General features: G+C 49.4%; 51 protein-coding genes and 2 pseudogenes (2 of these 53 only partly in view). 10 read left to right on the top strand and 43 right to left on the bottom strand.

Going from position 1 to position 57671, the window contains the following annotated elements:
* Nucleotides 1-314: the 5' portion of an EAL domain-containing protein gene (locus NMD08_RS07365; RefSeq protein WP_370619881.1), read on the bottom strand. It extends 1957 nt beyond the left edge of the window; only the first 314 of its 2271 coding nucleotides appear in the window; the start codon lies at nucleotides 312-314; its stop codon lies beyond the left edge, outside the window.
* 348 nt (nucleotides 315-662) lie between these two features.
* Here NMD08_RS07365 and NMD08_RS07360 point away from each other — a divergent pair, with 348 nt between their 5' ends.
* Nucleotides 663-866, top strand: a complete 204-nt coding sequence (locus NMD08_RS07360; RefSeq protein WP_151217646.1) for a YfgG family protein — start codon at nucleotides 663-665, stop codon at nucleotides 864-866.
* Nucleotides 867-1229: 363 nt separating this feature from the next.
* On the top strand, nucleotides 1230-2108 hold the full coding sequence (gene mscS, locus NMD08_RS07355) for a small-conductance mechanosensitive channel MscS (protein ID WP_151217647.1): 879 nt from the start codon (nucleotides 1230-1232) through the stop codon (nucleotides 2106-2108).
* 216 nt (nucleotides 2109-2324) lie between these two features.
* On the opposite strand, the pseudogene NMD08_RS07350 reads toward mscS, so the two are convergent.
* Nucleotides 2325-2420 (bottom strand): annotated as a pseudogene (locus NMD08_RS07350) (IS5/IS1182 family transposase); the annotation flags it as partial.
* A 122-nt stretch (nucleotides 2421-2542) separates the two neighbouring features.
* Here NMD08_RS07350 and NMD08_RS07345 point away from each other — a divergent pair.
* From NMD08_RS07345 to NMD08_RS07335, 3 genes are all read left to right on the top strand, one after another.
* On the top strand, nucleotides 2543-3097 hold the full coding sequence (locus tag NMD08_RS07345) for a hypothetical protein (protein WP_001544042.1): 555 nt from the start codon (nucleotides 2543-2545) through the stop codon (nucleotides 3095-3097).
* A complete protein-coding gene (locus tag NMD08_RS07340; RefSeq protein WP_197733976.1) occupies nucleotides 3031-4242 on the top strand; it encodes a hypothetical protein in 1212 nt (403 codons plus the stop codon). The genes NMD08_RS07345 and NMD08_RS07340 overlap by 67 nt, the downstream gene beginning before the upstream one ends.
* A gap of 383 nt (nucleotides 4243-4625) precedes the next feature.
* A complete protein-coding gene (locus NMD08_RS07335) occupies nucleotides 4626-5534 on the top strand; it encodes a hypothetical protein (protein WP_023308156.1) in 909 nt (302 codons plus the stop codon).
* Nucleotides 5535-5884: 350 nt separating this feature from the next.
* Here NMD08_RS07335 and NMD08_RS07330 read toward each other — a convergent pair whose 3' ends face one another.
* Together NMD08_RS07330 and NMD08_RS07325 are read right to left on the bottom strand one after the other, a co-directional pair.
* Complete coding sequence (locus NMD08_RS07330; RefSeq protein WP_023308157.1) at nucleotides 5885-6601, bottom strand: Fic family protein; 717 nt, start codon at nucleotides 6599-6601, stop codon at nucleotides 5885-5887.
* Complete coding sequence (locus NMD08_RS07325) at nucleotides 6594-7262, bottom strand: hypothetical protein (protein WP_023308158.1); 669 nt, start codon at nucleotides 7260-7262, stop codon at nucleotides 6594-6596. The genes NMD08_RS07330 and NMD08_RS07325 overlap by 8 nt, the downstream gene beginning before the upstream one ends.
* Nucleotides 7263-7778: 516 nt before the next feature.
* On the opposite strand from NMD08_RS07325, the gene NMD08_RS07320 reads away from it, so the two are divergent.
* Nucleotides 7779-9044: a hypothetical protein gene (locus NMD08_RS07320; RefSeq protein WP_050867976.1), complete on the top strand. Its 1266-nt coding sequence runs from the start codon at nucleotides 7779-7781 to the stop codon at nucleotides 9042-9044.
* Between the two features lie 63 nt (nucleotides 9045-9107).
* Complete coding sequence (locus tag NMD08_RS07315) at nucleotides 9108-10151, top strand: hypothetical protein (RefSeq protein WP_023308160.1); 1044 nt, start codon at nucleotides 9108-9110, stop codon at nucleotides 10149-10151.
* A 101-nt stretch (nucleotides 10152-10252) separates the two neighbouring features.
* On the opposite strand, the gene NMD08_RS07310 is transcribed toward NMD08_RS07315, so the two are convergent.
* From NMD08_RS07310 to NMD08_RS07260, 11 genes are all read right to left on the bottom strand, one after another.
* Nucleotides 10253-12586 carry an AAA family ATPase gene (locus NMD08_RS07310; protein ID WP_096968181.1) on the bottom strand — a complete coding sequence of 778 codons (2334 nt, stop codon included), beginning with the start codon at nucleotides 12584-12586 and terminating at the stop codon, nucleotides 10253-10255.
* A complete protein-coding gene (locus tag NMD08_RS07305) occupies nucleotides 12561-13226 on the bottom strand; it encodes an ABC-three component system middle component 1 (RefSeq protein ID WP_053271423.1) in 666 nt (221 codons plus the stop codon). Before NMD08_RS07305 ends, NMD08_RS07310 begins: the two co-directional genes overlap by 26 nt.
* Nucleotides 13207-14439: an ABC-three component system protein gene (locus NMD08_RS07300; protein ID WP_050868172.1), complete on the bottom strand. Its 1233-nt coding sequence runs from the start codon at nucleotides 14437-14439 to the stop codon at nucleotides 13207-13209. Before NMD08_RS07300 ends, NMD08_RS07305 begins: the two co-directional genes overlap by 20 nt.
* A 219-nt stretch (nucleotides 14440-14658) precedes the next feature.
* Nucleotides 14659-15093, bottom strand: coding sequence for a HigA family addiction module antitoxin (locus NMD08_RS07295; protein WP_023308168.1), 435 nt, complete (start codon nucleotides 15091-15093; stop codon nucleotides 14659-14661).
* Between the two features lie 81 nt (nucleotides 15094-15174).
* The gene (trbL, locus tag NMD08_RS07290) at nucleotides 15175-16566 is read right to left on the bottom strand and encodes a P-type conjugative transfer protein TrbL (RefSeq protein WP_096968182.1); all 1392 of its coding nucleotides are present in this window, start codon (nucleotides 16564-16566) and stop codon (nucleotides 15175-15177) included.
* 2 nt (nucleotides 16567-16568) lie between these two features.
* On the bottom strand, nucleotides 16569-16742 hold the full coding sequence (locus NMD08_RS07285) for a hypothetical protein (RefSeq protein ID WP_023308170.1): 174 nt from the start codon (nucleotides 16740-16742) through the stop codon (nucleotides 16569-16571).
* Nucleotides 16743-16753: 11 nt separating this feature from the next.
* Nucleotides 16754-17548 (bottom strand): P-type conjugative transfer protein TrbJ, encoded by a 795-nt coding sequence (gene trbJ, locus NMD08_RS07280; protein WP_050868170.1) that lies wholly within the window; start codon nucleotides 17546-17548, stop codon nucleotides 16754-16756.
* Nucleotides 17549-17629: 81 nt separating this feature from the next.
* Nucleotides 17630-17983 carry a conjugal transfer transcriptional regulator TraJ gene (gene traJ, locus NMD08_RS07275; RefSeq protein ID WP_001588179.1) on the bottom strand — a complete coding sequence of 118 codons (354 nt, stop codon included), beginning with the start codon at nucleotides 17981-17983 and terminating at the stop codon, nucleotides 17630-17632.
* Between the two features lie 665 nt (nucleotides 17984-18648).
* Entirely contained in the window at nucleotides 18649-19431 is a 783-nt protein-coding gene (locus tag NMD08_RS07270) for a hypothetical protein (protein ID WP_050868168.1), read from the bottom strand.
* Nucleotides 19418-20275, bottom strand: coding sequence for a helicase RepA family protein (locus NMD08_RS07265; protein WP_050868165.1), 858 nt, complete (start codon nucleotides 20273-20275; stop codon nucleotides 19418-19420). The genes NMD08_RS07270 and NMD08_RS07265 overlap by 14 nt, the downstream gene beginning before the upstream one ends.
* A gap of 5 nt (nucleotides 20276-20280) precedes the next feature.
* A complete protein-coding gene (locus NMD08_RS07260) occupies nucleotides 20281-20511 on the bottom strand; it encodes an AlpA family transcriptional regulator (RefSeq protein WP_023308174.1) in 231 nt (76 codons plus the stop codon).
* A gap of 77 nt (nucleotides 20512-20588) precedes the next feature.
* Here NMD08_RS07260 and NMD08_RS07255 point away from each other — a divergent pair, with 77 nt between their 5' ends.
* The gene (locus tag NMD08_RS07255; RefSeq protein WP_023308175.1) at nucleotides 20589-21560 is read left to right on the top strand and encodes a hypothetical protein; all 972 of its coding nucleotides are present in this window, start codon (nucleotides 20589-20591) and stop codon (nucleotides 21558-21560) included.
* Nucleotides 21561-22137: 577 nt separating this feature from the next.
* Here the strand turns inward: NMD08_RS07255 and NMD08_RS07250 are convergent.
* The 4 genes from NMD08_RS07250 to guaB all read right to left on the bottom strand — a co-directional run bounded on the left by NMD08_RS07250 (nucleotide 22138) and on the right by guaB (nucleotide 27495).
* Nucleotides 22138-22767, bottom strand: a complete 630-nt coding sequence (locus NMD08_RS07250) for a hypothetical protein (protein WP_023308176.1) — start codon at nucleotides 22765-22767, stop codon at nucleotides 22138-22140.
* 123 nt (nucleotides 22768-22890) lie between these two features.
* Nucleotides 22891-24081 (bottom strand): site-specific integrase, encoded by a 1191-nt coding sequence (locus NMD08_RS07245; protein ID WP_023308177.1) that lies wholly within the window; start codon nucleotides 24079-24081, stop codon nucleotides 22891-22893.
* A gap of 306 nt (nucleotides 24082-24387) precedes the next feature.
* Nucleotides 24388-25965 (bottom strand): glutamine-hydrolyzing GMP synthase, encoded by a 1578-nt coding sequence (gene guaA / locus NMD08_RS07240; RefSeq protein ID WP_151217648.1) that lies wholly within the window; start codon nucleotides 25963-25965, stop codon nucleotides 24388-24390.
* A gap of 63 nt (nucleotides 25966-26028) precedes the next feature.
* Nucleotides 26029-27495, bottom strand: coding sequence for an IMP dehydrogenase (gene guaB / locus NMD08_RS07235; RefSeq protein ID WP_187253548.1), 1467 nt, complete (start codon nucleotides 27493-27495; stop codon nucleotides 26029-26031).
* 160 nt (nucleotides 27496-27655) lie between these two features.
* Here guaB and xseA point away from each other — a divergent pair, with 160 nt between their 5' ends.
* On the top strand, nucleotides 27656-29029 hold the full coding sequence (xseA, locus tag NMD08_RS07230; protein ID WP_151217649.1) for an exodeoxyribonuclease VII large subunit: 1374 nt from the start codon (nucleotides 27656-27658) through the stop codon (nucleotides 29027-29029).
* On the opposite strand, the gene NMD08_RS07225 is transcribed toward xseA, so the two are convergent.
* The 13 genes and pseudogenes from NMD08_RS07225 to NMD08_RS07165 form a co-directional block, all read right to left on the bottom strand.
* Complete coding sequence (locus tag NMD08_RS07225) at nucleotides 29026-29241, bottom strand: zinc ribbon domain-containing protein (protein ID WP_151217650.1); 216 nt, start codon at nucleotides 29239-29241, stop codon at nucleotides 29026-29028. The two genes, xseA and NMD08_RS07225, sit on opposite strands and share 4 nt — an antisense overlap.
* Before the next feature lie 190 nt (nucleotides 29242-29431).
* Nucleotides 29432-29722: pseudogene (locus NMD08_RS07220) on the bottom strand (oxidoreductase); the annotation flags it as partial.
* 63 nt (nucleotides 29723-29785) lie between these two features.
* A complete protein-coding gene (locus tag NMD08_RS07215) occupies nucleotides 29786-31327 on the bottom strand; it encodes a peptide MFS transporter (protein WP_151217651.1) in 1542 nt (513 codons plus the stop codon).
* Nucleotides 31328-31627: 300 nt separating this feature from the next.
* A complete protein-coding gene (gene der / locus NMD08_RS07210) occupies nucleotides 31628-33100 on the bottom strand; it encodes a ribosome biogenesis GTPase Der (RefSeq protein ID WP_079939511.1) in 1473 nt (490 codons plus the stop codon).
* Nucleotides 33101-33215: 115 nt separating this feature from the next.
* Nucleotides 33216-34394, bottom strand: coding sequence for an outer membrane protein assembly factor BamB (bamB, locus tag NMD08_RS07205; protein WP_151217652.1), 1179 nt, complete (start codon nucleotides 34392-34394; stop codon nucleotides 33216-33218).
* Nucleotides 34395-34404: 10 nt separating this feature from the next.
* Nucleotides 34405-35025, bottom strand: coding sequence for a YfgM family protein (locus NMD08_RS07200; protein ID WP_151217653.1), 621 nt, complete (start codon nucleotides 35023-35025; stop codon nucleotides 34405-34407).
* A gap of 13 nt (nucleotides 35026-35038) precedes the next feature.
* Nucleotides 35039-36313, bottom strand: coding sequence for a histidine--tRNA ligase (hisS, locus tag NMD08_RS07195; RefSeq protein ID WP_151224082.1), 1275 nt, complete (start codon nucleotides 36311-36313; stop codon nucleotides 35039-35041).
* A gap of 110 nt (nucleotides 36314-36423) precedes the next feature.
* A complete protein-coding gene (ispG, locus tag NMD08_RS07190) occupies nucleotides 36424-37542 on the bottom strand; it encodes a flavodoxin-dependent (E)-4-hydroxy-3-methylbut-2-enyl-diphosphate synthase (protein ID WP_016154000.1) in 1119 nt (372 codons plus the stop codon).
* Between the two features lie 26 nt (nucleotides 37543-37568).
* Nucleotides 37569-38570: a cytoskeleton protein RodZ gene (gene rodZ / locus NMD08_RS07185; RefSeq protein ID WP_370619870.1), complete on the bottom strand. Its 1002-nt coding sequence runs from the start codon at nucleotides 38568-38570 to the stop codon at nucleotides 37569-37571.
* A gap of 285 nt (nucleotides 38571-38855) precedes the next feature.
* A complete protein-coding gene (locus NMD08_RS07180; protein WP_003037713.1) occupies nucleotides 38856-40022 on the bottom strand; it encodes a bifunctional tRNA (adenosine(37)-C2)-methyltransferase TrmG/ribosomal RNA large subunit methyltransferase RlmN in 1167 nt (388 codons plus the stop codon).
* Between the two features lie 290 nt (nucleotides 40023-40312).
* Nucleotides 40313-40744 (bottom strand): nucleoside-diphosphate kinase, encoded by a 432-nt coding sequence (ndk, locus tag NMD08_RS07175; protein ID WP_003037710.1) that lies wholly within the window; start codon nucleotides 40742-40744, stop codon nucleotides 40313-40315.
* 137 nt (nucleotides 40745-40881) lie between these two features.
* Nucleotides 40882-43194, bottom strand: a complete 2313-nt coding sequence (pbpC, locus tag NMD08_RS07170; RefSeq protein ID WP_370619868.1) for a peptidoglycan glycosyltransferase PbpC — start codon at nucleotides 43192-43194, stop codon at nucleotides 40882-40884.
* Entirely contained in the window at nucleotides 43195-48126 is a 4932-nt protein-coding gene (locus NMD08_RS07165; protein ID WP_278238404.1) for an alpha-2-macroglobulin, read from the bottom strand.
* A gap of 206 nt (nucleotides 48127-48332) precedes the next feature.
* On the opposite strand from NMD08_RS07165, the gene sseA reads away from it, so the two are divergent.
* Nucleotides 48333-49178 carry a 3-mercaptopyruvate sulfurtransferase gene (gene sseA / locus NMD08_RS07160; protein WP_187258602.1) on the top strand — a complete coding sequence of 282 codons (846 nt, stop codon included), beginning with the start codon at nucleotides 48333-48335 and terminating at the stop codon, nucleotides 49176-49178.
* Nucleotides 49179-49221: 43 nt separating this feature from the next.
* On the opposite strand, the gene sseB is transcribed toward sseA, so the two are convergent.
* The 11 genes from sseB to trmJ all read right to left on the bottom strand — a co-directional run.
* Nucleotides 49222-49998 (bottom strand): enhanced serine sensitivity protein SseB, encoded by a 777-nt coding sequence (gene sseB, locus NMD08_RS07155; protein ID WP_151217657.1) that lies wholly within the window; start codon nucleotides 49996-49998, stop codon nucleotides 49222-49224.
* A 70-nt stretch (nucleotides 49999-50068) separates the two neighbouring features.
* Entirely contained in the window at nucleotides 50069-51352 is a 1284-nt protein-coding gene (pepB, locus tag NMD08_RS07150; protein WP_151217658.1) for an aminopeptidase PepB, read from the bottom strand.
* A 61-nt stretch (nucleotides 51353-51413) separates the two neighbouring features.
* Nucleotides 51414-51614 carry a Fe-S cluster assembly protein IscX gene (gene iscX, locus NMD08_RS07145; RefSeq protein ID WP_003037694.1) on the bottom strand — a complete coding sequence of 67 codons (201 nt, stop codon included), beginning with the start codon at nucleotides 51612-51614 and terminating at the stop codon, nucleotides 51414-51416.
* Between the two features lie 11 nt (nucleotides 51615-51625).
* Nucleotides 51626-51961, bottom strand: coding sequence for an ISC system 2Fe-2S type ferredoxin (gene fdx / locus NMD08_RS07140; protein ID WP_003037690.1), 336 nt, complete (start codon nucleotides 51959-51961; stop codon nucleotides 51626-51628).
* Between the two features lies 1 nt (nucleotide 51962).
* Nucleotides 51963-53813: a Fe-S protein assembly chaperone HscA gene (hscA, locus tag NMD08_RS07135; RefSeq protein ID WP_151217659.1), complete on the bottom strand. Its 1851-nt coding sequence runs from the start codon at nucleotides 53811-53813 to the stop codon at nucleotides 51963-51965.
* Between the two features lie 15 nt (nucleotides 53814-53828).
* Complete coding sequence (hscB, locus tag NMD08_RS07130) at nucleotides 53829-54344, bottom strand: co-chaperone HscB (RefSeq protein WP_005120410.1); 516 nt, start codon at nucleotides 54342-54344, stop codon at nucleotides 53829-53831.
* A gap of 75 nt (nucleotides 54345-54419) precedes the next feature.
* Nucleotides 54420-54743, bottom strand: a complete 324-nt coding sequence (gene iscA / locus NMD08_RS07125) for an iron-sulfur cluster assembly protein IscA (RefSeq protein WP_003037681.1) — start codon at nucleotides 54741-54743, stop codon at nucleotides 54420-54422.
* 20 nt (nucleotides 54744-54763) lie between these two features.
* Nucleotides 54764-55150, bottom strand: coding sequence for a Fe-S cluster assembly scaffold IscU (iscU, locus tag NMD08_RS07120; protein WP_002913991.1), 387 nt, complete (start codon nucleotides 55148-55150; stop codon nucleotides 54764-54766).
* A 26-nt stretch (nucleotides 55151-55176) separates the two neighbouring features.
* Nucleotides 55177-56391, bottom strand: a complete 1215-nt coding sequence (gene iscS, locus NMD08_RS07115; RefSeq protein WP_151217660.1) for a cysteine desulfurase — start codon at nucleotides 56389-56391, stop codon at nucleotides 55177-55179.
* A 242-nt stretch (nucleotides 56392-56633) separates the two neighbouring features.
* A complete protein-coding gene (iscR, locus tag NMD08_RS07110; protein ID WP_003037674.1) occupies nucleotides 56634-57125 on the bottom strand; it encodes a Fe-S cluster assembly transcriptional regulator IscR in 492 nt (163 codons plus the stop codon).
* A gap of 173 nt (nucleotides 57126-57298) precedes the next feature.
* Nucleotides 57299-57671, bottom strand: the 3' portion of a protein-coding gene (gene trmJ, locus NMD08_RS07105) for a tRNA (cytosine(32)/uridine(32)-2'-O)-methyltransferase TrmJ (RefSeq protein WP_210904477.1). Its footprint extends 359 nt past the window's final position; only the last 373 of its 732 coding nucleotides appear in the window; its start codon lies beyond the right edge, outside the window; it ends in the stop codon at nucleotides 57299-57301.

Raw genomic sequence — 57671 nt, 5'->3', positions numbered from 1 at the left:
ACTTTATACCCTCCCCAACTCAGCACTATCGTAACAATAAAGTGCGAAATTATTGAGAGCGTTTCAAATAACCCAACCTGCGGATATTTGTAGCAGATAATGGAAATGATAATTCCCGGCAATGCCGCCCAGCCAAAAAATAGCATCAGGCTAATCATCAACGCCAAAGGCATGTAGAAAAGAATTACGGTCCCAGAACTAATATGGGCATAGGTATTAGCAGTGCTCAATATAGGCAACAGCAAAGATGGTAAGATGAGAGGTAACGCCCACCATCTATCTCTCATACCAATATAATGTTTTTTGAGTTTCATAGATGCTCAGTAGAATCCCGCACATCCTGCAGGGGGTATTCAGACAGGCATCCCACCTGACTCTAAACTATAAAGTTAAATACATTACGATGTCTCATCGATTTTAGTTATCATCAAACAGTGACGTTTGACATATATCAAAAAAAAGACTCTCATTAATCAATTATTACTCTTTTCATCGTTTCTTATCGTTAATTCATTATTAATGCAAATAATAATATTAATTTTCATAACATATGAGGATGAAACAACTGAAGCAATTTTACATAACGAAAAATTGACCATTGCCCCACAGTATGCCTTAATGTGAATATCGCCCTCAGTTGGGTACACTACAAGGAACCTTTTGTGAGCCAGGTTACCAGCCTACGCAAACGACATCGATTTAATAGTCGCATGATCCGGATCGTACTGCTTATCAGCTTTCTCTTCTTCTTCGGACGCTTCGTCTACTCCGCTATAGGTGCGTGGCAGCACCACCAGAACAAAAAAGAATCTCAGCAGATCACCCAGCCGCAACAGGCATCTCCTGCTCAAACCGACGTGCGCTGATCGCTCGCGCCTGTAATATCTCAGCATTAAGATTCCTTACCGGATGGCTAATCGCCTGACATTTAACCATCCGGTAAGGGATTTAAGTGATGAAACAAAACGCTGCCTTACCCACCACTCGCACGGAGTTATCGGATGATAAACCGTGTTTTCGCACAAATGCACAATCTTTTAATCCCACTTCACCGCACCATTCGCGCTGATTTTTACGTTCCGATTGACTGGGTATAAAAAAACACACCGTGTTCAAATAGACGTCAATTAATATCGCCAAAAAATATCACAGATGAAAGCATTAATATTATGTATGGAATTAAATGCTTATTTGAATCATTACCATTTTAAATTCTACAGGGTTTTACCATGAGTGGTTTTTCATTATTTCCGAAAATAAGCAGCGGTCTTGAATGGATCGCTGGACACAGCGATGCGGTTATTCAATTCGGGTGGAATATCGTTGCCGCCGTAATTTTACTGTTTGTCGGTAAATTTGTCTCTCGCCTGCTCTCCAGTGGTCTGGAAAAGTTACTGTTAAAACGTAAAGTTGACCGAACCATTATCCAGTTCTTCACCGCGCTGGTACGTTACATTACCCTCGCTTTCGCCGTTGTTGCCGCGTTGGGTCGCGTCGGTATCGAAACATCCTCCATTATTGCCGTCATTGGTGCCGCCGGGTTGGCCATTGGGCTCGCGCTACAAGGATCGCTTTCCAACTTTGCCGCTGGCGTACTATTGGTCTCCCTGCGTCCTTTCCGCGCCGGAGAAGTGGTACAAATTGGCGCAGTCACCGGAACGGTGGAAAAGGTGCATATTTTCTCCACCACCCTGCTCACCGCCGACAGCAAAGAAGTGGTCATTCCAAACGGTAAGATCATCGCTGACAATATCATTAACTATTCCCGCCACCCTTTTCGTCGGATCGATCTGGTGATTGGCGTGGGCTATCAGACCCGGATAGCAGATGTTAAGCGCGTGATTAACCAGATTATCGAGCAGGATAGCCGCATCGATAAGCAACGTGGAGTAACCGTTCGTCTGGGCGAACTGGGCGCTTCAGCATTGAATTTTTACGTCCGCGTATGGGTACCCAACATCGAATACTGGAATACCTATTACGATCTGCTGGAAAACATTAAAGAAGCCCTGGACGCCAACCATATTGCCCTGCCGTATCCGCAGATGGATATCCGCGTGGAGAATGTGTCACCCCAATCTCCTCCCCAGCTACAGTTAGTTGATTAATAAGTTGTTCTCCGGTGTGAGCGCAATAAAAAACCCTCTGTTAAAGAGGGTTTGACATATTACCGTTCAAAAACCGCTAACGGAGAGAGATATTATTCCCACTCAATGATAAATGAAAATAAATAACAACTACAAAACAATAGGTTAAAAACAATCTACTATCAAATACCATTAAAAATACCATACAAAGAAAAAGCACATCAGAGCCTGAACAGCATCGTAGCGGATTGTCAAAGAACCCCGAGCCTTAAGGGCTGCGTTGTACTGTTTCCAGTTGGTAGCTCGATAGCGGGACTTGCGGGGCTGACTCATGTAGCAAGCCTACCGCTTGAAGGGCAACGATTTATGCAATAACGCCTTTTTGAGAAGGATCTAATTGCCAGTGCCCTATGCTACATTTGATTCAAATTGTAAAATAATGGAATAGGTGCAGCATGAGTTTCTTCGATAAATTCAGCGCGGACAAGTTGAAAGATGCGGCTGCAGTTGCCAAAAAGAAGCTTGGTGACGCAGCGGCCAAAGGCGCAGAGGCGGCAACCGCCGCGTCACAAATGGTCAAAGACTTTGATTATCAAGAAGCGCAAGCAACTGCTAAGCGGACTGCGTCAAACATAGCGGACCAGGCGGGCAAAGCTACAACAAAGGCTATCGATACAGTCATGGAACATGACTATGCGGGCACCCGTGACTATCTTGCAGATCAGGCCGTCAAAGCGAGCGATGGCGTTGTGAACATGAAAGACAGTGCCGTCGATGCCGTACAGAATTTCGACCTGAACGAAACAACAGAAGCCGCTATAAAATTTTCCAAGCAATCAGCAGGCAAGCTCAACCGCATGTTCCGCGATACGCTAGAACTGGATAAGACCACGTTCGACATGGTCACGACGTTAAAAAGCGTCTACCTACCCCAGCAAGCTCCGTGGACGACATCTACGAGCAATGCCGCAAAGAATCAATTCGACGCGCGATTGCTGCTTTTATGCTAGGAGGCATCCTAGATGAAAAAAGTGCTGCTAAATATGGCAAGCTGACTGACGACTACGATACCTATCGACACGATAAACATGGCACGTTTGGTGACTACTCCCATGCAAAGCCCTCTGATAAAACGCCGAACGGTACGGTTTTCCGGAATGACTACAACCCGGATGAACCTTTGGTCTATGAACGAGATAAGGCTACTATTGTCTCGGTCGATCACATCACCTCAAGAAAAGAAATCTTCTCTTCTCAGCTATTGAAAATGGGCCTGACCGATGAACAGTTGGGTAAGGTCGTGAACGACCCCGGCAATCTGAAGTACATGCACCGAAGCATCAACAGCCAAAAGGGTGAGGCTGACCTGTATGACTGGCTGTCCGCGAATTCCAAGCCACATCCTACCGATGACGGTAAGTTGATCGTGACGATCAAGGGATCAGGTAAAGAGCATGTCATCGACAAAAAGGCGGTCGATAAAATTTATGCAGAGAGTAAGCAGGTTATCCGCTCTGCAAAAATCCAAGCAGTTAAAGAGATCGGTACCACTGTTGCCCTCACTGGCGCGACCATGGCCGCACAACAGGTCGTGGGCATGATTGTGGTGGAGACCATTGACGTGTTCCTGGACGAACTGAAACGCATGAAGTTTGTCTCCGAAGAAGGAATTGTTGAAGAGATGAAGCTCAGCAAGAATCGCCTGAGCGCTGAACTCGCCAAGCGTTTTGAAGAACGTCAAATTTGGTCGCGTGCGAAATCGCTGGGCATCGAGGCTGGCGTAGCAGGCGCCTTGAGCGTGATACCTCAGATTCTCATTTCTTTGGTATTGAAGATGCCTTCATTTGTCTATGCGCTGATTCGTGAGAGCACCCTCAGCGTTGTGCGTGCAACCCGTATCGTTACCAGCAATGAGCCAGACAAACTGGTGGCCTTGCAAGTCGTGATTATGGGTGCGGCATCGGCTGTTGTCGGCATTTACGCTCAACGGGTTATTAGCCAAGGCATTGCCGCAGTGCCATTACTGAATAAATTCAACTCACAAGTCTCCTCGGTCCTGTCAGGGGTGATTGTCACCGCGGTCCCCTTGGCCGCGATTTACACGTTCGAGCAAAACAAATCAAAGTTGGTGCTAAAATTGGTCGGTCCCAAATAGCAGAAAGCCACTATGCAAAACAAAAAGTCCCGCCAAAACAACTGGCGGGCCTTTTTGTAATCTGAGAGCTCTATGCTGCGGGCATGATGAGTTTGAATATGCCAGCCTCAAGCTGCGCAGGTTCGGATTGGCTCATTCGCAGACATTCGTCTGCGAATGAGCCAATCCGATAGAGTTCGAGAGACGTATTCCTGTGCCGTCTAGGAAAACCGGCCCTACTAACTGACGATTGTGTCTAATACTAGGGACAGATCAATCAGTCTCACGACGATCCCGAGAGGATTTTTACCATTCTAATCTTTTGAACAATTCCCTTGATGCAGAAATGTTCAACAAAGTATAATTACTAGACGTATAAAAATAATTGATATGCTATGGATACAATGAATATTGGATTAACTGAAATATTATCATTTGCTGCATTAATTGTATCGGCATTCAGTATGCTGTATGCAAAAAAGCAAAGTGATTTTGCAAAGAGAAATCATTTTAATGACTATCGCTCTCATTTATCTCAATCTCATCTGGCATATAGAAAAGCACTAATTAAAACACAAAACAAACATAAAAATGATCTTCTTGAATTAAGTAGACTAGCTGGGGAGACATTAGTAAAAATAGTTAACCATTTCGACCGATATGACACCAATCAACATGCAGAGAGATATCTAAGGCATTTACTGCATGAAAGTTCAGAAATGGTTTTCCGTACATTCCAGGGGCAACTTGCCTGGCAAACTTCAGAAAACATATCACATAGACTTTACCAAATATCTTTTATTGAGGACAATCTCAATCCGGTTAAAAATATATTTGGAGATTGTTCCTTCAGAGAAGGAATAAATTTAAAGTATCATTTAGAACCAAATACATACCTAGAGGCGGATTTAGTGAATGATACTTATTTTTGCAATCTGGTTCTAGAGATGAAAGCAAGACTTGATCAATCTAAACTACAAGAATTGATGAGCAACGTTCAAAAAGAAATGATTAACTTCAATACGTTGTACAACAATCTAAAAGCCAATCTTACCATAAGTGCTAATTACCTTGACGAGTTAATCCTTCAGGGAAATAAAGAGCACTTCCAACTGAGAGAATCCCCACAACTTTACTCTGAAATGAAAAGAACAAAAACACAATTGAGAACATTAGGTTATATAAACATGCCTGAGGGCTTAGATAAGTCTTTTAGTGGAAAGCTTTATTTCTCAATATCCAAAAGCATCCATTTATGTGCTCTCCTTCATGCAATACAATGTTTACATTCATGGGGCTGGGACTATGAATAATAAAGTATTCTTAATTTAATAAGGGAGTTTAAATCTTTCATATTATTAAAAATAACACCAATAGATAAAATTCATTGGTATTCTTTTATCAAGTCAGGCAATTAACCCCCCCCCCTCACTCCCACTCGAATATAAACAAGAAGTGAATTAGTCTATATAACAGTTAGTTAGAAATAAGAACATACTCGGTACCATTATATATACCATGCTAAAATTTTTTACTACATGTTGACGTTTTAGCTCAGCTTTCATCTAGGCAAAGGATTCACTGATATCCATGCGGATCTGATAGAGCTCATTGGGGTATAGACTGGTCAGTTCGGGTCTCAATCATTCCTCCCAACGCTTTGTCACAGACCTCTATTCATCTCGAATGATTGATACTTTTGAGCAACTGCTATGTCCGTGTACTCACCATCTACGGAATTTTCTATACCTTGACCGTCTAAACCACGAATACCATTTATAGATTCCCCCCAAAGATTTCGATCTCGAGTACCGCCTATAAACTGTAATAGGTAGTTATCCAAAAGCCCTTTTGATGGGGATTCAATTTCAGCGCTTAAGGCTCTTAGGTAATCAATTTTATTAGTTCTATGCCAATCAATCGAAAAGCCTGCTCGATGACAAAGCTCATTATGAACAATTAACATAGTACGTCCGTTCCCATCAAGAAATGGATGCCCATATGCAAAAAAGCCCATAACCTCACCAGGACGCTGACGCATAGACTCTGCATTCTGTCCGAGACGTAGACCCTGCTCAATAGCTAATCGTGCATCATGAGGATGGCAAAACATCGTGCCAGCTTTAGATACCGCACAATTAGGAGCAGTAATTGTACGATCTTGACCTGCCCACGGATAGAATTCTTCGAATAATATCCGATGAACTTCCAAGAAATCTTCGTAACACAAGTCCGATCTTCCCGCTAAGTAAACTAAAGCTTCATCTAAACCAGCACGAAACATTGTATGTTCAAGTTGACGAACAATCTCTGGGTCTTTTACACCATGATGGTTACGTAAATAACCGACTTGCTCAAAATCATTAAACGGATCAAACACTTTGTTTTTGTTCTCGCAGGTAATTGACTGACAACTTCGCAACTTCTTGCTTGGTGATTTTCCCCGCACGTTTTAGAGCAACAAGAAGATCTTCGACGGTATCATGTACTATCTCATCACCAGCTAAGCGAGTAACAGCATCAGCCCACTGATCCATCGCGTTGTAGCAATAAGATACGTTGTAATAGCGAGCAAGCTCTACGACATAACGAGCAACTCCCTTAGTAGGAGGTGTCTTTGCCAATTTGAATGCTGTATTTTTAGTAGCAGACTTACGGCTATAACTACGAAAGCAAATAGTCTTCCCATTTATGACAAGCTTGCGCTTAACTCTTGGTGCATCGACTTCAACAATAATTTCACCTTGTGAGGCATTTACTTTCTCGAGGCACAAGTCTTTTTGGAGAAGCTGGAAGCCTAATTTGTTGGCTGCTTCACGAATGATAACATCAAGACTACCCTGCGCTTTTACATCATTCCCCGCTCTTTTGGCCTTAACGTAAACCCCTTGAGAAAGGCGAAGAAGTTCACCATTTTTCACTAACACACTCAATGCATGTGTAACTTGGGTCTTGCTTCCCAATGGAGCCAAATCAGAACGAGATAGAACAACTCCACAACGATGTTGAATCGACTGGCGCATACGAGTTTCAAGCTTCATATAAACATCCCCCGGCAAATTACTGATAAATTATAACAAGAAAACGTAACTTTTTCAATTTTCTTATTTATTTACAAGCAATTAGATAACATTCAATCACTTACTGTCCGACATCTATTGTTATACGTTATTGCAACTCATCGATCAGATAAAAGTGACTGATATAGTTACTATCTTGGATAGGGTGCCTCCCCAAAAAGCCTAACACCATAGTGACTCGTTTTATGCAAGTTGAGCGGATTAGCTAAAGTCAATTAAAAAATATCGTAAAATTTAGAGATCTTATCTAATTAGTTAAAATATAGGGTTTATCCCATCAGTAGGAGATGAATTGGACCAAGAATGATTTATAAATCCCTTACTAGTAGTAGACCTATTGACCAAATTTTTGTGATGCTTCAAAGTATCCTCTGAAATAGATCCACTTCAAGAAATGCTATAATGTGACTACTTTAACGAGGGCTATTCACTCACTCGTGTCCAGCAACAGCAAATGGCGTTCAATAGGTATTTGATATGAGAATTCGTCGTAAACCTATGAGTAAGACTCTTAAACAACCAAATAAAAAACTTCGTTATATTGACCCATTAAAAGTTAAACGCCTGATCGGTGGTTTTTTTCCATCAGATATTTTAGCTAAGCTAATTGATGTTGACTTGGTAGCTCTGAATGACGAAGCCACTATTCGCATGGGCGGCGGAGGAATAAAACCTCTATATCTTAGCAAAGAATATAACAGTACAGTGATTGGTGTAGTTGATGAAATGGAAAAATACAATCACAAGTTAGTGTCTCATCCAGAATTAATGAAGGAGCGTTCATTCTATTCAGCTCCATTCGACCTAACAATTAGGTATGGTTCCAGACAAGACATGCCTCGCTTCCATGAAAGCTGGAGCGAACAGACGTTGCTAGAATCAACAGTTCAGGTATATAACCTCGGTGATTGCAAATGTAGTTCTTGTTATCGACCACCAGAACAACATAGGGCTATATTGCATATATACAAAGAGATGTTCAAAGGTCATATTTGGCGAATATCACTTCCGATTCAATATCTCATGAAAGGTTTTCCATTGAAACCAAACGGTCACATGGGTTACTATCATAGCCTTGTTGTCCAGCACCCGGATTCGTATTTGCGTGAGTGGCTCAAGGAGAATGAGACTTTAGAGGGGCTCCCGGAAGAACCACGATACAACTACGTAGGTATTACATCACGTAACTGGTTGGTAAGAATGAGTGAACATATACGTGGTATTGAATCAGGCGAAAACAAAAAATTCTATAATGCTTGGAGGCATTTCGTTAAAAACGAACGCGTCGATTTCATGTCTGAACTATTAGTTGTCAATCAATCTTATGATGACATTATGGCTTGGGAAGAAGCCCGAGTGGATATAGAAATGGCGGAGGGAAGAGCATTAAATATGATTCCGGGTGGATTCAAAGGTATTCGAGAATTACATAAACTTAGAGTCCTCAACAAAGATCGACCAACGTTGAAAGAGCTTAGAAGCGCAATAAAAGCTGCCAAACGAGCTACTCCCCGAAGCGGAGTACCTAACCTTCTTATTTCGGGATTATGGAAAGAAGACAGTTACGCAGCAAAAATCATTTGTGGCGCTGAAGGTCGCCTATCAGTTGAACAAGTGCGTAAAGCTCGTGAGCTACATCAAGTTGGAATATCAGTGGAAGAAATTGCGGCTAAAATTAGTGCACTTAATGTACCTCAAGTGCGACGACTTTTGGATGGGAAAACATATTCTCGTATTCACTAATGGTGGGTAAGAGCAGTCGTCAGCAGTATGCGAGAAAAGACGTTTATTTAGTAAGGAAGATTTATGGCTCTATCACACCGGCATGGGGTTGCCAAGGCTGCATATGCCTTTACATCTGCTTTGGCGCTTCTTTTGAAACGTTTGGGTAAGCACAATGTAATGGAGGAGCCGGATATACAGGGAATAGAACCCGATATCACGTATGGTCAGCAAGACTCTCTGACTATGATCGAAACAAAGTTTTATCGTCGCAGTTCTCCGCCGCCATCTTCTATTTTTAAACGCGCTCTAGAGCACACACATGACAGAGGTAGTAGGATCGGTGCTGCCAGAATTGTGCTGGCAATCTCCTGCCCCATGGATAAGCGTTTTTCGAATGTAGCCCATATATACCCCGCTGTTGAGATTTGGGACGAAACGAAGCTATTTGAGATGGCAGCCCCATTCCCTGAGATCTTGACCCTGTTTGAAGAGATATTCGAAGCTGACACACCTAAGAGTGCTGAAACTCTGAGCCTTAGTTCGTCATCGTCCGCGATTACTGGTGCTGATGAACCGACACCGGAACCTAAGAAAGGTAAGGTATTGGCCGAGGCCTTAGCAGAAATCGAGCGTGGCCGCGATATGGCTACAGATTTCGAGAATGCCTGCATTAACGCTCTTAAATATCTCTTTGAAAAAGATCTACACGGCTGGCACGTGCAGTCTCGTACCGTAGATACCTTGCATCGTAGGGATCTGGTGTGCCGGATCTTGGCAAAGGCAGCCGAGGTGTGGCGTCTGATGCTCGAAGACCTGGGAAGCAGATATGTGGTCTTTGAATTTAAGAACTACAGCAAGCCCATTACCCAGAACGAGATCGTCACCACTGAGCGTTATTTATACCCCTCAGCCCTCAGGAAGGTTGCGATTGTGATTTCACATGAGGACTGTGCGGACTCTGCTAAGGCCGTAATTGCCGGAGCGATGAGAGAACATGGGAAGCTGATCATTCCCCTATCGGTACCAGAGATAATAGATTTGCTGAAAACCAAAGACGAAGGCTCAGATCCTAATACCTATCTGTTTGAACGCGTTGATCAGTTTCTTTTAGGGCTTGGAAGGTAGCACTGCGGATCCGCCCCAGAGCTGCTTGAGCGCAGAGCCTCAGGGAAGACCACGATACAATTCCCTGTGGCCACCCAGCTCTCAGGTAGCCACGGGCGGTTTTAAAAGGTTTCTTTTGCCAAGAGCTGCATGTTGAGCGAACTTGCTGTCAAACCTGCTCTGTCGAACCGGTAGCGCATATAAGCCGAAATATCGTCCTCGTGAGAGGAGACGACCAACTGACAATGCTTTAGTTCGCAACGGAGTAGATCAGTCAAGGAAGCAACGTTTACTTCATCCAGTGATTGCGACGGGTCATCAATCAGGATAAGAGGCACCCGAGCATAGACCTTATTGAGCGCAAGGAAGAAAGCAAGGCTAAGGGCAGACACCTGACCAGAACTCATGGACATGACTGCGTCGTGTTCAGACTTCTCGGCAGTCAGGAACCTTAGTTGCGTACCTTCGCGACTCTCGATAAACAGGCCCAAGCCGCGCTGGTAGTTTTGGATCAGCCGACCACTATAGATGTGGAATATGAACTCAATAGCCGAAATTGTCTGGTCAGTATAATTCTGCTCTGTCTTCTTCAATATGCTGCGGAGCTTTTCGATTTTACCTTGTGCTTTTTGGGCTGCCAGGGTTTCTTTTTCGATAATCTTAAGATCGTTAATACAGGTTTGGAGCCTAGAGCTTTGAGCCTCGTTAGCTTTAATCGATATGTACTGCTCTTTATCCTTCAGATCTTCAGCCGTGACTATGTAGAAGTCCTGCAGGTCTTTGAAAGCGCAGTTTGTGGTCTCTCGCCAATCCTCCGGCAGCGCTAAGGCATCAGCTTCAACCTGTTTTTTATTTCTTAGAATCTCCTTGAGCTTTTCAAGTCGCTCATCTATTAAATCATCAATTTCAGTAAATGAATCAGTAAATTGAATGTTCTCGCTCTGCAGCTTCTCCCGTAGTAGTGTTATTGCCGGCAGCCGAAGCTTAATTCTGGTTAGCCCTGCATGAAGATTTGATACAAATGTAGGCGTGAGGAGTTTCAGGCTGTCTTGTATAAAGGTGTCGATGAGTTTCAGCTCAGCATCCATAGCAGTGATAAGGCTAACTAAGCTCTTACCATCCTGGCCTAATGATTCAGAGATCTGTTTAGTTCTTGATTCAATGGCATCCGCCATTGATTTGTGATCTTCCCAGTCAGCGCCACAGAGAGGGCAAAACTGCTCGTCGGGATGAGACTTCTTATGTTCCCCAAGTAACTGCCTTTTTAGACGTTCCAATTCGGCTACGACGTTCGCATTGGCGCTGCTTTTTACTTGTAGGCTGTTTCGGGCATTAATTTGTGACTCAAACCACTCAAGACGCCCATCCGTCCAGCCTTGTAATGAACGGGCTTCTTCGAGCTTGATCACCGTGGCACCGCGTTTAATGATGCTTGCTGAACGCTCTAATTCATCAATTCTCTTCTTGATAGCTTCAAGAACATCAAGCTTGCCCAGGTCTTTACCAAACTGCGCCAAACTTCTCAGCGATTCCTCGTTACGCTCAATGTCGGCATCAATTGCCTCGTTGTGAACTCTGGTTTTTATCGTGGCTTTGAGTGGCAGAAGGGCAATAATCTTTCGAACTGATTCCTGGTAGGCTGCATGGTCTACCGACGAATAAGTTGAGAACAGTACCTCCTTGTCCCACCCTGGTTGGACATCGGACGTCGAGATTTTTTTGTACTCAATGATCCCGGCCTCTGCCAACAATGTGTCCTTTAGGGTGGATATCTCTTCTTTAAGAGATGCAGCTTTTGCCGTGCGTTCAGGATTATTGATGTACCTTGTGAGTTTACTACATACGGAGTTGCAGCTTTCGATCTCGGCTTCAATATCGCTGATGTTAAATAGGTTTCCTAGTTTATCCTTCCGTTCGTCTACCCGAGTGTGTAACAGCCGGTTTTGCCCTTGCTCCAGATAGTTAAGAAAGGAGAAGTTTTCCCTGAAGTTTTTTCCGAAAATTTCGTCAAGGAAATTGTTGTCGCGCAGATTTGCCTTAGTGAAGTCAGATGATTCGAATCCTGGCAGCTCATAAAGCTTGAAATTATCGTATTTGTCAGCACGATTGTTTACTGGTTTTTTGAATATTGCAGCTTGGCAATGTCTAGCTAAAACAAGTTTGCGACCATCATTAGTAAATTCAATCTTAATGCAGAGGTCGTTCTCTCCTGAGCGGCTGTTCCAGAAAAGATTGTCCGCGTAGTCTCTCTTGTTCTTGGTTAATAATGTTTTGAATAGATTTTGTATTCGACTGATCTGGCCGGTAAGCAGTAGTTCGATTGCGTCGAATATGCTTGTTTTGCCATAACCGTTAGGGCCGTCCAGAGTTAGCAAAGACGACTTGCCAAGATCCAAGTAGATATGCTTGAATGCTTTGAAGCTAGAGACTTCAATCTTGGATATCTGCCAGTTCATTTTTAATCATTTCCTTGATAATTTCGTCGGCGTTTTTGTCTGTGACTTTTTGGATAGTCAAATACGTATCGTTAAGGCTGGCTTGTGCAACAGCCTCTGCTGCCTGTAACCTCAAGGACACAAGATTTTCTTGATGGCTAGGTAACTCTAAAAAAGGAAGCTTGATAAAGATCTTCGCCGCAAAGCTGTATTGTGTGGCGATAAGAGGGTTTTCTTTGTATTCAAGAAATTCCTTTTTGTCAGCAATAACATATACCAGTTTGTCGTATGTGAAATTAGTGAGTGCACTTTCTTCCGCAATACTGTAATAGAGGACATATTTTTTATAGAAGTGCGGGTCTTCCTCAATTGCGAAAATTTCTTCTTCGTGATCCTTGAACTTGGCCAGAACATCAAGACGATGAATACAAATCAAGTCGCAGTTTTTCTTAAAGCTAGGGTTTCTGAGAAACTCATCAGGAGCAAGATGATTGATTCTATTATTCAATTCGGCTGGGTCAGGAAGGTCGTCAAGATTATGTAGAACTGCGAACCTAATAGCAGATCCTGACTCGCGAATATAAAAGCTTGTGTTGTCCAAGTCTCGTTTACTAACAAAGCCATGGGCAACAAGTGCTTCATCAATGAGTTGCTTTATCATTCAGTCGTTTCTCCGCATCGTCTTTTGTTATCACGCTAATGCATAGCGACTTGGTGATGTTACTTTCGAATTTTTCAGTGGTCTGCTTGTCGTCGAAGTCATCTGAGTTTGTGAATTTTGTATTAAAGGTGAATGAGGCTTCCGCTTTGCTGGCGATTAGATGGTTGTACTCAAAAAGTAGTCTCAGCAGATCTCCGTTGTTTTTTATTTCACGGGTCATGTCAAACTCACACTCTTCGCTTTCATCCACGTCAAGAGCGGTAGGTACGTAGAATCGATTTTCGCTGTCAAGGTAGTGTGGGAGATGGTTGAATATAGGCTCCACCGAAATAGCCTGGATGAGCTTTGTGTATCGCCTGATGTCGTTCGTCTGAACGTCTTGAAATCGCTCGGAGGGTTTTATCATCTGGCAGAGGGCTTTCAATTCATTGATAGGAGTTTCGCGAATGTGCTCACACAGACATCTTGCTCTCTCGTAAGTAGCGTCACTCATTGTTGGAAGCGCCTGATCCAATCTCTCTTCTAGGTGAGTTTGAAGCCTGGCCTTTAATGCAACTGTATAGTAGTCCCTGTTCTGATAGGGGTTTTCGGTTAGCAGGTCTTCTAAAATATTTCTGGCCTTGATACGGCCCTCATATGCGGCTCTGTTTTCTGAAATTCCGCCAACCTGATTTAATTTATGATTGTGTATTGCCTTGGTACTGATTTTTTCAGAAAGTAAACAATAGTTAAAATTTATAAGATTATCACTGACAATGATGTGCTGTTTGATACATATATTTTTTATGAGCTCTTTGGTAAGCCCTTCAATTTCACCCAAGCCGCAATAATAGTTGTTTCCATAACGATAGAATTTTACTACTTCTCCGCTAGCGCCTCTGTGATCATCTGTATTACTTAGCGGGACAGATACATGGAAGTAACGAGTTGTCCCTTTGATTTTGTCGTGCTCGATCAAAGTAGACTGTTCCAGCGCCTTGGTGTAACCACTTCGATATTTACTTATCTTAGCTTTTACTTGATGGGCTGTATGTAGTTTTCCATTTTTATAAATAGCGAAGTCGTCACTACTGTCTAGCTGAAGCTCAAAGTCTAGGTCGCCATCGTGAATAATCTTAAGGGAGTGATATAGTGCAATTTTCCCTTGATAAACGAAGCCGCTCCATGAGGATACGGCGCTGGCTGGATACTTATCATCATCTTCTTGGCTCACATGAACTCCTTTCACCGTTAGCGAGCTGCCAGTGCGGCGGAATGATGTTACTGCATTTCAAGACGTTTGCGTACTCGCTTCGTTTATTTTTCCAACATACCTTGCATTTTTCTATCATCTATTAAAAATTTTGCTCTAAGAAATGACTTTGAACAAATATTCTTACATTCATGACATGTGAATAGCAGCTAGTATGGTCTAACATGGGATGGACGAAGGCTACTTACTTCGTTTTTCCTTGCGATCTTGCAACTTTTGAAGGTTACTCCAAAAGTCCTCATCAGTACCAAATATGCCAGCAAGAACGCGAGCTTCATCATCCGTAAGACGATGCAAACCGCAGATAATATCGTCAATATCCTGTTCGCAAATACCCATAGATTCCGCCAGTTCAGCATGAGACTTGTTCAGCGGTTTTAAAAATTCCTCTGTCAGCATTTCTCCCACGGTCACAGGCCCGGCGGTATCTGATTTTGTGTAGTATGCAAAAATCTCAGAACGCCCCTGCTCATACGTCAGATCACCTGAAATGATACGTGCTTTAACGGACTCGTACAGTGGCGTACCACTGGGGTCCATTCCTTCAAGTCTCAGGGAAGCCTCTGCTTTGCGGAAGCCCTCAATGCGTAACCGTGTATAGAGAGTCCTGGACATGTTTTTCCTTTGAGTTGCAGGAGTAAGGTTCGCACAGTGAAAGCGTCAGCTCACGCTACCTCGTTAACTGACGCACGTGATTCAAGATTTATTATTACCCGATAAGCTATCACCGGCAAAATCATCATGTTCGCGGTTATCCCGATGAGTGGCTGTTTGCTTACGTATCTGAGCCGCCAACTCCCCTCCAATAGTTTGTTGGACACGAGAAGAATTGCTACTTCGCTTCGTTTTCTGGTACTCAGCAGCTCCGTTGGCCACGCTGCTTCCCATATGGCTTGCCATGCGGCCAGCTCGTGAGAATGAAGCAAACCCCTGACTTCCTCCGCTGGCGCTAACTGAACTGTTCCCTGCTGACGAACCACCGGAACTGCCTGAGGGTTGGCCTCCAGAAGTATCTACAGAACCGGTATCTTCCCCGCCGCCAAATCCTCCACCGGAACCGCCTCCACCGCCTGAACCATATTCTTCGGCCATGGCAGCTTGCGCAGACTCGAACGCTGCCTTTAATGCAGAGGCTCCGCCGCTGACTTGAGCTGATGCCCCCATTGCCATTGCTCCAGCACCGCTGATGGCAGTAGCGGCAGCGCCGGTAATCATACCTGACCCAAATCCACCAATCCCTTGTAAAGAAGCCCCTCCTACAACACCTGATAACAACAGTGGTAGCTTATTCGTTAATACTAACAGGATAATTGACGCCAGAAGCAAAACGATAAGACTATTAAGATCAGGAACATCATCTTTAATAAGAGAAAAGTATTGATCTATAAATGATTGTCCAATCCCAATAATTAATGTCATCGTGAATAATTGAATGCCAATCGATAAAACAGTTCGTAAGTAATTAATTGCTATATCAGAGGTCCATTTCGAACCACCAAATCCAAGCAATATAACTCCTGCATAACATAACACCCATGCAGAAACCAACATGATTAGCATATTTATCGCTATAAGGGACATCACTACCAAAACGATTATCGCTACTGTTATCATAATGGTGGATATCATTGGCGACCAAATTGATGCGGCTGAACTGACCTTTGTTAATATCGCAAACGCCATATCAACTATGCTTGAGGGCGAAATACCAGTACTTATTCCTAAAGCGTTTGCTGCAAGTTGCCTCATTGAATTAATTATGGATTGCGATATGGATGGGCCGTTGATTAAAAGATAATAAAAAAAACCAATGACGGCAAAAAAGCGAACTATTTCAGCAAGTACGCCTGTCAACCCTTCTCCTTGCATTGCCATCATACCAAATGTCCAAACCATACTTATTAATACCAGCCCCCAGAAGAGCCAATTTGCATAGTCAGCAATTACTGTTGTCCATGTACTGGCTACTTGTTGAAACTTATCTAATAAAGAATCAAGTAGCCCGCTACTATCTAATTGACCAGCATAGGCATTTATAGAAAAGAAAATTATGATACCTAGAAAGGTGAGCTTACTTACTATTTTCATGATTACCATTCTCGTTTAGGGCTTGGTTTATTATTACTCCGTAGAGCACATTTATCGTATTTATTTTCATCAAATTTATTATCTGGCGTCGATAAACAATCTTTATCATTTTTATCGCAAGAACATATGGCCAATAAACTGATCAGAATAAATACAATCAAAAGATTATCTTTCATTCTGCGTTTCCTCACCAAATTCGCTTCGGGCTTGGTGTATTCTCTCCAGCTAACGCTTTTTCATCAGCGGCTATCTGTTGTGATTCTTTATCTGCCTGAGCCTGTGCCAGTGTTGCTGCAGCGTTTTGCTGGGCTACCAGGAGCGAGCGGATTTGCAGCAGCTGGTTCGTTTGAGCACTTGCAAGCTGGTTAGCGGCCTGAATAGCTTCCATTTGCCCTTGTGCGCCGGTTGCCTGAGTTTGCAAATCTGCCAGGTTATCAGCATCGCTTTGCAGTGTTTCTTGCTGTTCATCAAGAGCCTTAAAAACGGCGTCATTGGCCTTTTTACGCGCCTCAGAGCTGTTCTGTTCTGCTTTACGCAGTGCGCTGATTTCATCTGCAGTACATTCAACATTACTGTTAAAGCACGGTGATGAGCGGTAGTAATTCACGTCCTGATAACGTTTCAGATATGAATCAAGACTCCCGGCCTGATTTTTGTAGTAATTAAGAGTGTCCTGCGCCTGCAACAATTTGTTGATGGTTGAATTGGCCTGATCCCAGATATAGGCCGCAGGTGCGACGGTATTTTTGAGCATGTTTTCATACTGCTGCAGCTGCGTCTGGTACTGCTGGATCTGTTTAGTCACAGCCTGAACGTTGTTAACTGCGCTGATTGTGGTCTGAACCACATTAGTGCCATCAATAACGGGAATTCCGGCCTTAACCGGTAATGTCATGACGGACGCCAAGAAAGGAACTATTAAAGCTTTTTTAGCGGCTAAAATCCCTCTTTGTAATGAAACCACTCGGAACATTAAATTCATTTGCTCACCTCTTTTTCATCAGTTCAGTAATATTTAACACACTGTCTTTTAACAGACGCAGGTATATAGGAAACCACACATTTATTTATCCAAGATTTTATCCATAATGTTCCTTAGTTCTTGCCGAGTTGATTCTATTTTCGCAAGCAAGGTTCTTATCAGGGTGGGTGAAAAATCAACTGTTCGAGGATCATTTGCGAGCCATAATTTAAGTAATCCGCCAAGTCTTCCAAGATCAGCGTTTACTCGGCTAAGTTCATTAACCTGTTTTATATCTACGATAGAATCAACCTGATAACCCATTGCAACTCTACGAACAAAACAGGCAACACTTAATCCAGATGCTTCTGCATTTTCTTGGATGAGAATTTTTTCTTCGGGTAAACAATAAACTTTTATTGGCGTACTATTTTTTCTAGTCTGAGTAACTTTCATATAGCTCTCCATACAGGCGGTAGCCTGGCAGCCTCGCAGAGCAGGACGCCCTTGAGCCGCGATGCGGCGAATAGGGAGTGGTAAAGTTGGAACACCGTAGCGGTGGGCCTACTTTACATGTCCTGCCCTCCTGTTGCCGTAGTATATCTGTGCACATCAATGTGTATTTCAGTGTACAGGATGTGTTTTCTTAGCGTATTAATATAGGATTACTCGGGTAAAGATCTGCAGCAAATGTGTTTCTTGCAAGGAAACTATATTTCTCCCTTTTGAAAATGACCTTTAGTAGTTATAAATGGGCGTCCACCAACTGTATTTATGTTTCGATATATTGTAAGAACTATTTTATTTTCTCATGCACTTTTTTACTTACATTGTCAAAGCATGTGCATTACAGATTTTAGCGGCTAAAATCTTCCTCCCTATGCCTAAAGCTAGGGGCGTACCTCATATGTCATAAAACCTACCTCAAGTGTCAATATACCAAACGAGTAAGTAATCTCTTCTTCTGGCGTACAACCATCGGCCTTTGGCCGATTCTAGATTTGAAAGCGCCTGCTCAGGCAGGTGATTTCAAAGACTGTAGATCCTGAACGATCCTGTAAATACTGCTGAATAGTAAAAAATCGGGCCGCTGTAGCACGCTACCGGGCCGCTATAACACGCTATCGGGCCGTTGTGACACAATATCGGGCCGTTGTGACACGTTTTATCCTAGAACCGTTCAAATCAATTCCAATTTCCAGCAATTGCACGGAATCTTCTTTCAATCTCCGACGATAGTTACGTAAAGTCATATTACTCGTTCCTTCACCGCACACTGCTAATATCAACGTATCCATATACCACCCTCCTAAAGGATTATTCCTATGGGTTAAGACATGACGAGCGACTGCCTGGCTAATACCATGTTGTAGCCGAGCTATGGGGCCAGGATGATAATAAAATGGCAAATCTTTTTTGAGTAACATCGCTAATGCAACACCCAGACGGACACGCCATAAACGGCGTTCTCCCCCAGTCAAAGGATCTGGACGCGTCATAGGTGATGGCACTACATGATCGATCAGTCCCCCTATTATACAGTCGCCGCTTTTCTCCAGCTCTGGCGTTATAATTTCAACTGTTGCGACGCGCAGATCTAAAAGCAATTTCTGTATACGACCATAACTGTATTGTGCATCGGATAGCGTTCGGCGTACTTTCGCTGGATCTACTAATAATTCGATTCCACCATCAGAAATTTCACGACGTTGCTCGGCAACATATAATATTGTCTCTACGATATCGGCATGACGCTGTCCGAGCCGTCCGGTAACACGACAACGACCAAAACTAGTCTCCATCCATTGTCCCTTCACCTCCTTAGGACGCTGGCTTGGCTGGTACAGAATTACTCGGGCTTGCCAAGCTGTACTTGTGGGTGCCACTTTATTACCAGTTGTCATTGTCAGCGCCACTCCAGGTAGATGTTCTTTCTTTAGTAAGCTTTTTATTATTCTTCGAGCTGAGCGCCGTTATTTTTAATACTCCCCCCTCATGTCTCTGTAACCAACGATCTGGCGCACGTTCTCCATAATTTACTTTATTTATTCCAAATCTAACAAATTGACCTCGAACATCATCAGAAATACCATACGTCTTCGCTTCCAAGGCGGTCATGCCCGCCAGATAAGATTGCCACCGTATATTATCAACCAGGACGCTACTACCCCTGCTTGCCTGCTGTATATCACCAACCCTCATCGTGGCAGCGCCTTTGTTTGAATGGTGTAGAAATATAATCGAACATCCAGTATCAGCAGCAATACCTTCTAGCTTTCCAATGACTTTGGACATTGCTGCGCTATTATTCTCATCCTCCTGGTGGAAACGGCGAAGAGTATCCAAAATTATTAAACGTCTACCTTTTGAAACTTCATTGATCAAGTTGCTCCAATCCGGCAAGAAAATATTTGGACACTTCCCTACCAAAGGTTCGACCAGTAGCTTATCAGCTACAATCTGCTGCTGACGTGCTGTTAGATATTTTCCCAAAGCATATAAACGATGGTGAACGATGGTTTCAGAGTCCTCCACAGGTAAATATGCTACCAACCCAGTCGGATATTCACCAAAGTTTAAAAGATCTACACCACAAGTAATCTGCACAGCCAATTGTAATGCCAGCATTGACTTTCCAGCGCCTCCCGGAGAAACAATCGCTCCGATAGTACCAATAGCCAAATTAGGCAAGACGTAATCAATTGGTTGTGGCTTAGCTTCAAATGCTTCCATTATGTTCAATGACATTGCTGTTACCTACCTAAAACAACACCGGGTCTGGCCGCTTTAAACATTGCTGATTTACGATCCGCAATCCACTGTTCCACTTCGGATAACTGCCATGCAACATTTCGACTAGTAAGTGCTATACGGCGAGGAAACTCGCCTCGCTGTTCAAGGTTATAAATAGTGCGGGCTGACAATGGGATCATTTCCAGAAGTGTTTTTCTGTTAATGAGCGTGCTATGTGCCTTTGTTTGCATCTGCCTTCCTCCTGTTTCCAATCAGGCCTATACAATGCCAAGCATTACCACTTGCTAAAACCTATTCATTGGCTAAAATGGTTGACATGAAAATTACTATCTGGGAAGGCTGTGACCTCACAGTTGCAGCTGCAATTAAATTATTTGTAGAGCGTAGTTATCCGTACTCCATATTTTCACGGAGGTATCCAATACTGCGTCTCATACAGGAAGTTATTGATCCAGCAGTAGCTGCTTATGTAAATTCCCTGCCACCAAGTCATAAAGACTACATTTCTGGAGTAAATCTAGGATTTAGTGATGTACTTAAAAAAGTGGGCTTAAACGTCGTAGTACAGGCACAAAGACTTCTTTTGCGTAATTTCGTTCTGACTTTAGATCAACAAACTTCTCTTGATAAATGCTTTACCGCTACGATTGAGTCTCTTATTGAATTAGTCAGTGAGTGCGCATCCAAGCGGCCGAAGAAATCCTCTCCTGCAAAAGGAGTAACTATAAATTCACAGCGTAAGCTCGGTTATTGCGAGTTCTGCGGTAATCTAACCGAATTTTCCAAGTTGATCAGTGAGATATCAGAATTTGTTGCTAACGATAATGAGTTCCCCGTTCATGAAAAACAGGTCCTTAGTCATCGATATTGTTCTGACCATAGGCCCAAACTCACCAATGGTCTATGGAATCCCAAATACAGACAAGGAAAGCGGTCTCTCGAACAGTTCAATAAAGAATTAATAAGGCTTAGACGGCAATGCGCTAAACCGCATAAAGCTAACGCAAACACAGGGGATATATTGATTGATACCTATTTTCATGAGTGGATGCAGGGTCAAACTTTAACCCCAGCAGATCTAGATAAACTTAGGAATATTGCCAGACGAATGGTTGACTCCAAATTCACTGATACTAAGAAAAAAATAATCATATTAAAACACCAAGGTTTTAACCAGTTTGAAACCGCACAGGTTTTAGAAAAAAATCACTACACAACTATGACAAAGCAGGCTGTGTCCAAGGCCTTAGCGTCTGTGAGGAAAGAATTTTATATTTAAAATAGTATATCCACGAGCTATTATGGTGGCGGTTTAAGTCTTAATATCATCCACTTTATTGAATTATAACCAGCCACTTACGAGGGTTTTTCGCGATTACCCTGCTTCAAATTGATGATTTTGAAAATACAGTATTATAGTTTATTGTTTGTAGCGCAGCTGTAAGCGTTATGCAAAACGGATCACAGTGATACTACCTTACCAGTAAATCACTGAAGCCGATCTGTAATGACATAGAACGAATTGGTTTTATGGTTATGCAATGGCTCATCCCCTTACTTGTCCCTGACCATAAAAAGCATTCGCTTTCCTGAAAGCAAGTCTAAGCCAAGGGGCGTTTACAGTTGTCTTCTCTTGGCTCATTAGGTACTGGCTTAATTATTAGAATCATGTCGGTGGCATTTAAGTCCAAATATGCCCAAACTTTTAGCAGCTAAAATTCGTCTTCTCATGTAGGGTCAAGAAGCTTATGACTTAACCTATTGATTATGTGAATTACCTTGTGAGTATTACTCGTAGGATGGAATCTTCCAAAACTCTGACAATTCACTCTGAATGCATGGTAACAAAGAACAGTTTAAACCATGGTCTGTTCAGCGTTAAATTTCTCAAGATAGACTTCCATTTCGCGAGTCCACCTAGGGGTAGGTACCGAGGTGATCATTAGCCAAGGAAACCACCATACAAGCATGAAGAGTAACATAAGCGGTGCGATCATTTCGGCCGAAGAATGAGAAACTATATACATAATGAATAATATTAGTAGAACTGTGTTTACAATCTGACCTACCAGAAAAAGACGCCAGCGAAAACAATGCCATTTCCTGTTGAACACAATCCGTCCATCCCGTTCTTCGAGCCAGTTACGCCACGGCTTGAGATAACCAGCCCGCAACCCATAACGATCACACATTATTACAGCCAAATCCTGCAGCCGATAATTATACAAGCCTGTGAGCCGATAAAGGCTGCGCTGACGAAGCTCACGCTTTGCCAGACGGACCGCATTTTTATTCAAATATGGCTGTGTCAGCATTTGCTCTAGCCGGCGCTTCCTAAGATTGAGTAGTCCACGAAATACACTTCCAGATTCAGCATTAATTACTCTGTGACGAACTACACCGAGTGCAATATAGATACACAGCAATAGCCAGCCGGTCTTAGGGTATTGATTCATCCATTGTATAATTACAGACAACTCAGGCACTTTTATTTTTCCTTTTTATGCAATCCAGATAAAACCAGTAAAGATTCAGTAAATTTTAGCGGCTAAAATTGCTCTCCTGGCGTAGATAAAAGAAGTATATCCACTTAAATTACTGATTATTAACTACTTACTAGTCCATTCATCAATCATATTCGCCCAATCTTGTAGCATCTCGGCCCTCTGCTCACGATATTCAGCCTTGTTATAAACAGCTCGTACCCCCTTTTGTTCATGGGCAAGGCACTTCTCAATCCAGTCAGTATTGTACCCGGCCTCATGTAGCAAGGTGCTGGCAGTACGCCGTAAGTCATGGGGACCAAACTTAGGTAACAAGTCCCCTTCTTTCTGAGCCAGACGATACGTCAGTGTCAAAACCCGGTTTAAAGTAGCGCTACTCATTGGCGCATCGGAATCGTACCGCGAAGGAAGGATAAAATCAGAGCTACCGGCAAAGGTTTTGAGAGCAATCATAATATCCATTGCCTGTCTGGAAAGAAAAACCAAATGTGGATTACGTCGTTTCATCCTCTCCTTTGGTATCGTCCATAATGCCTCACTAAAATTGATCTCCTTCCAGGTTGCGTTAGTAAGCTCACTTTTACGTACCATCGTTAACAGCAAAAGTTTAACCGCTGCTCTGATTGATGGCGTCGTTCCTACCCGTTCCATGTACCGATACATCAGACCAATTTCAACTGGCGTCAATGCCCTGTCACGAGGCTCAAATTTCGCTATGCTTGCAGGCCGTACCAGATCAGAGGGATTCTCAACCTTCTGACCGCGCTCAATAGCCCAGCGATAGACTTGCAATACAATCTCTCTGGCGTGCACAGCTGTCGCCGGTGCCCCTCTCTCGACAATGTTATCGGTTAATGCGCGTAAGTCTTCATGTGTAATCTCGGTCAATTTCTGCTGCGCAAATTTTGACTTCAACTCCCTTTGATATACCGAACGCCGCATATCACGCGTCGATTCAGCCATTTGATAACCGCGTAACCATTTCTCAGCCCATGCACCAAAAGTCTCCGCATCTTTGATACGAGCTTTATCTCTAGCTTTTTCCCTCGCTGGCGATCTTCCACTGGCAACCATTTTTTTAGCTTCATTGAGCCGTTCACGCGCTTCTGCAAGCGTGATCCCTCCAACACCATAGCGGCCAAAAGTAACGGTCTCCTGTCTTCCGTTTATTGAATAGTTATAACGAAATGAAATAGTTCCAGCCGGAGTGACCGCAACATACAGACCATCACGGTCATTAACTTTATAGAGTTTCTCCTTCGGCTTAAGGTGACGCAGCCTGGTGTCAGTCAACATGTTTTATTGTTTTCCTTTATCAAAAATACCATGTTGTAAAAAATTCAGAAAACTTGTTTAACTCTCTGTTTTTAATTGAGTTATAAAAAATAAATACCATAACTCAACCGAAATTTATCACATGGTACTTTTTCAAACCTGAATTCGAAACCAGAGAGTACCATCAAAAATTCCATTGAAAAAACCGTGCTTCCCGTTGCTAACAGCTGCCAGAAAGTGCCAGATACAAAAACAAAAAAGCCCGCAGTTACGCGGGCTTAGAGGTACTTTACTGCTTTTACGTGCAGGCTGTTGCCAGACGTTAAATCATTCCCACTCAATGGTAGCTGGCGGCTTACCGCTGATGTCATACACCACGCGGGAAATACCGTTAACTTCGTTGATGATGCGGTTAGAGACTCGGCCTAAGAAGTCATACGGCAGATGCGCCCAGTGGGCGGTCATAAAGTCGATGGTCTCAACAGCACGCAGGGAAACAACCCAGTCGTACTTACGGCCATCGCCCATGACGCCAACGGAACGCACCGGCAGGAACACGGTGAACGCCTGACTGACTTTGTTGTACAGGTCAGCTTTGTGCAATTCTTCAATGAAGATAGCATCCGCACGACGCAGCAGGTCGCAGTACTCTTTCTTCACTTCGCCCAGTACGCGCACGCCGAGACCCGGCCCCGGGAACGGGTGACGGTACAGCATGTCGTATGGCAGGCCCAGCTCCAGACCAATCTTACGCACTTCGTCTTTGAACAGCTCACGTAGCGGTTCAACCAGACCCATCTTCATCTCTTTCGGCAGGCCGCCGACGTTATGGTGAGATTTAATGACGTGCGCTTTACCGGTGGCGGAAGCCGCGGATTCAATCACGTCAGGGTAGATAGTACCCTGCGCCAGCCATTTCACATCTTCCAGTTTCAGCGCTTCTTCGTCGAACACTTCAACGAATACGCGGCCGATGATCTTACGTTTCGCTTCCGGATCGTTCTCACCTTTCAGCGCGTCCAGGAAACGCTGTTCGCCTTCAACGTGAACGATGTTCAGTCCAAAATGGTCACCAAACATATCCATTACCTGCTGGGCTTCGTTCAGGCGCAGCAGACCGTTGTCAACGAACACACAGGTCAGGTTTTTACCGATCGCACGGTGCAGCAGCATCGCGGTGACGGAGGAGTCCACGCCACCGGACAGGCCGAGGATCACTTTATCATTGCCAACCTGCTCGCGAATGCGGGCAACGGCGTCATCGATAATTTTTGCCGGTGTCCATAGCGCTTCACACTGGCAGATATCGCGCACAAAGCGCTCCAGCATACGCATGCCCTGACGGGTGTGGGTCACTTCCGGGTGGAACTGCACGCCGTAGAAGCGTTTTTCTTCGTGCGCCATAATGGCGAACGGGCAGTTGTCGGTACTGGCGACAGTAACGAAACCTTCCGGGATAGCGGTCACTTTATCGCCGTGACTCATCCATACGTCCAGCAGCGGTTTGCCATCGGCGGTCAGGGAGTCTTCAATACCACGCACCAGCGCGCTGTCGGTCTGAACCTCTACCTGCGCATAGCCGAATTCACGTTCGTTAGATCCTTCAACATGACCACCGAGCTGCATTGCCATAGTCTGCATGCCGTAGCAGACGCCGAATACCGGCACACCGGCATTGAAAACGTATTCTGGCGCGCGCGGGCTGTTTGCTTCGGTGGTGCTTTCCGGACCACCGGAAAGAATGATACCGCTTGGGTTGAATTCGCGAATTTGTGCTTCCGTAACATCCCATGCCCACAGTTCACAGTAGACGCCCAGTTCACGTACGCGACGTGCAACCAACTGAGTATACTGCGAGCCGAAATCGAGGATGAGAATGCGATGTTTATGAATATTGTCTGTCATTGACGCTAATTCCGAGGCAAGTGAAACAAATTCGCCCGGCATATAGCCGGGCGCGGAAACTTATCAGGAGCCCATGCGGTAGTTAGGGGACTCTTTGGTGATGGTCACATCGTGAACGTGACTTTCCTGAATACCCGCACCGCTGATGCGTACAAACTCTGCTTGAGTGCGCAGCGCGTCGATAGTACCACAGCCGGTCAGGCCCATACAGGAGCGCAGGCCACCCATCTGCTGGTGGATGATCTCTTTCAGGCGGCCTTTATACGCTACACGGCCTTCGATACCTTCCGGGACCAGTTTGTCAGCAGCGTTATCGCTCTGGAAGTAACGGTCGGAGGAGCCTTTGGACATCGCGCCCAGAGAGCCCATACCGCGGTATGATTTGTAAGAACGGCCCTGGTACAGTTCGATTTCGCCCGGGGATTCTTCGGTACCCGCCAGCATGGAACCAACCATCACTGCAGCAGCACCGGCAGCGATTGCTTTCGCGATGTCGCCGGAGAAGCGAATACCGCCATCGGCGATAACCGGAATACCGGTGCCTTCCAGCGCTTCAACGGCGTCAGAAACAGCGGTGATCTGCGGTACACCTACGCCGGTCACGATACGAGTCGTACAGATGGAGCCAGGGCCGATACCGACTTTAACCGCGCTGCAGCCGGCTTCCGCCAGTGCGCGAGCGCCTGCGCCCGTTGCAACGTTACCGCCGATGATCTGCAGATCCGGATATTTAGCGCGAGTTTCACGAATACGCTGCAATACACCTTCAGAGTGACCGTGAGAGGAGTCAATCAGCAGTACGTCAACGCCCGCGGCAACCAGCGCGTCAACACGCTCTTCGTTACCAGCACCCGCGCCGACAGCAGCGCCAACGCGCAGACGACCATGCTCGTCTTTACAGGCGTTAGGTTTACGTTCTGCTTTCTGGAAATCTTTAACCGTGATCATGCCGAGCAGGTGGAAGCTGTCATCAACAACCAACGCTTTTTCAACGCGTTTTTCGTGCATTTTGGCAAAAACAACATCACGCGCTTCACCTTCGCGAACGGTCACCAGACGCTCTTTCGGGGTCATGTAAACGCTCACTGGCTGGCTGAGATCGGTCACAAAACGTACGTCGCGACCGGTGATGATGCCGACCAGTTCGTTATCTTCCGTCACAACCGGGTAGCCTGCAAAACCGTTACGCTCGGTCAGTTCTTTCACTTCGCGCAGCGTGGTGGTTGGCAGTACGGTCTGTGGGTCAGTTACCACGCCAGATTCGTGTTTCTTCACGCGGCGAACTTCTTCCGCCTGGCGCTCGATGGACATGTTTTTGTGGATAAAACCGATGCCGCCTTCCTGGGCCAGAGCAATTGCCAGGCGCGCTTCCGTCACGGTGTCCATTGCTGCGGAGAGCATAGGAATGTTCAGGCGAATGGTTTTCGTCAACTGGGTGCTGAGGTCAGCAGTATTCGGCAGAACGGTAGAATGAGCGGGAACGAGGAGGACGTCGTCAAACGTCAGGGCTTCTTTTGCGATACGTAGCATGGGCAATATCTCACCTGGGAGGTTATTAAATATTGCCGCGGCATTATACAGAGCGTAACCGATTGCATCCACACTTTTTTGCAAAAAAACCTTGCGCTCCTCTGTGGGCATGTTACTTTCGACTGAATAACCTGCTGATTTAGAATTTGATCCCGCTCACATGTTATCCTCTCAGACCACCTCAATTTTTACCGTAAGCCGCCTGAATCAGACGGTTCGCTTGCTGCTTGAGCAGGAAATGGGGCAAGTATGGATCAGCGGTGAAATATCCAATTTCACTCAGCCGTCCTCGGGTCACTGGTATTTCACGCTCAAAGATGACACCGCTCAGGTTCGCTGCGCGATGTTTCGCAACAGTAACCGCAGGGTAACGTTCCGCCCACAGCACGGGCAACAGGTACTGGTACGCGCCAACATTACATTGTATGAGCCGCGTGGGGACTACCAGATAATCGTCGAGAGCATGCAGCCAGCTGGCGAAGGCTTGTTGCAGCAAAAATATGAGCAACTGAAGGCCAAACTGCAGGCTGAAGGGCTGTTCGATCAGCAATTCAAAAAAACACTGCCCTCACCGGCCCACTGCGTCGGGGTTATCACCTCTAAAACCGGGGCTGCACTGCACGATATTCTTCACGTCCTGAAGCGTCGCGACCCTTCCCTGCCCGTTATTATCTACCCGACCGCAGTCCAGGGCGATGATGCGCCAGGACAAATTGTACGCGCCATTGAGCTGGCGAATGCCCGCAACGAATGCGACGTATTAATCGTCGGACGCGGCGGCGGCTCGCTGGAAGATTTATGGAGCTTTAACGACGAACGTGTAGCGCGAGCGATCTTTGCCAGCAACATTCCAGTAGTCAGCGCCGTCGGCCACGAAACTGACGTCACTATTGCCGATTTTGTCGGCGATCTGCGAGCGCCCACGCCATCAGCCGCGGCGGAGATTGTCAGCCGCAACCAACTTGAACTGCTGCGTCAAATTCAGCATGGTCAGCAGCGTCTGGAGATGGCGATGGACTACTATCTCGCCAACCGAACTCGTCGATTTACCCAGCTTTTTCACCGCCTGCAACAACAGCATCCGCAGTTGCGTCTGGCCCGCCAGCAGACCGTGCTGGAACGACTGCGTCAGAGAATGAACTTCGCACTTGAGAATAAGATCAAACAGGCAAATCAGCGTCAACAGCGCATACTACAGCGTCTGAATCAGCAAAACCCGCAGCCGCGTATCCACCGCACGCAAACACGTATTCAACAACTGGAATATCGACTGGCGGAAAATATTCGCTCGCGCGTTAGCGTGCAGCGAGAACGTTTTGGCAATGCGGTCACGCATCTGGAAGCCGTCAGCCCGCTGGCCACGTTGGCACGTGGTTATAGCGTCACTACCGCGACAGACGGCAAAGTGCTGAAGCAAACCAAACAGGTGAAGGCCGGTGATGTGCTCACCACCCGACTGTCTGATGGTTGGGTAGAGAGCGAAGTGAAAGGCGTAACGGTGGCAAAGAAAACGCGTAAGAAAAAGCCGGATTAAACCGGCACAAACTCCACGCGTTTCTTCGAAATCAGCCCATGGCCATTCTGACAGAAATAATCCACCGCGCCGCAGGCTTTTAACACTTGCAGTGGCAAATGGCATTCCGGACAACGCGCTTCCAGCTGAATATCTTTGTGACACTGCTCGCAGTGCGCCACACCGTTTTGTGGCTCCGGCTCAGCATGACAATCCGGGCATGTAATCGACATATCGTGTCCTTGTACAGAAAATGTATTCTTGTTTTTATTTTAACACCATGCGCGTAATGTGGCCCACGTAACTGCTGTTGTAACGTTAGCAGGCACTCCACTTCTTACGCACCGCATCGGTCATGGCTGATGATGTTCCCGTCGCGAAGATAAATCCGCAGACCTTTTGTCCGCCATCAGGTCCCGCATATTTGTTGAGCCAGATCGCCAGTGAATTTTCAACCACGGTACATGCGATGGGAAAGGCCTGGACTTGTTCAAACACCTCAAGATGGTGCAGGGAAAAGGTCGTGATAAACAAGATATCAAAAGGCTGAGTAAGCAGTTCTTCGAAGGATGTGCAACGCGTCACGCCTGCAGGCTGTTTAGTGGAGCGAACATCAAAACCCGCTCAGCGTAGTGAATCACTAAAGAGGTTATGTAATGCAGGCAAGTATGCCGTTTCAACGACTGCGCCAAGGCCAACAAACCCAAACAGCATGTTCTTACCTCGAAAATTAAATGGCCGGGACACAACGTCTGCCCCGGCACAAACGAGGTGGTATCAGGCGCTGGTCACCGGTTTAGTTTGCGTATTTTCCAGCATGCGACGAATCGGAACAATGAGGACGATCAGTACTGCAGCGCAGATCAGCAGCGCAATCGAACAGCGCGCGAAGAGATCCGGCAGCATATCCAGTTGGTCAGCCTTCACATGACCACCAATCAGACCCGCGGCCAGGTTACCCAGCGCACTGGCGCAGAACCACAGACCCATCATCTGCCCACGCATTCTTTCCGGTGCCAACAGCGTCATGGTTGCCAGACCAATCGGACTCAGACACAGTTCGCCAAGCGTAAGCATCAGAATACTGCCCACCAGCCAGAATGGTGAAACGCCTGCCCCGCCGTTGCTCAGCACGTTTTGCGCCGCCAGCATCATCAGACCAAAACCTGCCGCTGCACACAGAATACCGATAACAAATTTGGTGATGCTGCTCGGACGAATGTTCATGCTCGCCAGCTTCGGCCACGCCCAGCTAAACACAGGTGCCAGCAGAATGATAAACAGCGCGTTGATTGACTGGAACCAAACCGCCGGGATTTCAAAATCACCGATCATACGATTAGTGTAGTCATTGGCGAACAGGTTAAACGAGGTTGGTTTTTGCTCAAACGCCGACCAGAAGAACGCGGCGGAGACCAGCAGGATAAAACAAACCAGCAGTCTGGCGCGCTCTTTACGATTCAGACCAGCAAAGATAAACAGGTAGATGAAGTAGAGAGCAACGGATGCGGCGATCACGTACACCAGCATGCTGGCAACCGCGACCGGGTTTATCACAATCACGCCCTGCGCAATCAGCGTAACGATAACCACCACGCCGACGGCCAGCGCCAGCAGCCACGCGCCCACGCCGTTACGTTTCACAACAGGACTATTCCAGGTGGAATCCAGACCGACTTCGCTATCGTAGCGCTTCATCGACGGAACGGCAAAAACACGGAAAATAATCAGCGCGACCAGCATCCCGATGCCACCAATACCAAAACCCCAGTGCCAGCCGTGGGTTTTAATCAGCCAGCCGGAGATCAGCGGCGCGATGAACGACCCCATGTTGATGCCCATGTAGAACAGCGAGAAACCGCCGTCGCGGCGCGCATCGCCTTTTTTATACAGCGTGCCTACCATGACCGAAATACAGGTCTTAAACAGACCGGAGCCGAGCACGATAAACATCAGGCCGATAAAAAACAGGTTGTTCCCCATGATGGCCGAGAGCGCAATCGACAGATGGCCGAGCGCAATCAGAATGGAACCGTACCACACTGCTTTTTGCTGACCGAGCCAGTTATCCGCCAACCAGCCGCCCGGCAGCGCGGCGAGGTACATCGTACCGGCAAAGATACCCACGATCGCCGAGGCGTTTTCACGCGCCAGCCCCATGCCGCCGTCATAAACGGTAGCCGCCATAAACAGGATCAGTAACGGGCGAATGCCATAAAACGAGAAACGCTCCCACATCTCTGTGAAGAACAGCGAGCCGAGCGGATAAGGATGGCCGAAGAAAGTTCGGCTTTCTTTTTGATTAACAGAGGATTGCATAATTCTCCCGAAAGTTATGTCGTCGTGCGTGTAGACACCTCGATGTACGCCAGTCAGTTACGTATCTGACCGATTTTTTACATGCGGCGAAAATTTATTTAACCATTTGATAACCTAAGACTAGTTTTGTCTAGTACCAGACCCCGGACTTTAAGATGAAAACTCGACAAATGTCTACTTTCTTAGATTTAAACTTGGTAAAAAACGAATAGTAATTGACATCGCACGGGTTGAGGCTGGCGATGAATTAACGAAAAAAACCCGCGACAAGCGCGGGTTTTTATCAGCATCAAGCAACGATCACTTGCTTTTTTTAATATGCTTAATCAAACGCTTACGTTTACGCATCTGAGTGGGAGTCAACGTATTGCGTTTGTTAGCAAACGGGTTTTCTCCTTCTTTAAACTGAATGCGGATCGGCGTCCCCATCACGTTCAAAGATTTACGGAAATAGTTCATCAGATAGCGCTTGTACGAATCCGGCAGGTCTTTAACCTGATTGCCGTGGATCACCACGATTGGCGGGTTATAACCACCGGCGTGAGCATATTTCAGCTTAACGCGACGACCACGCACCAGCGGCGGCTGATGATCTTCTACCGCCATGGTCATGATGCGAGTCAGCATCGCGGTGCTAACGCGGCGGGTGGAGCTGTCGTACGCTTCACGGACCGATTCAAACAGATTACCGACACCGCTGCCGTGCAGCGCAGAGATAAAGTGTACGCGCGCAAAATCAATAAAGCCCAGACGGAAGTCCAGCGTCTCTTTGACCTGCTCTTTCACTTCCTGTGTCAGGCCATCCCACTTATTGACTACGATAACGAGTGAGCGTCCACTATTGAGGATAAAGCCCAGCAGCGACAGGTCCTGATCGGAAATACCTTCGCGCGCGTCAATCACCAGCATCACCACGTTGGCGTCTTCAATCGCCTGCAGCGTTTTGATAACTGAAAATTTTTCTACCGCTTCGGTAATTTTGCCGCGCTTGCGCACGCCTGCGGTATCGATGAGCACATATTCGCGTTCATCACGCTGCATTGGGATATAAATACTGTCACGCGTGGTCCCCGGCATGTCGTAAACCACCACACGATCTTCGCCGAGAATACGGTTAGTAAGCGTGGACTTACCTACGTTCGGACGACCAACAATCGCCAGTTTGATCGGCAGATCCTGCGGGTTGAAATCGTCTTCAGGCTCTTCTTCGCCGTTTTCTTTGGCTTCCAGTTGCGCCCAATATTCCGCGTCTTCGTCCACTTCTTCCTGCGGAGCAACGTCATCCATCCACGGCAGCAGAACATGTTCCAGCAGGCTAAGAACGCCACGACCATGAGACGCCGCGATCGGATAAATTTCGCCCAACCCCAGTGAGTAAAAATCAACAACCGCCTGGTCAGGATCGAGTCCGTCAGTTTTGTTGGCGACCAGGAACGTCGGTTTCTGGCGCGAACGCAGATGCTTCGCAATAGCTTCATCTGCAGGCATCAGGCCAGCACGCGCATCCACCATGAACAGCACAACGTCCGCTTCTTCAATAGCCAACAGCGACTGTTCCGCCATACGGGTTTCAACACCGTCTTCGGTGCCATCAATACCGCCGGTATCAATACAGATAAACTCGCGGCCTTCAATTTCCGCACGACCGTACTTACGGTCACGAGTCAGACCCGGGAAATCCGCAACCAGCGCATCTCGGGTGCGAGTTAGACGGTTAAATAACGTGGATTTACCAACGTTAGGGCGCCCGACAAGCGCGACCACAGGTACCATGTTTAAAGCCTCATTTAAAAAATCATCAGACAACGGGCGCATTTTGCGCCTTGTTAAAAACAGTAAAACGGCCCCTGCACCAGGAGCCGTTTTTCAAAGCGAGCGGCCGGGACGATTAACGCGTAATAGAGTACAGCGTACCGTCTTTCGCCTGGATCAGCAGTTTACCATCAGCAGAGACCGGCTCAGTCAGGAAACCAGAGCTGTCAACTTTCTGCTGGGCAACAAAACGGCCATCGTCAACGTTGATCCAGTGCAGGTAGCCTTCGCTATCACCCACAACCAGATTGCCGTTATACAATACCGGGGACGTCAGCAGACGGTGCAGCAGATCGCTTTGCGTCCACAGCGTCACGCCGCCGTCGGTGGTCAGCGCCAGTACGCGGTCGTTCTGGTCAACCAGGTAGATACGGTTACCGTCGACGATAAAATCATTCACCGAGCCCAGTTCACGTTTCCACATGATCTGACCGCTACGCAGATCCAGCGCCGTCAGGTTACCATTATAAGCCAGCGCGTAAACAACGCCATTGACGATAACCGGTGTGGTATCAACGTCGCTCAGACGATCGATTTCCGTTGGACCTGTCGCCTGCGAAATGCGTTGCTGCCAAATCATCTGGCCCTGCTGCATCAGCACGGCGCTTACGCGACCATTATCGCCACCGACAATGGCAGCGCCAAAAGCGGTCGCTGGCGCAGATTCTCCGCGCAGTGACAGAGAAGGCATATCGAGGTTAACGGTCCATTTGATGGCGCCGTCAGCTTCGTTCAAGGCTTGCAGTTGGCCGTTACTGGTGTGGATCAACACCATGCCATCGCTAACAACCGGACGAGACAGCGCTTCCCCGGCAACTTTCGTCTGCCATGCGGTGGTACCGTCGCTGGTGTTCAGCGCATAAACCTGCGCTTTCTCACTGCCGATATAAACATGCCCGCCGGATACGGTGACACCGCCAGAAAGCTGTGCTGATGCACGGGAGAACCAGCCGTCTTTCTCACCCAGATTAACAGACCAGACTTCTTTACCGTCGTCAGCATTCAACGCTTTCACGACACCGGCGCGTGAAGCTGCATAGACAACATTATCCGCCAGCGCAGGATGAAGATTGGAATAGAAATCACCAATACCGTTGCCTACAGAGGTGCTCCATGCAGTGGACGGAGTAAACTGGTTTTCAACCACCGGTAATGGGGACATCTTAACGACATCTTCTTCGCCACTAAACAGTGAACAGCCGCTCAATAGGGTAACAGAAAGCAGCCCTGGCAGAAGTAATTTACGCAATTGCATCGGGTCCCTCTCAGATGGACAAATTATTGATTTTCATCTGCATCATTTCGCTCAGAGCAGGAGAGGCATCGCTTTTCACGCCCGCTTCCCATGCGCTACGCGCGCCTTGTTTGTCGCCTTTGCTCAGCAACGCTTCACCGCGCAGATCGGCAACAATGGCCGCCCACCCTTCACCCTTAATGGTGTCGAGCGTTTTCAGCGCGGTATCAGCCTGTTTAAGCTGAACCTGAACACGAGCCAGACGCAGGTTAATCACCGCTTTGAGATTTTCATCGCTGGTCGCAGCTAAGCCTTGTTGCAATTGGCTTGCAGCTTTCTCTAGTTCATTTTGGTCAACAAACTGTTGCGCCAGTTCCAGTGAAGCTAACGCGCCGTAAGTATTTTTGTTCTCTGCGGCAAATTTCTCTGCAGCAGGAATGCTATCCGGTTTACCCGCGCTAACCGCAGTCACCGTATTTTGATAAGCCAGAGAAGCAGAGCGTGCGGACTCTGTCTGATGGCTGGTCCAGTAACGCCAGCCAACCAGCGCGCCAACCCCTAAAATGATCCCAACAGCCAGCGCTTTGCCATTTTCAGCAAAGAAGCGTTTTACCGCATCAACCTGGTCGTTTTCGTTCTCGTAAATTTCCACGCTGTCCTTCTCCTTAGCCCAATAGAGTGCGCAAATGCGCGGCAACGCTATCCTGCGCTACTGCCGTTTGCTCACCAGAGCGCAAATCCTTCACTACAACAGTACCGTCAGCCACTTCGGACTCGCCCAGTACTAGTGCAACGCGGGCGCCCCACTTATCGGCGCGGGCAAACTGTTTCTTAAAGTTGCCGCCGCCGTGGTTTGTCATCAGTTTCACACCAGGAACTTCATCGCGCAGACGTTCTGCAAGTCGCATTGCCGCTGACTGCGTGTCTGCCCCTGAAGCGACCAGGTATATATCGACAACAGGATCTGCGTTAAATTCCGGATTAACTGCCTGAACTAACAAAACAAGTCGTTCAAGGCCCATAGCAAAGCCTACCGCCGGCGTTGCGCGGCCGCCAAGTTGCTCTACCAGACCGTCATAACGACCACCTGCACACACGGTACCTTGTGAGCCCAGGCTGGTGGTGACCCACTCAAATACGGTACGGTTGTAGTAATCAAGACCACGAACCAGACGCTGATTGACGGTGTAGGCAATACCTGCGGATTCCAGCAGTTTGCACAAGCCTGCAAAATGCTCGCGCGAGTCGTCATCCAGATAGTCTCCCAGCGCAGGCGCATCGTTGAGCAGTGCCTGTACTTCCGGGTTTTTGGAGTCGAGCACGCGCAACGGGTTGGTGTACATGCGGCGCTTACAGTCTTCGTCCAGTTTATCTTTATACTGTTCCAGATAAGCGACCAGCGCATCACGGTAGTTCGCACGTGCTTCAAGCGAACCAATGGAGTTCAGTTCAAGTCTCACATGCTGGGAAATACCCAGCGCACGCCACCAGCGGGCGGTCAGCAGAATGAGTTCAGCATCGATGTCCGGGCCTTGCAGGCCAAAAACTTCGCAACCCAACTGATGGAATTGACGATAGCGCCCTTTTTGCGGACGTTCGTGGCGGAACATCGGCCCGATATACCACAGACGCTGTTCCTGATTGTACAGGAGACCATGTTCGATGCCGGCGCGTACGCAGCCCGCAGTCCCTTCAGGACGCAACGTCAGGCTGTCGCCATTACGGTCCTCAAAGGTATACATCTCTTTTTCAACCACGTCGGTGACTTCACCAATCGCGCGTTTGAATAACGGGGTCTGCTCTACAATCGGCAAGCGGATTTCACTGTAACCATAGCTGCCGAGCACGTTTTTGAGAGTGCCTTCAATGCGCTGCCAGATGGCGGTTTCGCCAGGCAGATAATCGTTCATGCCGCGAATGGCTTGAATGTTTTTTGCCACGTTTATTCTCTTTATGAATATAAAAATGAACCCTCAGCGCTAACCCGAACAATGCGGGCGCCATGCGGGTTCAATCATACACGGGAAGCACGCCGCTTCCCATCACGTTGTTATTTTTCAAGCTGCTGCACGTCGATACGACGCGCTTCGTCCAGAATACTTGCTTTAGCACGAATGCGGGCTTCAAGCTGCGTAATCATGTCGTCGTTATCGAGTCTGTCCTTACGCACTCCGTCTTCATACAGACCGCTTTTCTTGTTACCGCCCGTCACGCCCAGCGTAGAAACCAGCGCTTCACCAGGGCCGTTTACCACGCAACCGATGATCGAAACATCCATTGGCGTAATGATATCTTCCAGGCGTTGCTCCAGCGCGTTCACCGTGCCGATAACGTCAAACTCCTGACGCGAGCAGGTTGGGCAAGCGATAAAGTTGATCCCGCGCGCACGAATGCGCAGCGATTTCAGGATGTCGAAGCCAACTTTGATCTCTTCCACCGGATCGGCAGCCAAAGAAACGCGCAGCGTATCGCCGATCCCTTCAGACAGCAGCAACCCTAAACCGATCGCGGATTTTACCGCCCCGCTGCGTGCACCACCGGCTTCGGTGATCCCCAGATGCAACGGCTGATCAATCTGTTTCGCCAGTAAGCGATAAGACTCTACGGCGAGGAAAACGTCAGACGCTTTAACGCTGACTTTGAATTGATCGAAGTTCAGGCGATCGAGGTGATCCACATGGCGCATAGCAGATTCCAGCAGCGCTTGCGGCGTCGGTTCTCCGTATTTTTCCTGCAGATCTTTTTCCAGCGAACCGGCATTAACGCCGATGCGGATCGGAATATTTTTATCACGAGCGCAGTCAACCACCATGCGAATGCGCTCTTCGTTGCCGATATTGCCTGGGTTAATACGCAGGCAATCAACGCCGTATTCCGCCACCTTCAGCGCGATACGATAGTCGAAGTGAATATCGGCAACCAGCGGGACGTTAACCTGCTGTTTGATAAGCTTGAACGCCTCTGCTGCATCCATTGTCGGTACAGAGACACGAACAATGTCTGCGCCTACGCGTTCCAGCGCTTTAATCTGATTAACCGTTGCTTCCACATCTGTGGTACGCGTATTGGTCATCGACTGTACGGCGATGGGAGCGCCATCGCCGATCGGCACGTTCCCAACGTAAATTCGTGTCGATTTTCTACGTTGAATTGGAGCCTGGTTATGCATTAAAAAATCTCCCGCATTGCCGTCTGTTACTGAGCCGGTGATTGTTCGGCATTAACGGTCAGACGCGCAACCTGGTTAGTTCTGATAAAACGACTCAGGTCGACAGGTTTACCCTGGAACTGAATCTGCACTGCCGCCGGAGCGCCAATTTTCAGTTTGTACGGCGCCTGACCGGTCAGATTCAGATTGCCATCTTTACGTTGCATCCCGCTGAACAGTTTCTTACCGGTCGCATCGGTGACTTCCAGCCAGCAGTCGGCGGTAAAGTTCATTACCAGCGCGTTAGGATCGCCAGCCGGTGTTGTAACGCCCGCCGGGTCAGTCGGCAACGGTGCTGCGGCGGCCGGAGCGGTTGGCGCTGTGGTTGCGGTATCAACGTTAGCCTGAGAAGGTGCTACAACGGCGTTCTGTTGCGCATCAGCAGCCGGAGCCTGAGTCGCTGCGGCATCTTGTTGCGCTGGCGCCGCATCCGTTACCGCGCCATTTTCAGCTACCGACGTGGTATCCTTGCTTGCCGCAGCGCTGGTATCTAACGGTACATTCTGCGCACCCTCTTTACCGGCATTCAACTCAGCGGAGGATTGATCGGCCATGGTGGTGATCTCTTCCTGCTGCGCTTTATGGTTCTGCCACCACCAGGCACCTGTCAGTCCGACAACGACAAACAGTACCAGCCAGGTAAAGGTCATTAACCAGCCGTCGCGTTTCTTACGACGCTTACCGAGCGAAAAGCTCTGCATCGGCGCGACTTTAGCAGGACGAATCGGAGCCTGTTTTTCCAGCCCTGGCAACAGTTCTTCTTCAGGAATATGCACCAGACGCGCATAAGAACGGATATACCCGCGCAGGAATGTTGAAGCGAGATCGGCTGGCGCCTTATCTTCTTCAATATCGCGTACCGTGGAGACCTTCAGGCAAAGTCGCTCCGCGACTGCCTGCTGGCTGAATCCGAGTTGTTCACGGGCATTGCGCAGACGAACGCCGGTGGAGAGTGCTTCATTTTTGTCGTGCGTGGCTTCAGTATTCATTCGCTACAGCTGCGTAATATTTGGGTTCTGATGCCGGCGAGCCACAATGCTCACCCACACCGCGAAACATCTGGTCAGTTAACCTTCGTCAGACAGTATAAAACCGTCAGACCATCAATAACAAAACAGCGTAAACCTGAGGGTTAAACGCTTGTTGCGCCGTTACATACTGCCTTAAAGTCGACAAAAACGCACCGTTATTATTGACCTGACGACAACAACAAAGAACCTCATCTGGCTTACGTTGCACTACGGTACATGAATTATACCGTAGTGCACTCAACATCAAACGGTCTTGATGTCGATAGCGTCGCCCTGCATACGCTTACGCAGAGTACGCTTGGTACGGTCGATAACGTCGCCCGCCAGCTGACCGCAGGCTGCATCAATGTCATCGCCACGTGTTTTACGCACGATGGTGGTGAAACCATAGCTCATCAACACTTTGGAGAAACGATCGATGCGGCTGTTAGAGCTACGACCATACGGCGCGCCCGGGAACGGGTTCCACGGGATCAGGTTGATCTTACACGGCGTATCTTTCAGCAGTTCGGCCAACTGATGCGCGTGTTCAGTGCCATCATTGATGTGATCCAACATCACATATTCAATGGTTACACGACCCTGGTTAGCGTTGGATTTCTCCAGATAACGACGGACGGCGCCAAGGAACGTTTCGATATTGTACTTTTTGTTGATAGGCACAATTTCGTCACGAATTTCATCGTTCGGCGCATGCAGAGAAATCGCCAGCGCGACGTCGATCATATCGCCCAGCTTATCCAGCGCAGGCACAACGCCCGAGGTGGAGAGCGTAACGCGACGCTTGGACAGCCCGAAACCAAAGTCGTCCAGCATGATTTCCATCGCTGGCACCACGTTGGTCAGGTTGAGCAGAGGCTCGCCCATCCCCATCATCACCACGTTGGTGATAGGACGCACGCCCGTTGCTTTCACCGCGCCGACGATTTTCGCCGCACGCCAGACCTGACCAATGATTTCCGACACCCGCAGGTTACGGTTAAAGCCCTGTTGCGCTGTAGAGCAGAATTTACACTCTAATGCACAACCGACCTGTGAAGAAACACACAGGGTAGCGCGATCGTCTTCCGGGATATACACGGTTTCTACGCGTTGATCGCCAACCGCAATGGCCCATTTGATCGTACCGTCAGAGGAACGCTGCTCTTCCACCACTTCCGGGGCGCGAATTTCAGCCACTTCTTTCAGCTTGTTACGCAGCACTTTATTGATGTCAGTCATGTCATCAAAGTTGTCGCTGCAATAGTGATACATCCACTTCATGACCTGATCGGCACGAAACGGTTTTTCGCCCATTTCTTTGAAGAATTCGCGCATTTGCTGACGGTTCAGATCCAGCAGGTTAATTTTTCCATTTTTATTTGGAACCGCAGGAATGACGACTTCAGAGGTGTTAACTAATTCAGACATAATTTTTTCCGGCCTCGTTGTTACACGTTGTGGCCCGTGGAGGGTTAAAAAGAAACGCCCCGGCAAGCGATCTGCTCTTCCGGGGCGTTGCATTGTACAAAGTCTGGCGCAGGGATGCCACGTTTGCACGAAGCATTAGCGAAAATAATATGTAAATCGCTAATTCATCTCCAAAGGATTTCGCGTCGCAGGAAGGCGGCAAGTTCGAGCATCCCCGGGAGCATAGAAAACTATGTGACCGGAGTAAACGAACGCAGCCAACGCATCTGCGACGTGAAAGAGGCGGGAGATTAGCGAGTACGAGGGCAAACCTCGCCTTCCCCAAAGAAATAGGCGATTTCGCGCGCCGCTGACTCAACGGAATCGGAACCGTGGGTACCGTTCTCAGTAAAGCTGTCAGCGTAATCTGCGCGCAGAGTGCCTGCCAGCGCATTTGCCGGGTTGGTTGCGCCCAGCAGATCGCGGTGGCGCTGTACGGCATTTTCGCTTTCCAGAACAGAAACAACGATCGGACCAGAGGTCATGAACTCAACCAGACCGTCAAAAAACGGCTTGCCATCATGCTCGGCGTAGAAGCCGCGCGCCTGCTCAACGGTCAGGTGCAGCATTTTAGTACCGACAATTTTGAACCCTGCAGCTTCAAAGCGCGCAAAGATGCTCCCAATAACGTTTTTTGCCACCGCGTTTGGTTTGATGATGGAAAAAGTACGTTCAATAGCCATGATTACCTCTGAAAAAGATGTTTTGTTGTGGTTTACCTGGCGCGGATTATAAAGAGCATCCTGGCAATTGACTATTGACGAAGATAACATTTCTTTAAAATAAGATGAATTTTAGCAACAAACAGTAACCAATTGGTCTACTGCAATGAAAATCTCACCGTCGCCACCTGTCCGGCATCATCCATCACCAGCAATTGATAATCCCCTTTGTTCGCCAACCGTAGCGTCAGGCGACGTCCTCGTTCATCCAGCCGTTCACCGTTAAGAAACCACCAACGTTCGCCTGTCCCGCCGCTGGTTTGTACCGGCAATGAGGCCTGCGCAGAACCGGGTAAACGCCTTACAATCGCGCCATCGCGAACGCCTGTCAACTGCAGCGGCAGTGAAACATCCTGTCCCAGTGGCGGACACGTGGCTGAGACCGGCGGTAGCCTTGCCCCACGTCGCTCTGACTCCGGTAACCACGGCTCCAGTGGCAAAGGCCAGACGATTAGCGTTTGCTCGTGCGCCTGCGGGCAATCCGCCGCCACACGTTGACCTTCATCGTCCAGCCAGACAGGGAAACGAATGCCACTCACTCCTTCCTGTTCGGGCAATAACAACGTTGGCGGCTGGCTATCGTCCAGTAGCCAGGTAGACAGACGGCGTCGGCAGTTGCTGTCACCGGGGGCAAGAGATTGCCCGCCCGGCCAGCACACCACACCGCGACTCACGGATTCAGGGCGTGGATCTTCCGGCTGATTTGTCCCGCGAGAGAGCAAAAGATTGTTGACCTGATTGAGCAACGGCACGGCACTGGCGAAACCAAACTGACCCACTACCGGCGTACCGTCGGGCCTGCCGGTCCAGATTCCAATCACATAACGGGCGTTAACGCCAATCGCCCATGCGTCGCGATAGCCATAGCTGGTGCCCGTTTTCCACGCCAGAGGGACCACCCGGCTCAGCGCGTTATCCGGCAACGGCTGCGCTTCATCGGCCATAATGCGGCGAATAATCCACGCCGCGCCCGCCGACATCAGCGGACGCTCCAGCAGCGGATCATCTGGCTGTAGGCGCAGTTTTCCCGCTTTCCCCTGTCGGGCAAAGGCGCTGTAAGCCGCTGCCATATCCTCAAGCTTTGCTCCCGCACCGCCCAAAATCAGCGACAGATTCGGTGCGGCCCCGGCGGGTAGATACAGCGATAAGCCAACGTTACGTAAGGATGCGGCAAAACGCTTCGGGCCATAGGCTTCGAGTACCTGCACAGCGGGTAAATTCAGCGAACGCACCAACGCTTCACTCATACTCACCGGGCCATGAAAACCACTGTCAAAATTTCCTGGTCGATAATCCCCGGTTCGACGTGGTACATCCTGCAATAACGAAGCGGGATGGATGAGTCCGTCATCCAGCGCCAGACCATAAACAAACGGCTTTAGCACCGAGCCCGGCGAACGGATCGCATTCACCATATCCACATGACCAAAACGGGAGTCGTCATTCATATCTACCGACCCCACCCAGCCACGCACGCTCATATCGGTGTGATCGACCACGATCATCGCCAGCGAACTGCGCGCAGGTAAGCGTCCTTTCCAGTTTTGCGCCAGTTCTTCCAGTTGGCGCTGTAATCCGGCATCAAGGGTAGTCACGATTTTATCGCTTCGGCTTTTTCCCAGCATCATGCGCGAGAATAACGGCGCTAACTGCGGCATTTGTCTGGGCGCCAGCCAAACTGGTTCTTCGCGTGATTCCTGCACCTGCCTGACTGACCAAATGCCCTGCGTTGCCATGCGTTCCAGCACTTTATTGCGCGCCACTTCAGCACGGTCCGGCCAACGATCCGGTCGTAGGCGGCTAGGTGCCTGCGGCAGGACGGCCAGCAGCGCGGCATCGGAATAACTCAATTGTGCAGGCGATTTCCCCAGATAGGCCCAGCTTGCCGCACCCACGCCCTGTAGCGTACCGCCAAACGGCGCACGGTTGAGATACAGCGTCAGGATGTCGCGCTTGGAGAGATGCCATTCCAGTTGCAATGCGCGCCAGAGTTGGCGGAACTTGCCGCCGAAGGTGCGGGGATGGGGATCGAGCAATCGTGCAACCTGCATGGTGAGCGTGCTGCCGCCAGAAATCACACGCCCTGAGGAGAGGTCCTGCCATGCCGCGCGCAGCACTGAAAAAGGATTAACGCCAGGATGTTTCCAGAACCAGCGGTCTTCGTAGTTGATTAACGCCTCGAGATACCGGGGTGACACTTCATCAATTGTCACCGGATAACGCCAGATGCCGTCTGCATCGGCGAAGCGCCAGAGCGGCGTACCATCATAGGCCACCACGACACGCGCCGGATCGACTTCGTGAAGCGGCAGCGGCCAGATTTTATCTGCTGCCCAAACCGCCACCACAAACAATAGCGTAGCGGCTACCAGCCAGTGCCAGCAGCCGCGCTTACCCAACACGCGCATCATTTACGGTCTGACAATCAAAAGTCCCTCTGTCGCACCGGTCGCGCGCCACTGCGGAACATACATTGATTCCACCTGCGGGACAGGAACCTGGTAGGTCCCCGGCGTTACCGCCCTCGCCAGATACACCAGCGTAACCGGTTGTCCTTCGTTAACCGCCACCGCGGCGACAAAGCGATCATCACGGAACTCAACATGCTGGATATCCGCCTGCTGCATCTGATTGAGCAGATTCGCCACTTCGCTGCCGCTATCCTGCAGGCTGGCGCTGCCGTTGGCCAGATTCTGGTTTTCAAGTTCCAGGCCCGCAGGCAGTAAGTCGACCACCAGCGCATCCGGTACGTTCTGACTGGCTTTCACCTCCAGCCAGACCAGCACCAGCTCGCCGCTGCGCAGAGAATCCAGCGATTTGCTGTTCCCGTCGAGTCCCAGGATCTGACGCTCAATGTGCAGCACATTACTGGCAGGCGTCGGCGAGGTTTGCGGGTAACCACTCACATCCAAACGCAGCCACAGCGGCAGGCTACCTGTATTGGTCACGCTCAGCGTAGACAGCGCGTCGGCATCCAGATTACGCGTCTGTGATTTCTCTGCGGCTAACGGTTGTTCAGAGAATGACGTTTGCGCCTGCCATGAGCCAGGCAAGTCCTGCAACGTATGTGCGGCAAGGAACAGCGCATTATTTTCCTGAGTAGAGAGCCAACGCTGCCCAAAGGCCTGTTCTGACAAGGTGTTCAGCAACGTATTCTGCACCTCTGGTTTAAGTTTGTTTTCTTCCAGCAATGCCAGCATCAGTGCGTTGTCGCGAAGTTGACTGCCGTAATCCGCCATCCACTGATGCGCATCGCGGCGTGGTGTATTCAACGCCAGCGTCAGCGCCTGTTCACTGCGGTTAGCATCGCCCATGTTTTTCAGCGCAATCCCCAATTGTAACAACGGTAAACCCGAAGCCGCCTGCGTACGACGCTCCCAGATTTCACGCAGCGCACCTAGCGGGGCTTTCTGCTGACGAGCCAGTACCAGCGCGGAGTAGGCCTGGACGGCAAACCGGCTCGCTGAAGCGTCGTCAGTATAACGAATCGACATCATGCCCGGATCCTGCAAGTAGCGCAGCAATCGTTCATTGCCCCGGTTAATGACCTCTGTCGGAACGCTATAGCCTTGTTCATTCGCCCGAACGAGAAAATCCATCACATACGCGGTCAACCAGTACTCTTCCGACCCGTTCTTATCCCACAGTGCGAAACCGCCGTTATCACGTTGCATTTGCAGTAAACGAGAGATACCAATCTCTATTGCCGCGCGGCGTTTTTCATCGCTGTCGCCCGCGATACCTAATGCCTTCATCTGCGCGGCGTTGGTGTATAAAGACGGGAATAACCCGCTCGCCGTTTGCTCGAGGCAACCGTAAGGATAAGCTTTCAGTTCACGGATGTAGCGCGCCAGATTCAACGGCGGTTTACCGCTGAACAGCAGTTGTCCCTGCATCGTCGCTGGAGAGAAGCTCATCAGTTCTTCGCCCGGAAGCTGCCAGGTTGCACCCGGCTGAAGTGCGACACCGTTGTTGATGGTTTGCGCCGGGAACGCCGGACGCACGCCAATCTTCCACTGCTTATGCTGAACAGGCAGCGTTTCGCCCGGTAACGTCAGACCGCTAATCTGCGCCTGAATTTCGCCATCGCCAAAACCCTCTCGTGCACGTACCGGAACAAACAATGTTGTCCGTACGCCCGGTGCCAGATTTACCGGCGCGGGATCTTGCCCCATCAGCTCCAGTAAACCGCTGGCCACGAGCTTAATGTCCAGCGTTTGTGGTTTGTCAGTCAGGTTGGTCACGTCCATCGTCAGGCGCGACGTATCCCCCCCTGCCAGAAAGCGCGGCATGTTCAGTTCAGCAATCACCGGCGCGGCGACAATCACTTTGCTTTCACTGCTGCCAAAATCATCCGCCGTCCAGCCTTGCGCCATAACCCGCAACTCGCCGTTGAAATCACCAATCGGTAATGTCACCGTACCTTCGCCCTGGTCGTTAAGCATGACTGGCAATGCCTGTTGCGCCACAATATTAACGTGATTGACTGGAGGTTTGCCGCCGCGTTTTAACTCATCGCCATCACCACCAAAGCGCAGCGCCGCCAAACGCCCTTGCCCTTCTATCACCTGGCCGTAAATATCATAAATATCCGCGCCATAGCGTTTTTGCCCGAAAAACGCCTGCCACGGATCCGGCGTGGCGTAATCGGTAATGTTCAATACCCCGCTGTCAACGGCAGAGACCAGTACGTTAACCTGTTTAGGCACGTCGCCATTTTTAACGCTGGCTTTAATCTTGACGGTCAACGGCTGATTTGGCCGTATTTTCGCCGGGCTTTCCAGCGCCAGCCCCAAACGACGGTTTTCATCACCTAACGGTAAATGCAGAAGGCCGACAGCCCTTTTGGGCGTTGCCGAGCGAGACTTATCGCCCGGACGAACCACCAGTGCGCTGAGATACAAATCGTGGCGGTTCCAGGTTTTATCGACCGGAATGGAGATATCAAGCCCCTCTGCCGGCACGTTTATCTCTTGCCACCATAGCGGGCCTTCGCTGGACTCCACCATCGCATAACCTTTGCCGGCGGCGGGTGCGGCAATGTGCAGCTTCATGGTATCACCGGGACGATAACTGGGTTTATCCAGTTTCAGGGTCACACGATCAGGACGCACTGACCCGCTGCCGTCGCTGTTATCCTGCCAGCTATAACCGGCCCAGAAGCGCACGCTGCTCACCGCATCATTCGGAGCTTTCACTTCCAGACGGTAAGCACCCCACTCAACCGGGAAGCTGACTTTACCGGTTTCATCGGCCTTAAGATCCAGGGTCTGCTCCCCCTCAATCAGATCTTTTTGATCGAACTGTGATTGCCACCCCTCGCCTTCAGACCAGTTCCAGTAATAATCACGACGTTCACGGATCAAGCGCACCTGCAAACCGGATACCGCTTTTTTCTCGCCTTGTGCGTTGGCATACACAATATCAAACGCGGCATTGCTGCCCTCATCAACGATGGGCTGATTCACGGTGGTATCGGTGCGGTAGTCATAAACGGCTTTCGCTGCAAACTGCGGACGAATACCCGGCAGCGTATCCGCAGGCCAGATGGCCTGTTCAACCCGACGCGTCACCGGGCGACCACCTGACTCCAGCAGGCTGGCTTGCAGAATGACCTGTAACGGGGAATGCGTCTCCTGCCACTGGCTGTTAGTGATTACTTCGCCGCGTCCGTGGTCATCCAGCGTGAGCTGAACTTCATCGAGGCTACGGGAAAGGTTTTCTTCAGCGATATTCCCAAACTGGAACCCCGGCAATGCCTGCACCGCATCCCGCAATGGTCGCAGATAAAGCTGTCCTTGCAGAGCATTGCCGTTGGCGGGCGCGCCATACAGGTAATAGCCCACCGCAGAGAACTTCACTTCATCAGTTGGCGCCACCGGCATCTTACTGGCGGTGAGGTTAAGCGCCATCCGCTCCGGCATAAAATCTTCGACATGGAAATCCCACATCCGTGACTGGTTGTCACCAGTATTGGCACGAATATGCCACATGCCGGTTGGTGCGCTGCTGTCCAGCGGCCAGCTAAAGCGGTACAAGCCGTTTTCCGGTTGGCTAACTACCGAGCGTAAAACCTGTCCGTCGGGTTTCACGACTTCCAGCTTCACCGGCTGGTCGGGTAACGTTTTGCCGTCGCTGTCACGCAGTAATCCGTTGAGGATCACCGTTTCGCCGGGGCGATAGAGGTCACGAGGACCAAACATAAAGAACTGTTTGCTGTATCCCGGCGCGCCAGCGATATCAAACTCAGCCAGATCTAACGCCGGGAGCTTCAGGTCCAGCAGCGTGGTTTGTCCGTCTTTGCGAGCCAGCAATAAGGCAGCGTCTTTATCATTCTCCAGCTTTACATGTCCTTGCGCATCGCTGGTCGCCTGCGCCAGCGTCTGCCCTTTTTCGTTGAGTAACGTGACCTCAATACCCTGCTGCGCAGCGCCATTTTCCAGACTCTGCGTAAAGACATCCAGTTGAGTGTGGTAACGGTGCACAGACACGCCAATATCACTGAGCGTAAACAGCGTAGCGGCATTGCTGTAGTTGTATTTTCCAGCCTGATTCATAACCGCAATGTAAACTCCCGCCTGCTGCAGCGGTTTGATATCGCTAAGCGGTAGCAGCAGTTTCTCGCGGGTGTTACGCGCAGGATTAAGGTCAAAGCGCCCGGTATAAACCAATTCAGCCATCTTCAGCAGATTGTCAGACTCCCAGTTAGACAGCGAGTTGCGGTATTCCCACTGGCTGACAAACGCACCGAGCGACTCAGGCTTAACGCGAAAGAAGTTCACATCCACGCTATTAACGTTAAGGGCCATCACCGGCAGCCCTTCAATCACTTTGCCTGGCAGCAGCGAGCCACGACTGGCGAAGCCTACGCTTGGCTGGACATCGCGGGTGGTAATGTTTTTTTCATAGTCGATAGCGAACGTTGCTTTATTCAGCGCCAGCAACTCACGCTCGATGCTCACCACCAGTTCGCGATTAGGTTCGAGATGGCGTAAGCGTAGCTCTTTCAAATTTGGCGCCAGTTCCCAGGCTCCATCCACTTTGCCGCTTTTTTTATCAACCACGTGTAGTACGCGAGAAAAATCTTGTTCAGGATCGAGAGGAATAGAAAAAGTCAGCACCAGCGTCGCCGCACCATCCAACTGGACTTCTGAGGCATCCAGCAGCGTCAGCGGCTTGCCCTGGCTTTGCTGCATCAGCTTATGTAATTGCGCCGGATCTTTTGCCAACGTGGTCTGTGGGGCGGGCGTATCATTTTTTGCCGCCATCGACGGCTTATCGTTATTATCGCACCCCGCCAACGCCAACATCAGCAGACAGGCCACTACGTGTAATTGTTTCATTTTTCATCCCTGGCCTGAGTGGCCCGTTAGCTACGTAGAACAACTATTATGCGTCAGATTTCAGGCGGTGGAAGTCAGTAATGAGATGTTGTTGTCTGAATTTTCGTGATTAATGTGGGTCCACCTGACAAATCAGCCTCTTTTACTTGTCGCTTTACGGTAAACAGCCGACAATTTGCCGAAACCTGGTAAAAATGGAGATGCCTATGACCACCGCCTTCTTTGTCGCTGCCGACTGGCTTGTCGAACACATTGACGATCCGGAAATACAAATTATTGATGCCCGGATGGCTCCTCCAGGACAGGAAGAACGCGATGTTGGCGAGGAGTATCGCGCCGGCCATATCCCTGGCGCGGTCTTTTTTGATATCGAAGCGCTCTCCGACCATACTTCTGCGTTGCCGCATATGCTGCCACGTCCGGAGGCTTTCGCCGTAGCCATGCGCGAGCTGGGTGTACATCAGGATAAACACCTGGTCATCTACGATGATGGCAATCTGTTTTCTGCCCCGCGAGCCTGGTGGATGCTGCGCACGTTTGGCGTCGAAAATGTCTCCATTTTAGCAGGCGGTTTTGCGAGCTGGCAGCGTGATGCGTTACCGTTGCAGAAAGGGAACGTTGATTTGCCCGAAGGCGAGTTTGACGCTGCGTTTACGCCAGAGGCCGTAGTGCGGGTGACCGATGTCCTGCTGGCCAGCCATGAAAAAACCGCACAGATTGTCGATGCTCGCCCGGCAGCGCGTTTTAACGCCGAAGTTGATGAGCCGCGACCAGGCCTCAAGCGTGGTCATGTGCCCGGAGCGCTTAACGTACCGTGGACCGAACTGGTTCGTGACGGCGAACTGAAAACCACCGAAGAGCTGGATGCTATCTTCTTTAGCCACGGCGTGAGCTTTGACCGCCCAATTATCGCCAGCTGTGGCTCAGGCGTAACGGCTGCCGTGGTGGTGCTGGCACTTGCCACGCTGGGTGTGTCCAACGTCGCGTTGTATGACGGCGCATGGAGCGAGTGGGGTGCTCGCAACGATTTACCGGTAGAACCGGTATTATAAAGCTGGAAATGCCGGATAGCGCTTCGCTTATCCGGCTTACAATTTAGATAATCCGATTCTGTTTAAAGTCGCGCAGGAAACCGCCCCAGCGGCGTTCGTAGAACGGTGCGATGTGCTCAGTGATAAAGTGGCTCACGCCCTTCTCACCTTTGACCACCTGGCAGATATCAATCGGTTCATCACCTGGCAACGTATCAGTCGCCACGCTGCCCGCGACATGAATGATCTCTTCAATATCACCGTCGGCTTCAATGCCAATCAACAGGTTGGGTTGGGCATCCGGACTTTCTTTGATTGAGCAGAGAAATGCCCGTTTTACCGGTTTAATGGTTTTAAACAGCGTGGTCAGCGAGTCAATCATCTGCGCCGGAGGTTCAGCGACTTCAGAGAGGATCAGCGATTCACCGCCTTCCAGTACTTCCTGGGTACTGAGCGGATTCCCTTCATCTCCCATCAGCAGGCTTATTTCACGCGGCATAAATTCTTTGCCGGTCGGCAGTTTCGCGTTGAGAAACAGCGTTTCGCCAAGCGTCATTTCAAACAACGTGCGCACTGGCATGACAACAAATGCCTGCTCCTCTTCAACCGCCTGCTGCAAGGCTTCCAGAGAGGTGAAGAACGGGATCACGGTCGTGCCATCTTCTTTTTCCCAGTGCTGAAGGTCGAGCGCACTATCTTCAACCACCGTCTCACCTTCTGCGGCAGTACCTGGCACCCAGACGGTAGACTCCAGTAAAGTACGGAAAAATGCCGGACGATGCGCAGGCTCTGTCGCCGCTTGCTCCAGCAGGATTTCTAATTCGTTTTTCGTTTCGGACATAAGGATCACAAATTGGGTAAATACATGTAGGCCGGATAAGCGTAGCGCCATCCGGCCATACAATCATGAATTATGCGGTCAACAGATTCGCGATAGTACGCACACCTAAACCGGTTGCGCCCGCAGCCCACTGCTCAACCGGCGCTTTGCGATAGGTTGCAGAGCAGTCGATGTGCAGCCAGCCCTGCTGATAGTTTTCCACGAAATGGGACAGGAAGCCCGCCGCAGTGCTTGCACCCGCCGGATAAGCCGCGCTGCCGGTATTATTCAGCTCGGCAAAGTTAGACGGCAACTGGCTACGGTGGAACTCTGCCAACGGCAGACGCCAGAACGGCTCGTTTTCTTGCGCCGCACTTGCCAGCAGACGGGCAGCCAGTTCATCATCAAAGCTAAACAGCGCGTGGTAATCGTTGCCCAGTGCCGTTTTTGCCGCACCGGTCAGCGTGGCAGCATCAATGATCAATTCTGGTTTTTGCGCGCTGGCGTCGATCAGGCCATCGGCCAGCACCAGACGCCCTTCAGCATCAGTATTCATCACTTCAACTTTTTTACCGTTGCGATAGTGAATAATATCGCCGAGCTTAAAGGCGTTACCGCTGATCAGGTTATCCGCGCAGCACAGATACAGCTTCACGCGCTTGTTCAGACCACGGGTGATGGCGAACGCCAGCGCGCCGGTCACCGTTGCCGCGCCGCCCATATCAGACTTCATCGAGTCCATAAAAGCGCTTTGCTTGATGCTGTATCCGCCGGAGTCAAAGGTAATTCCCTTGCCAACCAGACAGGCATAAACCGGAGCTTCTTTATCGCCAGTTGGATTGTAATCCAGTGCCAGCAGCACCGGAGGACGTTCGGAGCCACGACCTACGGTATGCAATCCCATGTAGTTCTGCTCGCGCAGATCTTCGCCTTTAGTGATCCGATAAGAGACGTTATCGCAGGCAACAGAACACAGCAGGTCTACTGCGCGTTGCGCCAGCTGTTCCGGGCCCAGCTCTTCTGCCGGGGCGTTAATGGTATCGCGCACCCAGTCAATAATCTTCAGACGGTTATCCAGCTCTTTGCGCTGTGTCTCGTCCAGAGCAGCCCACTCAACGTTGCGGGTGCCTTTTGGTCCTTTGTAGCCCTGCCAGAACGCCCAGCTACGTTCGGTATCCCAGCCTTCACCTTCCAGTTGGACATGTTTAATACCCAGGCCGTCAATTTTACGGGCAGCGCGCTGGATAAGGCCGAGGTCATCTTTTCCGTTCAGGTGCAGGGTAATGCCGTCATTATTAATGCTGTATGTCGCCTTTTCACCCCAGCGGGCGTCGGCGGGTTGCGTGGAAAGCGTAATTTTCATGGCTTCTGTCATTTTATTTATCCTTATTTTCGCGCATACAGGAAAACGGGCCACCCGTGGGCAGCCCGTTGACTTATTCGGCTTCGTCCAGCCAGACCAGCAAAATGGCCTCAAGGATTTTTTCGTTCGATGCCTGTGGATCATCATCGAACTCTTCCAGGTCACAGATCCACTGGTGCAGATCGGTGAAACGAACGGTCTTAGGGTCGAGATCGGGGAACGCGTCGTACAGCGCCTCGCCAATTTCACGGCTATCGGTCCACTTCAGTCCCATACTACCCTCTGTTAATGCTCACGTGCATGATTGATTGTGTAACGTGGGATTTCGACCACTAAATCGTCCTCGGTGACGCGCGCCTGACAGCTTAAACGGCTCTCCGGCTCCAGTCCCCAGGCTTTATCCAGCATATCGTCTTCTTCTTCTGTGCTTTCCGGCAAAGAATCAAAACCTTCACGTACGATGCAGTGGCAGGTTGTGCAGGCACAGGATTTTTCACAGGCGTGTTCAATCTCAATACCGTTACGCAGGGCAACGTCAAGAATGGTTTCGCCGGTCTCAGCTTCCAGAACTGCGCCATCGGGACAGAGATCCTGATGAGGCAAAATAACAATCTTTGGCATATTAAACCTCGTCCACGGAATGGCCCTTCAGCGCGCTACGGACGGATTTGTCCATGCGGCGAGCGGCGAATTCCTGGGTTTGTTTGTCTACGTTTTTAATGGCTTGTTCTATCGCGTCAACATCGTCACCCTGTGCAACCTCGCTCAAATGCGCGGCGGCGGTGTCGATAGCCTGACGTTCTGCGGCGCTTAACAGCGCGGCATCAGCGTTCAGCGCACCGGATAAACTCTCCAGCACGCGTGCCGCTTCGACTTTCTGTTCTGCCAGCATACGCGCTTTAACGTCCTGCTCGGCAAAACTCATCGAATCCTGAATCATGGAGGCGATTTCACTGTCGGTCAGACCGTAGGACGGTTTAACCTGAATTGAGGACTCAACGCCGGTAGATTTTTCCATCGCGGTGACGCTGAGCAGGCCATCGGCGTCCACCTGGAAGGTCACGCGGATATGCGCGCCACCCGCCGGCAACGCCGGGATACCGCGCAGCGCAAAACGCGCCAGGGAACGGCAGTCCTGCACCAGCTCACGCTCGCCTTGCATCACGTGAATGGACATCGCGGTTTGGCCATCTTTAAAGGTGGTAAAATCCTGCGCGCGCGCCACCGGAATCGTGGTGTTACGTGGGATCACTTTCTCCACCAGACCGCCCATGGTTTCAAGACCAAGCGACAGCGGGATAACGTCCAGCAGCAGCATTTCGCTGTCCGGTTTATTTCCGACCAGAATATCTGCCTGGATTGCCGCACCAATAGCGACCACTTTGTCCGGGTCGATAGAGGTCAGCGGCGTACGGCCAAAAAATTCACCGACGCGTTCACGCACCAGCGGCACGCGTGTTGAACCACCGACCATCACCACTTCCAGCACATCCTGCGGCTCAACGCCCGCATCTTTCAGCGCGCGACGGCAGGCCAACAGCGTACGCTTAACCAGTGCGGAAATGAGTTCATTAAAGGTTTCACGGGTGATTTCACCCTGCCATCCCGCCACGTTAACCGTCACAGAATCGGCGTCGCTAAGCGCGATTTTCGCGGCAATCGCGGCATCCAGCAGCTCGCGCTGTACGCGGTTATCACTGCGATCGGCAACACCCGCCTGCTCGCGAATGTAATCTGCCAGCAGATGGTCAAAGTCGTCGCCGCCGAGCGCGGAATCACCGCCGGTCGCCAGCACTTCGAACACGCCGCGACTCAGGCGCAGAATAGAAATATCAAACGTGCCGCCGCCAAGGTCATAGACGGCGATCACGCCTTCCTGACCTGAGTCCAGGCCATAGGCGATCGCCGCAGCTGTCGGTTCGTTCAGCAAACGCAATACGTGCAGACCCGCCAGACGCGCAGCGTCTTTGGTCCCCTGACGCTGTGCATCGTCAAAGTAAGCCGGAACGGTGATCACCACGCCGTCCAGTTCTCCGGACAGCGATTCGGTTGCCCGCGCGGCCAGCGCTTTCAGAATGTCAGCGGAGACGCGCACCGGATTAAGCAAACCGGCAGCGGTTTCAATCATCGGCAAGCCATTTTCGCTTGCCTGGAAGGTATAAGGTAAATGCGGGTAACGCGCCTGGATATCCGTCAGAGAGCGGCCCATCATGCGTTTTACCGAACTGACGGTGTTTGCCGTATCCAGCGCGGCATTGGCGCGGGCATCGTAACCGACAGAGTAGCCCTGTTGCTGATAGTGAACCACTGACGGCAACAGGTGGCGACCTTCATGGTCTGCCAGCGTTTCGGCCTGGCCGCTGCGTACGGTCGCAACCAGGGAGTTGGTGGTGCCTAAATCGATACCTACCGCCAGACGACGCTGGTGCGGTGCGGCGCTCAGACCAGGCTCACTAATTTGTAATAAGGCCATTTTCGCTTCCGGAAATTAAAAATCGAGCAGTTTTTCTTCGAGTTGTTCTGCACTGCTTCGCAGTTTATCGAGAAAACGCAGTTTACGCACGGTATCTGCCGCCGCGTCCCACGTCTCGCTATCCAGTTGTTCCACCATCAATTGATGGCGTACGTTATACATTTCGCTAACGCGTTGCATAAACGTATCCAGACGTTGACTGTCTTTTGCCTGTTCAATTTCGTCCAGCTCTTCGCGCAGCTCCAGCTGTTCCATCAGGAACGCGGTGTCGCGCACCGTGTGTTGCTCGCTACGGATATCAAAGCCGTGTAAAGACAGTAAGTATTCCGCGCGCATCAAAGGATGACGCAGCGTTTGCCAGGCCTGGTTGATCGTGGCGGACTGCGAAACCGCAGCAAGTTGTTCCGCCTGGGAACCGCTGGCGAATTTATCAGGATGATACTGACGTTGTAGATCCTGAAAACGTAGGCTCAGCGCCTGAGTATCGAGCTGATAACGGGCCGGTAAGCCAAAGAGGGTGAAGTAGTCCATAACATTCTCAGGGTAGCCTGTTAGAACAAACCCCACACGTAGCAAAGCCACGGTGGGGTTTTCGGGTGACGCACGTTATACGTGGAAGCTTTCGCCACATCCACATTCGTCTTTCACATTCGGGTTAGTAAACTTAAACCCTTCGTTAAGACCTTCTTTGACGAAGTCTAACTGCGTACCGTCGAGGAATTGCAGGCTCTTACCGTCGACCACAACTTTAACGCCTTTGTCTTCAAACACGGTATCTTCAGCCGCCGGCTCGTCAACAAATTCCAGTACATAGGCCATACCTGAGCAGCCGGAGGTTCTCACGCCCAGACGCAGACCAAACCCTTTACCGCGGTTTGCCAGGAAGGTATTTACACGCGCTGCTGCACTGTCGCTTAAGGTAATCGACATAATAAAACCTCAACTCTTAATTATTTTGCTTCACGTTTGCTTTTGTAATCCGCAATCGCGGCTTTAATTGCGTCTTCAGCCAGAATAGAGCAGTGAATTTTCACCGGTGGCAGTTCAAGCTCGTCGGCGATATCGGTGTTTTTAATCGCCTGTGCTTCGTCCAGAGATTTCCCTTTCACCCATTCGGTAACCAGAGAGCTGGAGGCAATAGCGGAACCGCAGCCGTAAGTCTTGAAACGCGCGTCTTCAATGATACCTTCATTGTTGACTTTAATCTGCAACTTCATCACGTCGCCACAGGCCGGTGCACCCACCATGCCGCTGCCCACGTTCTCGTCGCTGTTGTCAAAAGAGCCCACGTTGCGTGGATTCTCGTAATGATCGATTACTTTTTCGCTGTAAGCCATGTTGAATTCTCCTTATTGGTGCCGAATTAGTGATGTGACCATTCAATACTGTTCAAATCCACGCCCTGTTTGAACATTTCCCACAGTGGGGAAAGGTCACGCAGACGGCCGATGGAGTTGCGAACCAGATTGATGGTGTAGTCAATCTCTTCTTCGGTAGTGAAACGACCTAAAGAGAAACGAATTGAGCTGTGTGCCAGCTCGTCGGTCATCCCCAGCGCACGCAGCACGTAGGATGGCTCCAGGCTTGCAGAAGTACATGCAGAACCGGAGGATACTGCCAAATCTTTCAGTGCCATAATCAGCGATTCGCCTTCAACATAGTTGAAGCTGACGTTGAGAATGTTCGGTGCGCCCTGCTCGAGATCGCCGTTAAGATACACTTCTTCCATATCTTTCACGCCGTCCCACAGACGGTTACGCAGGCTGCGCAGGCGCGCCATCTCTGTTTCCATCTCTTCTTTGGCGATACGATATGCTTCACCCATACCAACGATCTGGTGCACAGGCAGTGTACCGGAACGCATGCCACGCTCGTGACCGCCGCCGTGCATCTGGGCTTCAATACGAATACGCGGTTTACGACGCACGTACAGCGCACCGATACCTTTCGGGCCATAGATTTTGTGACCGGAGAAGGACATCAGGTCGACTTTCAGCTGGCTCAGATCGATAGGCAGTTTGCCCACGCTCTGGGTTGCATCGACGTGATAGATGATGCCGCGCGCACGGCACATTTCGCCGATAGTCGCGATATCCTGCACCACGCCGATTTCGTTATTCACGTGCATGATGGAGACGAGAATGGTGTCGTCACGCATTGCCGCTTCAAGTTCTTTCAGGTCGATAATGCCGTTACGCTGCGGGGCGAGGTAGGTGACTTCAAACCCTTCGCGCTCCAGCTGGCGACAGGTGTCCAGCACGGCTTTGTGTTCGGTTTTGCTGGTGATGATGTGCTTGCCTTTTTTCTGATAAAAGTTGGCTGCACCTTTGATCGCCAGGTTGTCGGATTCGGTCGCACCGGAGGTGAAAACAATCTCACGCGGGTCGGCACCCACCAGGTCAGCAATCTGATTACGGGCGATATCAACCGCCTCTTCAGCATGCCAGCCAAAACGGTGTGAACGGGAAGCTGGGTTACCAAAGTTTCCGTCCAGGGTCAGACACTGCATCATTTTCTCGGCAACACGCGGGTCCACCGGCGTGGTTGCGGAGTAATCGAGATAAATCGGTAATTTCATTGCTCTATAAACTCCGTACATCGCTTCAATGCAAGGAATCAGGCAACCGGCTGGATGTACGACCGAGTTAACGGGGCGTCTGGCACCCCGGCCTGATTCTAATATCTTATTATCTTTACCCTAAATAGTTCGTGTTGCAGCAAGGCGGCAAACTTGAGAGTGCCCAGGAGCTTACATCATGTAAGTGACTGGGGCGAGCAAGTGCGGCTAACGCAGTTGCGGCACGAAATATAACGGGCAAATTATGCGCGTAACTTAACGTCGATCGCGTCTTGTGCACGATTAGTGCGTGGAGCGTCATGTGTGTGCTGGCGACCAGACACATCCAGGACTTCCTGATTATTCACCAGTTCGCCCAACGTAATGTTGTTGAGGAAGCCGGTCAGACGATCGCTCAGATCGCGCCACAGCGCGTGGGTCAGGCATTTATCGCCGCCCTGACAACCGCCTTTGCCCTGGCAACGAGTCGCATCTACTGACTCGTCCACAGCGCTGATAACTTCACCTACTGCGATGCTGCCGGCATCTTTACCCAGCAGATACCCGCCGCCTGGCCCACGTACGCTGGAAACCAGACCGTTTTTACGCAAACGGGAAAACAGCTGCTCCAGATATGACAGGGAAATTCCCTGACGTTCAGAAATATCAGCCAACGGTACCGGGCCCGTTTCGGAGTTGAGCGCAACGTCCAACATTGCGGTCACGGCATAACGCCCTTTTGATGTCAGTCTCATGTCTTACTTAGCCTCAAACTCGCCCCTGCCCGGGGTTTTTTATTGTAAAATGGGGGTATTGCATAGCAGGGGCAAGTCTGACATTCCCGACTAAATCAGTCAACTATTTACTTGACTAATTTAGTCAGGTATTTAATCTTCAGTGCCATTTTTACTTGCCGGAGGCGTTACGTTTACTTGCCTTTATTCTGTTGCTCAATTGAAGCTAAAATTCCGCGCAAAATGTTCAGCTCCTGGCTCTCAGGACGTGCGCGCGTAAACAGACGGCGCAGCTTGTTCATCACCTGTCCCGGATGCCCTTCGCGGATAAACCCGGTCGACAGCAGCGTTTGTTCCAGATGACCGTAAAAACGCTCTAAATCATCGACCAGCGGGTACTCAGCGTCTTCGTATTCTGCGGTCTTCTCGCTTTCCTGCGTCGCCAGCCAGGCCATGCGCACTTCATAAGAAATGACCTGTACCGCCATCGCCAGATTCAGCGAACTGTATTCCGGGTTCGCGGCAATAGCGACGTGGTAATGGCACTTCTGCAGTTCTTCATTCGTC

Source organism: Citrobacter meridianamericanus (assembly GCF_041320245.1).
GTDB classification, from domain to species: Bacteria; Pseudomonadota; Gammaproteobacteria; order Enterobacterales; family Enterobacteriaceae; genus Citrobacter; species Citrobacter meridianamericanus.
The sequence above is the reverse complement of the archived record's forward strand: the minus strand, read 5'-3'. Positions and strand labels throughout refer to the sequence as shown.

Coding starts and splice junctions, on each gene's coding strand:
- mscS (WP_151217647.1), top strand. CDS start 1,230: ATGAGTGGTTTTTCATTATTTCCGAAAATAAGCAGCGGTCTTGAATGG.
- NMD08_RS07345 (WP_001544042.1), top strand. CDS start 2,543: ATGAGTTTCTTCGATAAATTCAGCGCGGACAAGTTGAAAGATGCGGCT.
- NMD08_RS07335 (WP_023308156.1), top strand. CDS start 4,626: ATGAATATTGGATTAACTGAAATATTATCATTTGCTGCATTAATTGTA.
- NMD08_RS07325 (WP_023308158.1), bottom strand. CDS start 7,262: ATGAAGCTTGAAACTCGTATGCGCCAGTCGATTCAACATCGTTGTGGA.
- NMD08_RS07320 (WP_050867976.1), top strand. CDS start 7,779: ATGAGAATTCGTCGTAAACCTATGAGTAAGACTCTTAAACAACCAAAT.
- NMD08_RS07315 (WP_023308160.1), top strand. CDS start 9,108: ATGGCTCTATCACACCGGCATGGGGTTGCCAAGGCTGCATATGCCTTT.
- NMD08_RS07310 (WP_096968181.1), bottom strand. CDS start 12,586: ATGAACTGGCAGATATCCAAGATTGAAGTCTCTAGCTTCAAAGCATTC.
- NMD08_RS07305 (WP_053271423.1), bottom strand. CDS start 13,226: ATGATAAAGCAACTCATTGATGAAGCACTTGTTGCCCATGGCTTTGTT.
- NMD08_RS07295 (WP_023308168.1), bottom strand. CDS start 15,093: ATGTCCAGGACTCTCTATACACGGTTACGCATTGAGGGCTTCCGCAAA.
- trbL (WP_096968182.1), bottom strand. CDS start 16,566: ATGAAAATAGTAAGTAAGCTCACCTTTCTAGGTATCATAATTTTCTTT.
- NMD08_RS07285 (WP_023308170.1), bottom strand. CDS start 16,742: ATGAAAGATAATCTTTTGATTGTATTTATTCTGATCAGTTTATTGGCC.
- trbJ (WP_050868170.1), bottom strand. CDS start 17,548: ATGAATTTAATGTTCCGAGTGGTTTCATTACAAAGAGGGATTTTAGCC.
- traJ (WP_001588179.1), bottom strand. CDS start 17,983: ATGAAAGTTACTCAGACTAGAAAAAATAGTACGCCAATAAAAGTTTAT.
- NMD08_RS07270 (WP_050868168.1), bottom strand. CDS start 19,431: ATGACAACTGGTAATAAAGTGGCACCCACAAGTACAGCTTGGCAAGCC.
- NMD08_RS07265 (WP_050868165.1), bottom strand. CDS start 20,275: ATGTCATTGAACATAATGGAAGCATTTGAAGCTAAGCCACAACCAATT.
- NMD08_RS07260 (WP_023308174.1), bottom strand. CDS start 20,511: ATGCAAACAAAGGCACATAGCACGCTCATTAACAGAAAAACACTTCTG.
- NMD08_RS07255 (WP_023308175.1), top strand. CDS start 20,589: ATGGTTGACATGAAAATTACTATCTGGGAAGGCTGTGACCTCACAGTT.
- NMD08_RS07245 (WP_023308177.1), bottom strand. CDS start 24,081: ATGTTGACTGACACCAGGCTGCGTCACCTTAAGCCGAAGGAGAAACTC.
- guaA (WP_151217648.1), bottom strand. CDS start 25,965: ATGACAGACAATATTCATAAACATCGCATTCTCATCCTCGATTTCGGC.
- guaB (WP_187253548.1), bottom strand. CDS start 27,495: ATGCTACGTATCGCAAAAGAAGCCCTGACGTTTGACGACGTCCTCCTC.
- xseA (WP_151217649.1), top strand. CDS start 27,656: ATGTTATCCTCTCAGACCACCTCAATTTTTACCGTAAGCCGCCTGAAT.
- NMD08_RS07225 (WP_151217650.1), bottom strand. CDS start 29,241: ATGTCGATTACATGCCCGGATTGTCATGCTGAGCCGGAGCCACAAAAC.
- NMD08_RS07215 (WP_151217651.1), bottom strand. CDS start 31,327: ATGCAATCCTCTGTTAATCAAAAAGAAAGCCGAACTTTCTTCGGCCAT.
- der (WP_079939511.1), bottom strand. CDS start 33,100: ATGGTACCTGTGGTCGCGCTTGTCGGGCGCCCTAACGTTGGTAAATCC.
- bamB (WP_151217652.1), bottom strand. CDS start 34,394: ATGCAATTGCGTAAATTACTTCTGCCAGGGCTGCTTTCTGTTACCCTA.
- ispG (WP_016154000.1), bottom strand. CDS start 37,542: ATGCATAACCAGGCTCCAATTCAACGTAGAAAATCGACACGAATTTAC.
- rodZ (WP_370619870.1), bottom strand. CDS start 38,570: ATGAATACTGAAGCCACGCACGACAAAAATGAAGCACTCTCCACCGGC.
- NMD08_RS07180 (WP_003037713.1), bottom strand. CDS start 40,022: ATGTCTGAATTAGTTAACACCTCTGAAGTCGTCATTCCTGCGGTTCCA.
- ndk (WP_003037710.1), bottom strand. CDS start 40,744: ATGGCTATTGAACGTACTTTTTCCATCATCAAACCAAACGCGGTGGCA.
- pbpC (WP_370619868.1), bottom strand. CDS start 43,194: ATGATGCGCGTGTTGGGTAAGCGCGGCTGCTGGCACTGGCTGGTAGCC.
- NMD08_RS07165 (WP_278238404.1), bottom strand. CDS start 48,126: ATGAAACAATTACACGTAGTGGCCTGTCTGCTGATGTTGGCGTTGGCG.
- sseA (WP_187258602.1), top strand. CDS start 48,333: ATGACCACCGCCTTCTTTGTCGCTGCCGACTGGCTTGTCGAACACATT.
- sseB (WP_151217657.1), bottom strand. CDS start 49,998: ATGTCCGAAACGAAAAACGAATTAGAAATCCTGCTGGAGCAAGCGGCG.
- pepB (WP_151217658.1), bottom strand. CDS start 51,352: ATGACAGAAGCCATGAAAATTACGCTTTCCACGCAACCCGCCGACGCC.
- iscX (WP_003037694.1), bottom strand. CDS start 51,614: ATGGGACTGAAGTGGACCGATAGCCGTGAAATTGGCGAGGCGCTGTAC.
- fdx (WP_003037690.1), bottom strand. CDS start 51,961: ATGCCAAAGATTGTTATTTTGCCTCATCAGGATCTCTGTCCCGATGGC.
- hscA (WP_151217659.1), bottom strand. CDS start 53,813: ATGGCCTTATTACAAATTAGTGAGCCTGGTCTGAGCGCCGCACCGCAC.
- hscB (WP_005120410.1), bottom strand. CDS start 54,344: ATGGACTACTTCACCCTCTTTGGCTTACCGGCCCGTTATCAGCTCGAT.
- iscA (WP_003037681.1), bottom strand. CDS start 54,743: ATGTCGATTACCTTAAGCGACAGTGCAGCAGCGCGTGTAAATACCTTC.
- iscU (WP_002913991.1), bottom strand. CDS start 55,150: ATGGCTTACAGCGAAAAAGTAATCGATCATTACGAGAATCCACGCAAC.
- iscS (WP_151217660.1), bottom strand. CDS start 56,391: ATGAAATTACCGATTTATCTCGATTACTCCGCAACCACGCCGGTGGAC.
- iscR (WP_003037674.1), bottom strand. CDS start 57,125: ATGAGACTGACATCAAAAGGGCGTTATGCCGTGACCGCAATGTTGGAC.